At 70.6% G+C, this 55,363-nt stretch carries 58 protein-coding genes and 2 tRNA genes (2 of these 60 running past the window's edge); 26 read left to right on the forward strand and 34 right to left on the reverse strand.

Going from position 1 to position 55,363, the window contains the following annotated elements:
* The 4 genes in view from ACTHM3_RS14140 to pknB are tightly spaced (at most 44 nt apart) and all read left to right on the forward strand, a layout consistent with a single transcriptional unit that may run on beyond the window.
* Positions 1–1,255 carry the 3' portion of an FtsW/RodA/SpoVE family cell cycle protein gene (locus tag ACTHM3_RS14140; protein ID WP_440406875.1) on the forward strand. 191 nt of this gene lie to the left of the window's left edge, so only the last 1,255 of its 1,446 coding nucleotides appear in the window; the start codon falls outside the window, past its left edge; its stop codon occupies positions 1,253–1,255.
* On the forward strand, positions 1,252–2,712 hold the full coding sequence (locus ACTHM3_RS14145) for a peptidoglycan D,D-transpeptidase FtsI family protein (RefSeq protein ID WP_440406877.1): 1,461 nt from the start codon (positions 1,252–1,254) through the stop codon (positions 2,710–2,712). Before ACTHM3_RS14140 ends, ACTHM3_RS14145 begins: the two co-directional genes overlap by 4 nt.
* On the forward strand, positions 2,709–4,400 hold the full coding sequence (locus tag ACTHM3_RS14150) for a protein kinase domain-containing protein (RefSeq protein WP_440406878.1): 1,692 nt from the start codon (positions 2,709–2,711) through the stop codon (positions 4,398–4,400). Before ACTHM3_RS14145 ends, ACTHM3_RS14150 begins: the two co-directional genes overlap by 4 nt.
* 44 nt (positions 4,401–4,444) lie before the next feature.
* Entirely contained in the window at positions 4,445–6,205 is a 1,761-nt protein-coding gene (gene pknB, locus ACTHM3_RS14155; RefSeq protein WP_440406880.1) for a Stk1 family PASTA domain-containing Ser/Thr kinase, read from the forward strand.
* Positions 6,206–6,219: 14 nt separating this feature from the next.
* On the opposite strand, the gene ACTHM3_RS14160 is transcribed toward pknB, so the two are convergent.
* The 3 genes from ACTHM3_RS14160 to ACTHM3_RS14170 are packed head-to-tail and all read right to left on the reverse strand — an operon-like array spanning position 6,220 to position 7,798.
* Entirely contained in the window at positions 6,220–6,861 is a 642-nt protein-coding gene (locus tag ACTHM3_RS14160; RefSeq protein WP_440406881.1) for an anthranilate synthase component II, read from the reverse strand.
* Entirely contained in the window at positions 6,858–7,019 is a 162-nt protein-coding gene (locus ACTHM3_RS14165) for a hypothetical protein (RefSeq protein WP_440406882.1), read from the reverse strand. The genes ACTHM3_RS14160 and ACTHM3_RS14165 overlap by 4 nt, the downstream gene beginning before the upstream one ends.
* Positions 7,019–7,798, reverse strand: coding sequence for a class E sortase (locus ACTHM3_RS14170; RefSeq protein ID WP_440406884.1), 780 nt, complete (start codon positions 7,796–7,798; stop codon positions 7,019–7,021). The genes ACTHM3_RS14165 and ACTHM3_RS14170 overlap by 1 nt, the downstream gene beginning before the upstream one ends.
* Positions 7,799–7,863: 65 nt before the next feature.
* Here ACTHM3_RS14170 and ACTHM3_RS14175 point away from each other — a divergent pair, with 65 nt between their 5' ends.
* A complete protein-coding gene (locus ACTHM3_RS14175) occupies positions 7,864–8,109 on the forward strand; it encodes a cell division protein CrgA (RefSeq protein WP_440406886.1) in 246 nt (81 codons plus the stop codon).
* A gap of 80 nt (positions 8,110–8,189) precedes the next feature.
* Here ACTHM3_RS14175 and ACTHM3_RS14180 read toward each other — a convergent pair whose 3' ends face one another.
* The 3 genes from ACTHM3_RS14180 to ACTHM3_RS14190 are packed head-to-tail and all read right to left on the reverse strand — an operon-like array spanning position 8,190 to position 10,580.
* Complete coding sequence (locus ACTHM3_RS14180; protein WP_440406887.1) at positions 8,190–9,098, reverse strand: rhomboid family intramembrane serine protease; 909 nt, start codon at positions 9,096–9,098, stop codon at positions 8,190–8,192.
* Complete coding sequence (locus ACTHM3_RS14185; protein WP_440406889.1) at positions 9,095–10,027, reverse strand: rhomboid family intramembrane serine protease; 933 nt, start codon at positions 10,025–10,027, stop codon at positions 9,095–9,097. Before ACTHM3_RS14185 ends, ACTHM3_RS14180 begins: the two co-directional genes overlap by 4 nt.
* Positions 10,028–10,040: 13 nt before the next feature.
* Positions 10,041–10,580, reverse strand: a complete 540-nt coding sequence (locus ACTHM3_RS14190) for a peptidylprolyl isomerase (RefSeq protein ID WP_440406891.1) — start codon at positions 10,578–10,580, stop codon at positions 10,041–10,043.
* Positions 10,581–10,720: 140 nt separating this feature from the next.
* On the opposite strand from ACTHM3_RS14190, the gene ACTHM3_RS14195 reads away from it, so the two are divergent.
* Together ACTHM3_RS14195 and ACTHM3_RS14200 are read left to right on the forward strand one after the other, a co-directional pair.
* Positions 10,721–11,269: a DNA helicase gene (locus ACTHM3_RS14195; protein ID WP_440406893.1), complete on the forward strand. Its 549-nt coding sequence runs from the start codon at positions 10,721–10,723 to the stop codon at positions 11,267–11,269.
* Positions 11,270–11,310: 41 nt separating this feature from the next.
* Positions 11,311–11,805, forward strand: a complete 495-nt coding sequence (locus ACTHM3_RS14200; RefSeq protein ID WP_440406895.1) for an EXPERA domain-containing protein — start codon at positions 11,311–11,313, stop codon at positions 11,803–11,805.
* Positions 11,806–11,821: 16 nt separating this feature from the next.
* Here ACTHM3_RS14200 and ACTHM3_RS14205 read toward each other — a convergent pair whose 3' ends face one another.
* From ACTHM3_RS14205 to dnaA, 19 genes are all read right to left on the reverse strand, one after another.
* Entirely contained in the window at positions 11,822–12,694 is an 873-nt protein-coding gene (locus tag ACTHM3_RS14205) for a CHAD domain-containing protein (RefSeq protein ID WP_440406897.1), read from the reverse strand.
* Between the two features lie 34 nt (positions 12,695–12,728).
* On the reverse strand, positions 12,729–13,595 hold the full coding sequence (locus ACTHM3_RS14210) for a MurR/RpiR family transcriptional regulator (protein ID WP_440406899.1): 867 nt from the start codon (positions 13,593–13,595) through the stop codon (positions 12,729–12,731).
* Positions 13,592–14,425 (reverse strand): metallophosphoesterase, encoded by an 834-nt coding sequence (locus tag ACTHM3_RS14215; protein ID WP_440406900.1) that lies wholly within the window; start codon positions 14,423–14,425, stop codon positions 13,592–13,594. Before ACTHM3_RS14215 ends, ACTHM3_RS14210 begins: the two co-directional genes overlap by 4 nt.
* Positions 14,426–14,437: 12 nt before the next feature.
* On the reverse strand, positions 14,438–15,358 hold the full coding sequence (phnE, locus tag ACTHM3_RS14220) for a phosphonate ABC transporter, permease protein PhnE (RefSeq protein WP_440406902.1): 921 nt from the start codon (positions 15,356–15,358) through the stop codon (positions 14,438–14,440).
* Positions 15,355–16,149 carry a phosphonate ABC transporter, permease protein PhnE gene (gene phnE / locus ACTHM3_RS14225; protein WP_440406904.1) on the reverse strand — a complete coding sequence of 265 codons (795 nt, stop codon included), beginning with the start codon at positions 16,147–16,149 and terminating at the stop codon, positions 15,355–15,357. The genes phnE (ACTHM3_RS14220) and phnE (ACTHM3_RS14225) overlap by 4 nt, the downstream gene beginning before the upstream one ends.
* Positions 16,146–16,958: a phosphonate ABC transporter ATP-binding protein gene (phnC, locus tag ACTHM3_RS14230; RefSeq protein ID WP_440406906.1), complete on the reverse strand. Its 813-nt coding sequence runs from the start codon at positions 16,956–16,958 to the stop codon at positions 16,146–16,148. The genes phnE (ACTHM3_RS14225) and phnC overlap by 4 nt, the downstream gene beginning before the upstream one ends.
* Positions 16,959–17,069: 111 nt before the next feature.
* The gene (gene phnD, locus ACTHM3_RS14235) at positions 17,070–18,092 is read right to left on the reverse strand and encodes a phosphate/phosphite/phosphonate ABC transporter substrate-binding protein (RefSeq protein WP_440406907.1); all 1,023 of its coding nucleotides are present in this window, start codon (positions 18,090–18,092) and stop codon (positions 17,070–17,072) included.
* Positions 18,089–18,871: an HAD family hydrolase gene (locus ACTHM3_RS14240; RefSeq protein WP_440406909.1), complete on the reverse strand. Its 783-nt coding sequence runs from the start codon at positions 18,869–18,871 to the stop codon at positions 18,089–18,091. The genes phnD and ACTHM3_RS14240 overlap by 4 nt, the downstream gene beginning before the upstream one ends.
* Positions 18,872–18,954: 83 nt before the next feature.
* Positions 18,955–19,233: a 2TM domain-containing protein gene (locus ACTHM3_RS14245; protein WP_440406911.1), complete on the reverse strand. Its 279-nt coding sequence runs from the start codon at positions 19,231–19,233 to the stop codon at positions 18,955–18,957.
* A gap of 27 nt (positions 19,234–19,260) precedes the next feature.
* Positions 19,261–19,333: transfer RNA gene (locus tag ACTHM3_RS14250), tRNA-Ala, on the reverse strand.
* A 116-nt stretch (positions 19,334–19,449) separates the two neighbouring features.
* Positions 19,450–19,523, reverse strand: a tRNA-Ile gene (locus ACTHM3_RS14255).
* A 39-nt stretch (positions 19,524–19,562) separates the two neighbouring features.
* Positions 19,563–19,970, reverse strand: a complete 408-nt coding sequence (locus ACTHM3_RS14260; protein ID WP_440406913.1) for a DUF3566 domain-containing protein — start codon at positions 19,968–19,970, stop codon at positions 19,563–19,565.
* Entirely contained in the window at positions 19,967–22,567 is a 2,601-nt protein-coding gene (gene gyrA / locus ACTHM3_RS14265) for a DNA gyrase subunit A (protein ID WP_440406915.1), read from the reverse strand. Before gyrA ends, ACTHM3_RS14260 begins: the two co-directional genes overlap by 4 nt.
* A gap of 56 nt (positions 22,568–22,623) precedes the next feature.
* Positions 22,624–24,603, reverse strand: a complete 1,980-nt coding sequence (gene gyrB / locus ACTHM3_RS14270; RefSeq protein ID WP_440406917.1) for a DNA topoisomerase (ATP-hydrolyzing) subunit B — start codon at positions 24,601–24,603, stop codon at positions 22,624–22,626.
* 145 nt (positions 24,604–24,748) lie between these two features.
* Positions 24,749–25,261, reverse strand: coding sequence for a DUF721 domain-containing protein (locus tag ACTHM3_RS14275; RefSeq protein ID WP_440406919.1), 513 nt, complete (start codon positions 25,259–25,261; stop codon positions 24,749–24,751).
* The gene (gene recF / locus ACTHM3_RS14280) at positions 25,258–26,400 is read right to left on the reverse strand and encodes a DNA replication/repair protein RecF (protein WP_440406921.1); all 1,143 of its coding nucleotides are present in this window, start codon (positions 26,398–26,400) and stop codon (positions 25,258–25,260) included. Before recF ends, ACTHM3_RS14275 begins: the two co-directional genes overlap by 4 nt.
* Positions 26,401–26,416: 16 nt before the next feature.
* The gene (gene gnd, locus ACTHM3_RS14285) at positions 26,417–27,316 is read right to left on the reverse strand and encodes a phosphogluconate dehydrogenase (NAD(+)-dependent, decarboxylating) (RefSeq protein WP_440406923.1); all 900 of its coding nucleotides are present in this window, start codon (positions 27,314–27,316) and stop codon (positions 26,417–26,419) included.
* A gap of 41 nt (positions 27,317–27,357) precedes the next feature.
* Positions 27,358–28,503 carry a DNA polymerase III subunit beta gene (gene dnaN / locus ACTHM3_RS14290; protein ID WP_440406925.1) on the reverse strand — a complete coding sequence of 382 codons (1,146 nt, stop codon included), beginning with the start codon at positions 28,501–28,503 and terminating at the stop codon, positions 27,358–27,360.
* 445 nt (positions 28,504–28,948) lie between these two features.
* The gene (gene dnaA, locus ACTHM3_RS14295) at positions 28,949–30,367 is read right to left on the reverse strand and encodes a chromosomal replication initiator protein DnaA (protein ID WP_440406927.1); all 1,419 of its coding nucleotides are present in this window, start codon (positions 30,365–30,367) and stop codon (positions 28,949–28,951) included.
* 314 nt (positions 30,368–30,681) lie between these two features.
* Here dnaA and rpmH point away from each other — a divergent pair, with 314 nt between their 5' ends.
* The 8 genes from rpmH (at position 30,682) to ACTHM3_RS14335 (ending at position 36,668) form a co-directional block, all read left to right on the forward strand.
* Complete coding sequence (gene rpmH, locus ACTHM3_RS14300; protein WP_096382907.1) at positions 30,682–30,819, forward strand: 50S ribosomal protein L34; 138 nt, start codon at positions 30,682–30,684, stop codon at positions 30,817–30,819.
* 20 nt (positions 30,820–30,839) lie between these two features.
* Positions 30,840–31,163: a ribonuclease P protein component gene (rnpA, locus tag ACTHM3_RS14305; protein ID WP_440406930.1), complete on the forward strand. Its 324-nt coding sequence runs from the start codon at positions 30,840–30,842 to the stop codon at positions 31,161–31,163.
* Entirely contained in the window at positions 31,160–31,471 is a 312-nt protein-coding gene (gene yidD / locus ACTHM3_RS14310) for a membrane protein insertion efficiency factor YidD (RefSeq protein ID WP_440406931.1), read from the forward strand. The genes rnpA and yidD overlap by 4 nt, the downstream gene beginning before the upstream one ends.
* A gap of 27 nt (positions 31,472–31,498) precedes the next feature.
* Positions 31,499–32,524 (forward strand): membrane protein insertase YidC, encoded by a 1,026-nt coding sequence (yidC, locus tag ACTHM3_RS14315; protein WP_440407007.1) that lies wholly within the window; start codon positions 31,499–31,501, stop codon positions 32,522–32,524.
* 1 nt (position 32,525) lies between these two features.
* Complete coding sequence (locus tag ACTHM3_RS14320; protein ID WP_440406933.1) at positions 32,526–33,080, forward strand: Jag family protein; 555 nt, start codon at positions 32,526–32,528, stop codon at positions 33,078–33,080.
* The gene (gene rsmG, locus ACTHM3_RS14325) at positions 33,077–33,724 is read left to right on the forward strand and encodes a 16S rRNA (guanine(527)-N(7))-methyltransferase RsmG (protein ID WP_440406935.1); all 648 of its coding nucleotides are present in this window, start codon (positions 33,077–33,079) and stop codon (positions 33,722–33,724) included. The genes ACTHM3_RS14320 and rsmG overlap by 4 nt, the downstream gene beginning before the upstream one ends.
* 1,094 nt (positions 33,725–34,818) lie before the next feature.
* Complete coding sequence (locus tag ACTHM3_RS14330) at positions 34,819–35,700, forward strand: ParA family protein (protein WP_440406937.1); 882 nt, start codon at positions 34,819–34,821, stop codon at positions 35,698–35,700.
* A complete protein-coding gene (locus ACTHM3_RS14335) occupies positions 35,700–36,668 on the forward strand; it encodes a ParB/RepB/Spo0J family partition protein (RefSeq protein ID WP_440406939.1) in 969 nt (322 codons plus the stop codon). Before ACTHM3_RS14330 ends, ACTHM3_RS14335 begins: the two co-directional genes overlap by 1 nt.
* Before the next feature lie 39 nt (positions 36,669–36,707).
* Here the strand turns inward: ACTHM3_RS14335 and ACTHM3_RS14340 are convergent, their stop codons facing one another.
* The 6 genes from ACTHM3_RS14340 to ACTHM3_RS14365 all read right to left on the reverse strand — a co-directional run bounded on the left by ACTHM3_RS14340 (position 36,708) and on the right by ACTHM3_RS14365 (position 44,037).
* Positions 36,708–37,670, reverse strand: coding sequence for a D-alanine--D-alanine ligase family protein (locus ACTHM3_RS14340; protein WP_440406941.1), 963 nt, complete (start codon positions 37,668–37,670; stop codon positions 36,708–36,710).
* Positions 37,670–38,971, reverse strand: coding sequence for a PLP-dependent aminotransferase family protein (locus ACTHM3_RS14345; protein WP_440406942.1), 1,302 nt, complete (start codon positions 38,969–38,971; stop codon positions 37,670–37,672). The genes ACTHM3_RS14340 and ACTHM3_RS14345 overlap by 1 nt, the downstream gene beginning before the upstream one ends.
* A 76-nt stretch (positions 38,972–39,047) precedes the next feature.
* The gene (gene trxA / locus ACTHM3_RS14350; RefSeq protein ID WP_440406944.1) at positions 39,048–39,374 is read right to left on the reverse strand and encodes a thioredoxin; all 327 of its coding nucleotides are present in this window, start codon (positions 39,372–39,374) and stop codon (positions 39,048–39,050) included.
* 67 nt (positions 39,375–39,441) lie between these two features.
* Positions 39,442–40,428, reverse strand: coding sequence for a thioredoxin-disulfide reductase (gene trxB, locus ACTHM3_RS14355; protein ID WP_440406946.1), 987 nt, complete (start codon positions 40,426–40,428; stop codon positions 39,442–39,444).
* 76 nt (positions 40,429–40,504) lie between these two features.
* Positions 40,505–42,196, reverse strand: coding sequence for a murein biosynthesis integral membrane protein MurJ (gene murJ / locus ACTHM3_RS14360; protein ID WP_440406947.1), 1,692 nt, complete (start codon positions 42,194–42,196; stop codon positions 40,505–40,507).
* Complete coding sequence (locus tag ACTHM3_RS14365; protein ID WP_440406948.1) at positions 42,193–44,037, reverse strand: DUF6049 family protein; 1,845 nt, start codon at positions 44,035–44,037, stop codon at positions 42,193–42,195. Before ACTHM3_RS14365 ends, murJ begins: the two co-directional genes overlap by 4 nt.
* A gap of 122 nt (positions 44,038–44,159) precedes the next feature.
* Here ACTHM3_RS14365 and ACTHM3_RS14370 point away from each other — a divergent pair, with 122 nt between their 5' ends.
* From ACTHM3_RS14370 to ACTHM3_RS14405, 8 genes are all read left to right on the forward strand, one after another.
* On the forward strand, positions 44,160–45,590 hold the full coding sequence (locus ACTHM3_RS14370; RefSeq protein WP_440406950.1) for a CCA tRNA nucleotidyltransferase: 1,431 nt from the start codon (positions 44,160–44,162) through the stop codon (positions 45,588–45,590).
* Between the two features lie 136 nt (positions 45,591–45,726).
* Positions 45,727–46,137: a 30S ribosomal protein S6 gene (gene rpsF / locus ACTHM3_RS14375; protein WP_440406952.1), complete on the forward strand. Its 411-nt coding sequence runs from the start codon at positions 45,727–45,729 to the stop codon at positions 46,135–46,137.
* Positions 46,138–46,140: 3 nt separating this feature from the next.
* A complete protein-coding gene (locus tag ACTHM3_RS14380) occupies positions 46,141–46,650 on the forward strand; it encodes a single-stranded DNA-binding protein (protein ID WP_440406953.1) in 510 nt (169 codons plus the stop codon).
* A 32-nt stretch (positions 46,651–46,682) separates the two neighbouring features.
* Positions 46,683–46,946: a 30S ribosomal protein S18 gene (gene rpsR, locus ACTHM3_RS14385; RefSeq protein ID WP_440406955.1), complete on the forward strand. Its 264-nt coding sequence runs from the start codon at positions 46,683–46,685 to the stop codon at positions 46,944–46,946.
* 9 nt (positions 46,947–46,955) lie between these two features.
* Positions 46,956–47,408 carry a 50S ribosomal protein L9 gene (gene rplI / locus ACTHM3_RS14390; protein WP_440406957.1) on the forward strand — a complete coding sequence of 151 codons (453 nt, stop codon included), beginning with the start codon at positions 46,956–46,958 and terminating at the stop codon, positions 47,406–47,408.
* Between the two features lie 442 nt (positions 47,409–47,850).
* Positions 47,851–49,230: a replicative DNA helicase gene (gene dnaB, locus ACTHM3_RS14395; protein ID WP_440406958.1), complete on the forward strand. Its 1,380-nt coding sequence runs from the start codon at positions 47,851–47,853 to the stop codon at positions 49,228–49,230.
* A gap of 65 nt (positions 49,231–49,295) precedes the next feature.
* The gene (locus ACTHM3_RS14400) at positions 49,296–49,937 is read left to right on the forward strand and encodes a DUF308 domain-containing protein (protein WP_440406960.1); all 642 of its coding nucleotides are present in this window, start codon (positions 49,296–49,298) and stop codon (positions 49,935–49,937) included.
* Positions 49,934–50,191, forward strand: coding sequence for a hypothetical protein (locus ACTHM3_RS14405; protein WP_440406962.1), 258 nt, complete (start codon positions 49,934–49,936; stop codon positions 50,189–50,191). Before ACTHM3_RS14400 ends, ACTHM3_RS14405 begins: the two co-directional genes overlap by 4 nt.
* A gap of 27 nt (positions 50,192–50,218) precedes the next feature.
* Here ACTHM3_RS14405 and purB read toward each other — a convergent pair whose 3' ends face one another.
* Both purB and ACTHM3_RS14415 read right to left on the reverse strand, forming a co-directional pair.
* A complete protein-coding gene (purB, locus tag ACTHM3_RS14410; RefSeq protein WP_440406963.1) occupies positions 50,219–51,601 on the reverse strand; it encodes an adenylosuccinate lyase in 1,383 nt (460 codons plus the stop codon).
* On the reverse strand, positions 51,598–52,116 hold the full coding sequence (locus tag ACTHM3_RS14415) for a low molecular weight protein-tyrosine-phosphatase (protein ID WP_440406965.1): 519 nt from the start codon (positions 52,114–52,116) through the stop codon (positions 51,598–51,600). The genes purB and ACTHM3_RS14415 overlap by 4 nt, the downstream gene beginning before the upstream one ends.
* A 114-nt stretch (positions 52,117–52,230) precedes the next feature.
* Here ACTHM3_RS14415 and ACTHM3_RS14420 point away from each other — a divergent pair, with 114 nt between their 5' ends.
* On the forward strand, positions 52,231–52,473 hold the full coding sequence (locus ACTHM3_RS14420; RefSeq protein ID WP_440406966.1) for a hypothetical protein: 243 nt from the start codon (positions 52,231–52,233) through the stop codon (positions 52,471–52,473).
* On the forward strand, positions 52,470–54,026 hold the full coding sequence (locus ACTHM3_RS14425; RefSeq protein WP_440406967.1) for a hypothetical protein: 1,557 nt from the start codon (positions 52,470–52,472) through the stop codon (positions 54,024–54,026). The genes ACTHM3_RS14420 and ACTHM3_RS14425 overlap by 4 nt, the downstream gene beginning before the upstream one ends.
* A 7-nt stretch (positions 54,027–54,033) precedes the next feature.
* On the opposite strand, the gene ACTHM3_RS14430 is transcribed toward ACTHM3_RS14425, so the two are convergent.
* Positions 54,034–54,492 carry a phage holin family protein gene (locus ACTHM3_RS14430; protein WP_440406969.1) on the reverse strand — a complete coding sequence of 153 codons (459 nt, stop codon included), beginning with the start codon at positions 54,490–54,492 and terminating at the stop codon, positions 54,034–54,036.
* A gap of 23 nt (positions 54,493–54,515) precedes the next feature.
* On the opposite strand from ACTHM3_RS14430, the gene ACTHM3_RS14435 reads away from it, so the two are divergent.
* Positions 54,516–55,363 carry the 5' portion of a histidinol-phosphate transaminase gene (locus tag ACTHM3_RS14435; protein ID WP_440407009.1) on the forward strand. The gene runs 214 nt beyond the window's last position, so only the first 848 of its 1,062 coding nucleotides appear in the window; its start codon is at positions 54,516–54,518; its stop codon lies off the right edge, out of view.

Consider the following 55,363-nt stretch of genomic DNA (forward strand, 5'->3'; position numbering starts at 1 on the left):
CGGCGGCACGATGGCGCTCCTCGAGGCCCTGCTCGCAGTGCTGCTGCTCGGGGTGCATGTGACGCTGCGCGTCGTCGCGCCCGATGCCGACCCGTTCGTGCTGCCGATCGCGACCGTGCTCAACGGCCTCGGGATCGCCGAGATCACCCGCATCGACATCGAGCGCGGCATCTCCGGATGGGACGCCCTCGGCGTCAAGCAGATCGTGTGGACGGCGATGGCGATCGTCATCGCCCTCGTCGTGCTGCTCGTCATCCGCAACCACCGCGTCCTGCAGCGCTACCGCTACATCGCGATGTTCGTGGCGATCGCGCTCCTCCTGCTGCCGATGCTGCCGGGCATCGGGCGCACGATCTACGGCGCCCGGGTGTGGATCGGCATCGGACCGTTCAGCTTCCAGCCGGGGGAGATCACCAAGATCGCCCTGGCCGTGTTCTTCGCCGGCTACCTCGTGACGGCGCGCGACTCGCTCGCCATCGGGGGGCGGAAGCTGCTCGGGATGCGGCTGCCGCGCGTGCGCGACCTCGGCCCGATCCTCGTGGTCTGGCTCGCCGCGATGGCGGTCATCGTCTTCCAGCGCGACCTCGGCACCGGGCTTCTCTACTTCGGCCTGTTCCTCGTCATGATCTACGTCGCGACGGGCCGTCTCAGCTGGGTGATCCTCGGGCTGCTGCTCTTCGGCGGCGGGGCGTTCGTCGCGAGCCGCGCCCTCGGTTACGTCGGCGATCGCGTCGACGGCTGGCTCAACGCCTTCTCGCAGTCCAACTACGACGCCAAGTTCGGCGGCACCTACCAGCTCGTGCAGGGCCTGTTCGGCATGGCCGACGGCGGCCTCATCGGCACCGGCCTCGGGCGGGGGCAGCCGAACATCACGCCGCTCGCACAGAGCGACTTCATCATGTCCTCGCTCGGCGAGGAGCTCGGCCTGATCGGCATCTTCGCGATCCTCGCGCTCTACCTGCTCTTCGTGTCGCGCGGGTTCCGGATCGGGTTCACCGGCCAGGACGACTTCGGCCGTCTGCTCGGGGTCGGGCTCGCCTTCGTCGTCGCGCTGCAGACCTTCACCGTCATCGGCGGCATCACCCGTGTGATCCCGCTGACCGGGCTGACGACGCCCTTCCTCGCCGCGGGCGGATCCTCGCTCGTCGCGAACTGGATCATCGTCGCGCTCCTGCTGCGGCTCTCCGACTCGGTGCGCAGCCAGCCGCACTGGGTGGTCGACACGCCCTCGAATCCGATGGGAGCGATCCGATGAACAAGGAGCTGCGTCGCGTCAGCATCGTCGTGCTGATCATGTTCCTCGCCCTGTTCGGGTCGTCGACGATCATCCAGGTCTTCCAGCAGGACAACCTCAAGTCGGACAGCCGGAACTCACGGCAGTACTACGCGAGCTTCAACACCCAGCGGGGCGCGATCCTCGTCGACGGCCAGCCGATCGCGCAGTCCGTGGCGTCGAACGACGTCTACAAGTACCAGCGCGTGTACGCGAACGGGCCGCTGTACTCCGCGGTCACGGGCTACTCGATCATCAACGGCGCACCGACGGGCATCGAAGGCGCCGAGAATCAGGACCTCAGCGGCAATTCCGGCGACCAGTTCTTCGACCGCATCAACGCGATCGTCACCGGGCAGGAGCCGCAGGGCGCGTCCGTGTCGCTGACGATCGATCCGAAGGTGCAGCAAGCCGCCTACGACGCGCTCGGCGACTACCAGGGCGCGGTCGTCGCGCTCGACCCGAAGACCGGCGCGATCCTCGCCATGGTGTCGAAGCCCGACTACGACCCGAACCAGCTCGCCTCGCACGACACCAAGCAGGCCGCGGCGACGTACAAGCAGCTGCTCGCCGACCCGGGGAACCCGCTCGTCAACCGCGCGATCAACGGATCGCTCGATCCGCCGGGTTCGACGTTCAAGCTCGTCGTCGCGTCGGCGGCCTTCGCCAACGGGTACACCCCCGACAGCGCGTTCCCCAACCCGTCGCGGCTGCAGCTGACCGGCACCAACACCTTCATCACCAACTCGGAGGGCGGAGACTGCGGGGGCGGGGCCACCGCGACGATCAAGGTGGCGCTGCAGTACTCGTGCAACATCCCGTTCGCCCAGCTCGGCGGCGAACTCGGCTACGACAAGGTCTCGGCGCAGGCGAAGGCCTACGGGTTCGGTGACGACAGCCTCCGCATCCCGATGAAGGTGACGCCGAGCGTCTATCCGCAGACCACCGATGCTGCGCGCCAGGAGCTGTCGAGCTTCGGCCAGGCCGACGACCGCGCCTCACCGCTCCAGATGGCCATGGTCTCGGCGGCGATCGCGAACGGCGGAGAGCTCATGCGACCCAATCTCGTGCAGTCGATCACCAACTCCAACCTGTCGACCAAGCAGAGCTTCTCTCCGCAGAGCTACGGTCAGCCGGTCAGCTCCGACATCGCGTCGACACTCACTCAGCTGATGGTCAACAACGTCGACAACGGCGCCGCCAGCAATGCAAGAATCAGTGGAGTTCAGGTCGCGGGCAAGACCGGCACAGCACAGAACGGCGCGAGGAATCAGCTGCCGTACACCCTCTGGTTCACCGGTTTCGCCCCGGCGGACAATCCCCAGGTCGCGGTCGCGGTCGTGGTGCAGAACGGCGGCGGCATCGGGCATGCCGGCTTCGGCAACACGCTGGCGGCTCCGATCGCCAAGAAGGTCATTGAGGCGGTGCTGAGCAGATGAGACCCACGAGCGGCCTCACCTTCGGTGGCCGGTACCAGCTGGGCAACCGCATCGCCATCGGCGGCATGGGCGAGGTCTGGCAGGCCACCGACCTGGTGATCGGGCGCACCGTCGCCATCAAGATCCTGAAGGACGAGTACCTCGGCGACCCGGGCTTCCTCGAGCGCTTCCGGGCCGAGGCGCGGCACGCGGCGCTCGTCAACCACGAGGGCATCGCGAACGTCTTCGACTACGGCGAGGAGGACGGCTCCGCGTTCCTCGTCATGGAGCTCGTGCCGGGCGAGGCGCTCTCATCGATCCTGGAGCGCGAGCACACCCTGCCGACCGACAAGGTGCTCGACATCGTCGCGCAGACCGCGTCGGCGCTGCAGGCGGCCCACCAGGCCGGGCTCGTGCACCGCGACATCAAGCCGGGCAACCTGCTCATCACGCCCGACGGACGCGTGAAGATCACCGACTTCGGGATCGCGCGGATCGCCGACCAGGTGCCGCTCACGGCGACCGGCCAGGTGATGGGCACCGTGCAGTACCTGTCGCCCGAGCAGGCGAGCGGGCATCCCGCGTCGCCGTCGACCGACATCTACTCGCTCGGCATCGTCGCCTACGAGTGCCTCGCGGGCCGACGCCCGTTCACCGGCGAGTCGCAGGTCGCGATCGCCATGGCGCAGATCAACGAGGCGCCCCCGGAGCTCCCGATCACGATCGCCGAGCCCGTGCGCAACCTCGTCTACGCGTGCATCGCGAAGCGCCCCGAGGACCGCCCCGCGACCGCCGCCCACCTCGCGCGCGCCGCGCAGGCGCTCCGCCGGGGCGACGTGCAGGGCGCCATCGCGGCCGTGCCGGGCGTCGCCGGGCACGACCCGATCAGCTCCTTCGCCACCGACACCCAGGCCGCCACGCGCGTCATCGGGGGAGCCGGCTTCGGCGCCGCCGCGGGGGCGGGCCTGGGCGCGGCGGCCGCCACGACGGCGACCACGGAGACCCCGGTGCGCCGGCGGAATCCCTGGATGTGGCCGCTCATCGCGATCGTCGCGGTGCTGGCGGTCGCGCTCGTCGCGATCATCATCCTGCTGCTCGGGCGGCCGAGCGACGCCCCGTCGCCGAGCCCCACCCGATCGTCCCCGACGCCGTCGGTGTCGTCGAAATCGCCGTCCCCGACGCCGACGCCCACCTCCGACACCACGAACATCAACCCTGCCGACTACGTGGGCAAGCCGTTCGACCAGGTGGAGGCGGCCCTCGCGAACCTCGGTTACGAGGTCAACCGCGCCAACGGCCCCGTCGCGACCACGCCCGCGCAGGAGGGGACGGTCTCGAACCTCAACCCGACCGGCAACGTGCAGAAGGGCAAGACCATCACGGTGTCGGTGTATCAGGACTACCCCGGTCCGCCCGCACCGAGCGCGGCGACCGCGCCCTCCGGCAACCAGCACGGCACGATCACCATCAGCTGGCCGCGGTACACCGGATGTCCGAGCGGCTATGCGCTGAGCGGCTACGTCTTCAACGGCGGCCCCTCGAGCAACTACACCGTGCAGGGCGGCAACACGGTGGGCGCCGACGCGACGAGCGTCGACATCACCCTCAGCTCGACCGCGAGCTCGGCGACGGTCACCTACGTCGCCACCTGCGGCTCGGCCGGCCTGCAGTCGGCGACCTCGAATCCGCTGACCATCCCCATCGGCTGACGTGGCGGGACGGGCGCCCGAGGGCCGCGCACTACACTGAACCGGTGTCTGGGACGGAGACGGTGACGAGCGACACGGGGGGGACCCCCGACGTCCGCGTCATCGCCGGTCGGTACCAGCTGGGGTCGCTTCTCGGGCACGGCGGCATGGCCGACGTCTACGCCGGGACGGATGCGCGCCTCGGGCGCCCCGTGGCCGTCAAGCTGCTGAAGCCCGCCCTCGCCAACGACCCGTCGTTCCGCACCCGGTTCCGGCAGGAGGCGCAGGCCGCCGCCCGCATGGCGCACCCGACGATCGTGCGCGTGTTCGACGCGGGCGAGGAGACGGTGCGCGAGCCGTCCGGCATCGAGGTCCAGGTGCCGTTCATCGTCATGGAGCGCGTCGACGGCACCCTGCTGAAGGACCTCGTGGCCGCTGGTCCGCTCGATCCGACCGAGGCGGTGCGGATCGTCTCCGGCATCCTCACCGCGCTCGAGTACTCGCACCGAGCCGGCGTCGTGCACCGCGATATCAAGCCGGGCAACGTCATGGTGACGTCCACCGGCCAGGTCAAGGTCATGGATTTCGGCATCGCGCGCGCGATCTCCGACTCGTCCGCCACGATCGCGCAGACGAGCGCGATCCTCGGCACCGCCCAGTACTTCTCCCCGGAGCAGGCCCGCGGCGAGGCGATCGACGCCCGCACCGACCTCTACTCGACCGGCGTCGTGCTCTACGAGCTGCTGACCGGCCGCCCGCCGTTCCGCGGCGACACCGCGGTCGCGGTGGCCTACCAGCACATCAGCGAGGCGCCGGTCGCGCCCCATGTGCTCAACCCCGCGATCTCGCCGGCGCTCAACGCGGTCGTCATGCGCGCCCTCGCCAAGAACCCCGACGAACGCTTCCAGACCGCCTCCGACTTCGCCGCCGACCTCGAGATCGCGGCGACCGGCAAGGTGCCCGATCGCGCGCCCGGGGGCGGCGACGACTTCAACGCGACGCTGTTCGGCGTCAGCCCGACCTCGACCGCCGCCTCGTCGGCCACCCTGCGCCGGCTCGCCGAGGACACCGACGACCCCGCGCCGCGGACCCAGAGCCGCCCGCCCGTCGCCTGGATCTGGGGCGGCGTCGGCGTCATGGCGGTCATCATCGTCGCGGCGCTCGTCTGGGTGTTCAGTCTCACCCCGCAGAACCTGATCGGCCCGAACGCCTCGGCGAAGGTGCCGGACGTCATCGGGATGGATTGGAAGAAGAGCGGCCAGTCCAAGCTCGAGGCGGCGCAGCTGAAGCCGACCGAGGTGCTGCAGAGCTCCACCAAGGTCGCCCAGGGCGCGATCATCGCGATCGATCCTCCCGTCGGCACGACGGTGCTGCCCGGGACTCCGGTGACCGTGACCGTCTCGACGGGTCGGCCGGCGGTGACTCTGCCGAGCCTCCTCTACAAGAGCCAGGACGACGCGACCGCCACGATCACCGCCGCCGGGCTCAAGGTCGGCAGCATCGACCAGCAGAACTCTCCGTCCGTCCCTGCGGGGCAGGTCATGGGCATCCAGGCCCAGGGTCTCTCGGGGCTGCAGGCCGACAGCGTGCAGGTCGACGCCGGCACGACGATCGACCTGGTCGTCTCCAACGGGCAGGTCGAGGTCCCCGATCAGCGCGGGCAGCCGTTCGCCGCGGCCCGCGACGTCCTAAGCGGTCCGGATTACCAGCTCCAGGTCAAGCTGCAGGCGAACGGCGGCTGCTCGGGCGGCAACGTCACGACGCAGTCGCTCATCGGCCCCGCGCCGCAGAAGTCGGCGGTCACGCTGACCTACTGCGCCGGCTGACCGGTCCGCGGCAGCTAGAGACGCACGAGCGGCGACAGATCCTTCGCGCGCGCGGCCGCCTCCGGCATCCCGGCGGCGGCGAGCCAGTTGCCGAGCATCGCGTAGCCGCCCTCGGTCATGACCGACTCGGGGTGGAACTGCACGCCCTCGATCGGCGCCGCCCGGTGGCGGAGCCCCATGATGACGCCGTCCTCCGTCCGGGAGGTCACGACGAGCTCGTCGGGGACGGTGCCGTCGACGACGGCGAGCGAGTGGTATCGGGTGGCGCGGAACGGCTGCGGAACCCCGTCGTAGAAGGCGCCGTCGTCGTGTCGCACCTGCGAGGTCTTGCCGTGCATGAGCTCCTCGGCGTGCGTCACGGTCGCTCCGAGCGCCTCGGCGATCGCCTGGTGGCCGAGACAGACGCCGAGCAGCGGCGACCCGACGGCGAGGGCCGCCCGCACGACCGGGATCGAGACGCCCGCGTCGGCGGGACTGCCGGGACCGGGGGAGAGGAGCACCGCGTCGTAGTCGGAGATCCGCCCCGCGACCTCGTCGTCGGAGAACGCGTCGTTCCGGACGACCTCCGTCGCGGCCCCGAGCTGCTGCAGATAGCCGTCGAGGGTGTAGACGAAGCTGTCGTAGTTGTCGACGACGAGAACGCGCAACGCGGTCATGTCTTCTGCACCGTGACGTCCTGCGGGGCGACGAACGTCTGCACCCACGGGAAGACCCACAGCACGAGGGCGGTCACGAGCGCCGCCAGCAGCACGAGCAGGATGAGCACCCGCACCCACCACGGGCCGGGCAGCACCCGCCAGAGGGCCGCGTACATCAGTGCCCCCCCTCGACGGTCTTCAGCACCTCGGCCGGCGCCCCGCCGCCCGGCTGCCCGGGCGTGCGCGGGTAGAACTTGTCGAACATCCCGTACGCGATGATGCGCTCGGCCGTCGAGTAGAACGGGTTGCAGCTCGTCAGCGTGATCACGCGGTCGGTCGGCTGCACCCCCGGAGTCTGCGGCACCGGGGCGAGGACCCCGACCCCCGTCGGCTGCACGTACTCGAGATTGCGGAACGAGTACTGGTACCAGCCGTCCTGCGTCTCGACGAAGATGTGGTCGCCGACGTGGAGCTGGTGGATGAGGTGGAGGTTGCCGCCGTAGGCCGACCGGTGCGACGCGATCGCGAAATTGCCGACCTCGCCGGGCATCTGGGTGGTCGGGTAGTGACCCAGGTGGTACTTGTTCAGCACGTCGGCGACGCCGATGCCCTGGGCGATCGGCCGGTAGTAGTCGGCCTGCCCGGGCTGGTTCCAGCGCGGCACGAGGAGGTAGGCGAACACCTGCGCGTTGCCCGGCGCGGTCGAGACCGGGATGGCGCCGGAACCGGTGGTCGGCGCCGTCGCCGCCTTGCGATCCCACTCCCTGGTCTGCTGCGTGGCCTGCTGATGGAGCTGGTTGCCGACCAGGATGTCCTGCAGCCACAGCTGCCAGCCGAGGAACATCAGGACCAGGACGCCGGCCGTGATGAGCAGCTCGCCGAGGATGCCGACGACCGAGATCCGGCGGCGTGCCCGCGGCGCACGCACGGCCACGTCCCCCTCGGGCTCGGTCATGTCGAGCATCATACGGCTCACGAGCGCGCAGAGGCCTGGCAGGGGCCGTCGGCTACACTGCGGGCATGGCCCGAGCGAAGACCCGCAGCAGCAGCGAGCCGAGGGACGAGACGGCCCGGGGCGAGGCCGCCCCCAACCCGGTCTGGTTCAAGCCGGTCATGTTCGGCTTCATGCTGGTCGGTCTCGCGTGGATCATCGTCTTCTACCTGAGCGGCCAGCAGTGGCCGATCGCGCAGCTGGCGAACTGGAACATCGCGATCGGCTTCGGGATCATGTTCATCGGATTCCTGATGACGACGCGCTGGCGCTGACCGCCCGCAGCTCCCCGCCTCTGCTCGAATTACACGCGTGTGATTCCTCCACACTGTGGACGAGCGTGTGGAAAACTTCCCTACGCGTACGCCTCGGGGTGGGTCACGACGCACAGCACCGTGATGATCACGAGCGCCGCGGCGACGCCCGCGATGCCGAGGATCTGCGTCGTCCGCTGATCGGTGCGTCGCGAGCGCATGAGCACGGCGCCGACAGCGAGGCCCGTGAGCAGACCGCCGACGTGGGCCTCCCACGCGATGCCGGGCACGAAGAAGCTGAAGGCCAGGTTCGCGATGACGACGATGATCAGCTGCACCGGCTGCACGCCGAGCGCCTTCCGCATCGCGATCGTCGCGCCGAGGAGGCCGAAGATCGCCCCCGAGGCGCCGAGCGCGGCCGACGGTGCGAGCAGTGTGCCGATCCAGGTCGCCGAGGCGCGGTCGGTGACGACCCAGAGCTGGTAGACGAGGACGACGCCGAGGCTGCCGCCGAGCGCCGTCACGAGGTAGAGCGCCAGGAACCGCAGCCGGCCGAGGAACCGCTCCAGCATGGGCCCGAAGATGAACAGCGCGTACAGGTTGAAGAGGATGTGGAGCACGCTTCCCGGCGAGTGCAGGAACGCGGAGGTCAGCATCCGCCATGGCTCGGACGCGATGCGGCTCGGGTCGAGCGCGCCGGCGCCGGTCACGACGCTGCCGATCAGCACCTGCGCCAGGTACACCAGGATGCAGAGCCCCATGATGACGTAGGTGACGACGGGCACGCCCTGGGGGAGGAGCCGGCGGAGCGTTCCCGTCGCGCCGCCCCGGGACGCCGCGATCGAGGCGCGTGCGTCGCGCATCTCCTCGGGGCACAGCACGCCGACCGGCGCCGGCGTCTGGCACTCGGTGCAGATCGGCCGGTCGCAGCGCTGGCAGTGGATGTAGGTCGGCCGATCGGGGTGCCGGTAGCAGTAGTCCGGCGCCGGATCGGCGGCGTGGTCGGTCACAGGCCCGTCGCGAGCTGGCGGATGATGGCGATCGCCACGAAGAACGCGGCGCCGCCCACCATGATCAGGTAGGGCGTCGACGGCTTGGCGCGGCGGTCCTCGAACAGCCGGAACAGCATCATCGACCCGATACCCGCGCCGAACGCTCCGACGATGGCGAGGATCCCGAACGGGTAGGTCACGAGGTTGAGCACGAGCAGGACGCCGAGCATGACGAGCATCTGAGTCCGCGCCTGCGGCACCGACCAGGCCATCACCAGGTAGCAGCCGAGCAGGCCGAAGATCGGGGTGAAGAGCCCCGTCTCGGGCTGGCCGGCGATCGCCATCCACGCGGCACCCGTCGCCCCCGAGACGAGGAAGAGGGCCGCGAACCGGGGCCGGCCGAGCTGCCGCTCGATCATCGGGCCGTTGAGCAGCAGGAAGACGATGCCGAGGAGGAGGCTGAGGATCGGCGCGAACCCGAGACCCGTGTACACGAAGTCCGTCGTCACGAACCGCCAGATCTGCCAGACGGGCGCGACTCGCGGGTCCAACGCCAGCAGCAGGTACGGCACGGTCGTGAAGAGACCGACGATCCAGATGACCAGGGTGATGCCGGCGGCGGCCCAGCTGAGGACGGGGGTCGAGTCGCCGGGGCGCAGCATCCCGAGGAGCGCGCGCTGCCAGCCCGGCCGGTCGTCGAGCGCGGTCGTGCGACGCGCACGCACGCGCTTCGGCTTCGCCGGTTGGGGGCGGGGACCCGCAGCCGGGGTCCACTGGACCGATCCTCCCAGTTCCTCGATGCAGGTCGGGCAGCGCACCCCCTGCGGGGTGAGGATCTGGCACTCCGGGCAGATCGTGCGGCCGCACCGCTCGCACAGGGTCCAGCTGGTGCGGTCCGGATGGCGGTAGCAGACCGAGGCGTCGGCCTCGGCGCCGGCTCCGCTCACGTGCGTCCTTCGCTCAGAGCTGGCGGACGTCGACGCCCGTGATGACGACGTCCTCCAGCGGCTTGTCGCGGCCGTCGGTGGACACGCCCTCGATCTCGTCGATCACGCGCTTCGAGGCGTCGTCGGCGACCTCGCCGAAGATGGTGTGCTTGCCCTGCAGCCACTGCGTCGGCGCGGTGGTGATGAAGAACTGCGAGCCGTTCGTGCCACGGCCGCCCTGGATGCCGGCGTTCGCCATCGCCAGAACATAGGGCTCGTTGAAGTTCAGCTCGGGGTGGATCTCGTCGTCGAACTGGTAGCCGGGGCCGCCGATGCCCTTGCCGAGCGGGTCGCCGCCCTGGAGCATGAACTGCGGGATGATCCGGTGGAAGATCACGCCGTCATAGAGCGGCTTGGTGGTCGGCTGGCCGGTCTGCGGGTCGGTCCACTCCTTGGCGCCGGTCGCCAGGCCGACGAAGTTGTCGACCGTGACCGGCGCGTGGTTGCCGAACAGGTTCAGTGTGATGTCGCCGTGGTTGGTGTGCAGGGTCGCGACCGCGGTGGGAGCAGGCATGCGCCCGATTCTGTCATGCGCGCCTCCGACGATGCTCGGAGCGGACGTCCAGGCGGGGGACAGGACCGGTGTCGCGGCCCCGTGCAAGGATGGTGCTGACGGCCGCTCAGGCGGCATCCCCCTTCTCGGTTGGAGGAACCGTGGCTCTCTCCCGCAAGCGTCAGAAGGAGCTGAAGCGCCTGAGGCGCTCAGCCGAGGATCTCTGGCAGGAGCAGCGCGAGGCGATCGACCACGCGTCGACCGTGCTGCGCGAGGCGCGCCGGCAGGCCGGCAACTACGCCCGCGAGGAGGTCGGACCGCGCGTGCAGTCCGCCTACGACAGTCGGGTCCGCCCCGTCGTCACCTCCGCGCGTCGCAACCTCTCGCATGAGGTGCTGCCCGCCGTCTCCGGCGCGATCGGGTCCGCTCTCGCGGTGCTCGAGGCGACCCGGGACCCGCGCGTGCGCGACGTGGTGCGGCGCGCGACCAAGACGGTCGAGCGGGTGCCCGAGCGGTTCGCGAAGGCATCGCCGATCCCCGTGAAGAAGAAGTCGAACGTCGGCCGCTACGTCGCCTTCGGCATCGGCGCCGTCGCGGTCGCGGGTGTGCTGTACGCCGCATGGCAGACGTTGCGCGCGGACGACGACCTCTGGATCGAGGACCTGGGCGAGGTCGGCGCGGCCGACATCGGCGAGGACGACGAGGCCTGAGCCTCCCCGGATCGGCCGCGCGACCTCACTAGGCTGCGCGGGTGGAGAATCTCCCGCTGCGCAAGCGCCCGATCGACGTCTTCTTCCTCGTCATCTTCAGCGTCTTCATCGTCACCTGCATCATCAGCGACTCCGTCGAGGGACTGGGTCTCGACCAGGTGGCCGATTCGCCGAACATCCTCGTGCAGTGGAACTACTGGTACGCCTCGAACTTCGATCCGCTGTACCAGTCGCATCCCCTCTGGCTGCGCTTCATCAGCGGTACCTCGGCGTTCGTGTACGTCGTCTTCTACGTGCTGCTGATCATCTCGATCGTCAAGCGGTGGAACTGGATCCAGCTGCCGTCGGTCATCTACGCCACGATGATCATCGCGCTGACCGGCATCCCGATCTTCGGCGTGGAGTTCTTCGGCGGCCCGGGGGAGCGCACCCCGAACCCGGCGGTCTTCCTCGCGTTCAACCTGCCCTACATCGTCGTGCCGCTCATCCTGCTGATCCGCATGCGCACGCCGAAGCCGTTCACCCGGCGGTTCTGAGCCCGGTGGCCGCCGTTCATTCGAGCTCGCGGCGGCGCCGCTCGAACTCCTCGATCGCGGGATCCCGCGCCGTCTCGAGCTCGGCGGCGCGGTCGCGCTCGATCCGCTCCAGGCGACGGTAGGCCTCGGGATTGCGGCCGGCCCGCTCCGTCGAACCCGCCTCGCCCCCGATCCAGGCCGCGTGCAGGACGGCGTCCCGGTGATCGCCGAGCACGTCCTGCAGCCGCTTCGCCGCGGCGCCGAGCTCGGCCACGCCCGGACCGCCGCCGTGCGGGGCGTACCGGGCGATGGCCTCCGCGAGGTACCGCACCCGGCGCACCGCCTTGCGGGCGTCGTGGAGGGAGTCGAGGTCGGCCGCGTCGATCCGGCCGAGTCGGCGATGGGCGCGCCGCGCCTGCCGACGGAGCGCTCGATGGAGCACCGAGCGCTGCCCGCGGAGGGCCTCGGCGGCGAGCGGCGGACGCTCGACGAGCGCCGCGAGGTCGGCCACGAGCTCGGTCCAGGAGACCTGATCGAGGAGGGCGACGACCGCGCGCCGATCGCGCCGGTACTCGTCGTGGGCGTCGCCGACGAGCCGGTCGCGGATCGCCGGATCCTCGACACCGCCCGCGTCCAGGAGGTCGACCGCGAGCTCCGCCCGCACCTCCGCGTCGCGGGCGGGTTCGAGCGCGGCACCGAGCTGCCCCAGTCGGTCGCGGAGCCCGTCCGTCACCCCGCGGTCGAGCACCGGTCGGGCGGCGGCGAGAGTGGTTCGGAGGCGCCGCACCACGGTGCGCATGTCGTGCACGACCTCCGGAGCGTCCTCCCGCATCGCGGTGTCGAGCGCGACGAGCTCGGCCAGGTGCTCACGGAGCACCGTCAGGACGACCTCGAGGGCGGCGTGGCTCACGACGGCACGGTAGGCCGCGAAGGTGAACGCCGCGTCAGTCGGCGAGGTTCTCGCTGATCACGTCGAGCGCGAGGTTCTTGGCCGTGGCCGCGGCCTCGCCGAGGCGCCGGGTGATGGCGGCGACGAGACCCTCGATGAGGATCGCGTGCGGCACCCGCGAGGCCAGGGTGAGCTCGTCCTGAAAGGTGAGCTCCGGGGCGGTGACGACGAGGTTCGTCGAGGATGCGGTGGTCAGCGGGCTCCGGGCGAAGGCGGTGACCGCGACCACGGTCGCGCCGGCGGTGACGGCGGCACGTGCCGAGGCGACGGTGGCGGCGTTGGAGCCGCTGCCGCTGATCGCGAGCAGGGCGTCGCCCTCGCCGAGGAGACGGGCCGAGATCTGCTGGCCGATGACGTCCATCGGCGCCTCGGCGGGTCGTCCGATGCTGACGAGGCGCGCCGCGGCGTCCTGTGCGAGGGGCGCCGACAGTCCATTGCCGACGACGACGAGGCGGCGCGCGCCCGCGAGCGTCTCGACCGACCGGGCGACGGCGTCGCCGTCGAGGAGCGCCGTCATCCCGTCCGCGGCGGTGGCGATCGCGTGGAAGGTCGCGGTCACGATGCCGACGGCGTCGGCCGGGGGGGCCGCCGCCGGCGTCGCGGCGGGTGGCGTGCCGTAGCCGGCATCGCGCGCGAGGAGCACGCGCAGCTGCTGATAGCCGGTGTAGCCGAGGCTCTGGCAGGTGCGCACGACCGTGGCGCGCGAGGCGCCCGCGAGGTCGGCGACCTGCTGGGAGCTCAGCTCGACGATGTCGGCGGACCGCGCGAGCAGCACCGCGGCGACCGCCTGCTCGGTCGGCAGGAGCGAGGGCAGGAGCGAGCGGATCGTCGCGATGACCTCGCCGGGGCGCGTCGGCGTCATGCCGGCTCCGCGGCGGAGCGTGCGATCCGCTCGACCTCGTCCGGGCCGAGATCGAAGAGCTCGCGACCGTCGTCGGGCCCGGCGACGGCGACCGCCGTGACGCGGGCCGCGCCGGCCTCCGGAAGCTCCACGACCGCGAACCCGGATCCGACGAGCGCGCGCTCCCGCCCGGCCGGGGCGAACGGATCGGAGGTGTTCGCCACGCCGGGCGCGACCGCGACCGGGAGCCCCTGCTCGATCGCGGTGCGGGCGTGGTGGTAGTGCCCGCCCAGGATCAGACGCACGTCTCCCGTCCCGCACGCATCGAGCAACGCTCGCGGGTCGCGCAGCTCGAGCGCCGCCAGGAGGGCGGAGGAGGCCGGCGTCGGCGGGTGATGCACGACCACGATCGTGCCATGCGGCGCCGGCTCGGTCAGCTGTTCGCGGAGCCAGGCGAGCTGGTCCGCCTCCAGCCGCCCGCTGCCGAAACCGGGCACGGAGGTGTCGAGGCGGATGACGCGGACGCCGCGGACGTCGAGCACCCCGACGCGCGACCCGAGCACCTCCTCGAACCCGGCGCGCCCGTCGTGGTTGCCCATCGCATAGGCGACCGCCGCCCCGCGGACCTCGGCGAACGCCTCGATCCGATCGCGGAGCAGGCGATACGAGGCCGGGGAGCCGTCGTCGGACAGGTCGCCGGAGCACACCACCAGGTCGAGTCGGTCGACCTCCGCGGCGCGCTCCAGGACTCGATCGAGCGCCTCCGTGGTGTCGACGACGCCGTAGTGCCGCGTGCCGTCGCCGAACAGGTGCGTGTCGGAGAGGTGCAGGATGCGCAGAGGCTCGGCCATGCCCACAGCGTGTCAGACCGGGATCGTCGGGTCGCTCGGCCGCTCCGCCCGCGCCGCTCGCGCGGACCGCCGCCGGAGCGCGGTGACGATCGGCAGCTCCCACCGCCCGGAGATGAGCCGGTGCCGCACGAGACCCGAGAGCTGGTCGATGAGCATCGTGACGACGACCACCACGATCAGCAGCATCCCCACCACCGGCCATACCCGGAACTGGATGTTGTCGACGAGCATCTTGCCGATGCCGCCGGCACCGATGAGACCGAGGATCGCGGAGGCGCGCACGCTGATCTCGAAGCGGTAGAGCCAGAAGGCGAGCACCTCGGGCTGGGCGTTCGGCCACACGCCCCACCGCATGACCTGCACCCGCGACGCGCCGGCCGCGACGGCGGCCTCCGCGGCGCCACGATCGACGGCCTCGAACGTCTCGTACCCCCACTTGCCGAGGGTGCCGATGGAGCCGATGGCGATCGCGAGCGCGCCCGTGAAGGCCGTGAGGCCGGTGACCGAGAGCATCAGCACCGCGATGACCACCTCCGGCACCGCGCGCAGCACGGCGAAGACGGCCCGCAGCGGCCAGCGCACGATCGCGGGCGCGAGCCCGCGCGCGGCCAGAAGGCTGAGCGGGAAGGAGATGACGATGCCGATCACGGTGCCGAACCAGGCCATCGCAACCGAGAGCATGGTGGCCGCGAGCGCATCCGGCAGACGGTTCCACGCCGGCGGCAGGAACAGCTGGCCGAAGAGCTTCACCGCGGCTTGGGGGAGGGTGAGCAGCGAGTCCCAGCGGATGTCGACGCTCCAGAACGCACCGACCACGACGATCACCACGACGATCGAGGCGATCGTGCGCGCGGCCCGGAACGGGCGCCGCGGTCGCTCCGACCCCCCCGGCAGCGCGGGCACGCTCGGGCGCTCCGTCCGGATCGCGGTCACCGGGTCAGCCTCCGCCGGACCTGATCGCTCAGCAGCTCGAGCAGCGCGATCATGACGAGGATCTCGAGGATGATGAGCGCAAGGTAGTGGTAGTAGAAGAAGGTCCGCACCTGGTCGATGAGCATCCCGAGGCCGCCGGCGCCGACGAGCCCGATGACGGTCGAGGCGCGGATGTTGAGCTCGAACACGTAGATGACCTGGGAGATGTAGGTGGGGGCGACCTCGGGCAGCATCGCGGCCCGATTCGCCTTCGTCCAGGTGGCGCCGGAGGCGAGCGCCGCCTCCTGCCCGCCGCGGTCCGCGGAGTCGAGGGCCTCGGAGACGAGCTTCACGAGGATCCCCAGGTCGAACAGGACGAGCGCCATGATGCCGGAGAGCGCCCCGGTTCCGACGAGGGTGACGAAGAGCGAGGCGTAGAGCAGGTCCGGCACGGCGCGGATCACGTTCATCACGAAGCGCACGACCGCGAGGACGGCGCCGCGCGGATTGGTGGCGCGGGAGGCCCAGAACGACACCGGCAGCGCGATGGCCGCGCTCACGGCCGTGCCGATGACCGCCATCTGCACGGTCTGCCCGAGGGCGGGCAGGGTCTGGAGGATGAACGTGTAGTCCGGCTGGAACAGCTGCACCAGCGTGCCGGCCGCGTTCTGCGCGTTGCGCACGAGCGCCCCGGGATCCGCACCGACGGCGATCGCGGCCCACACCGTGATCGCGGCGACCACCGCGACGACCAGCAACGTCCGCGCGAGCGTCCGCGGCTTGGCGGGGCGGAGGGTGGCCGGCGTCGTCACGTGAGTTCGACCTTCGCCGAGGCCAGGACGTCCTCGGCCGTGAGCGATCGCCCGTAGATCGACTCGAACACCGACTCGTCGGCGTCGGCACCGTCGCCGTCGAACACCACCTCGCCGGATCGCATGCCGACGAGTCGTCGGCCGTAGCGGCGTGCCAGATCGAGGAAGTGCAGGTTGACGACGACCGTGATCCCGAGCTCCGCGTTGATCCGCTGGAGGTCGCGCATCACGACGTGCGAGGTCGGCGGGTCGAGCGAGGCGACGGGCTCGTCGGCGAGGATCACCCTCGGCCTCTGCGCGAGGGCCCGCGCGATCGCGACGCGCTGCTGCTGGCCGCCCGAGAGCTCCGACGCCGAGGCGTAGGCCTTGGGCACGATCTCGACGCGTTCGAGGGCCTGCATCGCGAGCTCGACGTCGTCGCGCTTCCAGGCGCCGAGGAGCGAGCGCCACGCGGAGGTCTGATGGAGCCGTCCCATCAGCACGTTGTTCAGCACCGTCGTGCGCCGCGCCAGGTTGAACCCCTGGAACACCATCCCGACGTCGCCCCGCAGCTCGCGGAGCGCCCGCCCGCGGAGGCCGCGCAACCGCGCGTCGCCGACGGTGATCTCGCCCGAGCTGATCGGCACCAGCCCGTTGATGGTGCGGATGAGCGTCGACTTTCCCGCTCCCGACAGCCCGACCACGGCGACCATCTCGCCCGCGGGGATGTCGAGACTCACGCCGCGCAGCCCGGCGGTGCCGTTCGGGTACGTCACGTCCACGCGATCGAAGCGGATGCCGGCGCCGCCGGCGGTGGTCGTCCGAGTCATGATGCCCTCCGGAGTCGATCCTGCGGGATGGGGGGTCGGGAACGGGATGTCGGGTGGGGACGCCCCGAGCGCAATCGGGCGTCCCCACCCGCGGCGGGGGAGCGGGCTCGATCAGCCGAGGCCGATGAGCGCCGCCTCCTTCTGGGTCTTCTGCAGGGCGGTCGGGTTCGCGTCGGTCAGGCCGCTGATCTGGTAGATCGCCTGCAGGGCGGCCTTGCCGTCGCTCGTCGACGCGTAGTCCTTCATCGCCGCGGCGATCTTCTTCTGCCAGGCGGGGCTGAGCGCGGAGCTGATCGAGACGCCGTCGTTCGGGATCTCGTCGGTGAGCGCGAATACCACGACCTTGCTGCCGACATCGGGCGCATCCTTGGTCACGACCGTGCGGGCGTCCCAGTAGGAGGTCCCGACCTCGGTGTCGCCGTGGTACACCGACAGCACGCTGGCATCGTTCGCGGTGACCTGGGTGACCGACATGTCGCTCGTCGAGATGCCCGCGGCCTTCAGCGCGGCGACCGGGAAGATGTAACCGGCCGGCGACGCGGCCTGCAGGAGCGTCACCTTCGCGCCCTTCATCTTCTTGATGGCGTCGAGGCCGGCGGGGCCCGTGCCGCTCTGGGTGCCGTTGCAGTAGAGCATGCCGTTGGCCCCGGCGGTCGGCTTGTCGGAGCAGTACTTGTCGGGGTTGTTGGTGAAGAACTGCGCGGAGTAGCTGCTCGCAGTGCCGCGCACGGTCTGCAGCGACGGCACCGCGCCGTACTTGTCGCACGCCTGGCTCATCTGCAGGCTCGGCAGCATCCCGATCTGAGCCTGGTTCGAGCCGATCGCCTCGACGGCCGCCTGGTAGTCCTGCGTGATGACGCCCTTGACCGGGATGCCGAGACGCTGCGTGAGCGCGGCCTCGAGCGGCTTCACGGTCTCGACCAACTTGTTGGCGTCGCCGGAGGGCACGAGCGCGAGGGTCAGCTGGGTCGGCGCCTTGGCATCGGAGGAGGCCTTGCCGGTGCACGGCTCCGCGTCGGCCGCGGCCTTCGTCGCGCCGCCGGCGGGCTGCTGCTGGACCGCGCAGCCGGTCAGCGCCAGGGCGGCGGCCGCGATCAGCACGGCGAGCGTCGCACCCGTTCGGGTCTTCGTCATGTCGTTCCTGTTCTGTGCATGGAGGAGGGGTGAGTGGAGCGGGACGGGGATGCGGGAGAGACCGCCGGGTGCGTCGCGAGGAACCCCCGCGGGTCGCGCGCCCAGTCGGTCAGATCGTCGTAGAGGTCCTGGAACAGCGGCGCGACGAGGTGCGCCGCCCTGTTCTGCTGACCGAAGCGGTCGATGAGCGCCGCGCCGCTACCGCCGGCGAGAGGGAGCTCGAGGTCGTTGTGCCAGATGTCGCCGACCGAGAGCAGGAGGGCGGGATCCCGTCCCTCGAGCAGCCGGGGGAGGATCGTCTGCCAGCCGGCCGGCTTGCCCGCCTCGGTGATCACGAGGTCGACGGCGTCGGCGATGCCGAGGCGGTCGAGGGTCTCGTGCACGCCCTCGGCGGGCGCGTTGGTGACGAGCACGCGCTCGGCGTCGCCGGCGACGGAACGGAGGAATCCGTCGAGCCCCGGTGGAGTAGCGACCGGCACCTCGCCGTCGGCGAGCGCCCGGCGGCTGGCGTGGAACGCCGCGTCCAGCTGCTCGCGGGTCGCGACGCCGCGGAGCAGCGTCGCGACCGCGGCGTAGCCGTCGGCGTAGACCGGGGATTCGGGTGCCCCGACGAGGTAGGCGCCGAGGCCGGCCCGCACAGCGTCACGGCGGTCGGTGGCGACGTCGGCGACGTCGAGCGCGGCCTCGGCGTAGGCCCAGACCGGAGCATCTCCGACGCACACGGTGCCGTCGAAGTCGAGCACCAGGATCGGGCGCTCGTCGGCGACGGGGGAGATCATGCCTGCGACCCTAGTCGCCCACGAACGCTCCGTTCATGAAATTCTCGCGCATGAAACATGCGTTCATGCGTTGTTCACGTGGCTCAGGCCCCGGGGCCCCCGCCGAGCTTGCGCACCTCGTCGTCGATGCGCTGCTGCGAGATGGGACGTGAGCCGGGGCCGAAGGTCGAGAGCGCGGAGAACAGCGTCGCGATTCCGAAGCCGAAAATCAGCCACATCGGCCAGAAGTAGCCCATCCCGGTCAGCGCCCAGACGGCCGAGCACAGCGCGAGGATGATGACGAAGACCAGGATCATGTACCAGAAGTCGCGCCGCGCCTTGATGCGCTTGCGCGCGACTTCGCGGATGTCGGGCTCGCTCATGGCGCCGATTGTAGGGATCCGGGGGAGTGGAGCCTAGGGGAATCGAACCCCTGACCTCCTGCTTGCAAAGCAGGCGCTCTACCAATTGAGCTAAGGCCCCTCTGCTTGCTGGTGCGCCGCCGCTCCTGCGGCGCACGCCGCTCCGCGGCCCGAGCGCGGTCGCGCCGCTTCGCTGGATGCCGCACGAACTCGAGGAGCGACGCCTCCGGCGTCGCGTGGGGCTACCAGGACTTGAACCTGGGACCTCTTCGTTATCAGCGAAGCGCTCTAACCGCCTGAGCTATAGCCCCGAAGGCCCCGAAGGGCCTCGCCTACTGTACTCGATCGGATCAGTTGTTCTGGAATCCGACCAGGACGCCCCCGGTGAAGCGGACGCTGAGGTTGTAGAGCACCGCGGCGATGGCACCGAGCACCGTCCCGACGATGGTGTTGAGGATCGCGACCACGAGGGTGAAGAGCGACACCGTGCCGAGGCCGAACGAGCTCGTGATCGAGAAGCTCGGGTCGGCGAGGATGTCCTGCAGCGCGCTGTCGAGCCGATCGAACACGTGGGTGGAGTAGAGCACCACCCAGATGAGGATGACCGCGACGATCAGCACGATCCCCAGGCACAGCCAGATGAGGAACGACAGCTTCACGACCGACCAGAAGTCGACGTAGACGAGGCGCAGGCGCACCTGACGGTTGGAGACGCTGCGGGAGTCCTTGCGTTGGAGCTTCTCGGCGACGCTGCTCATGCTTCGGGCTGGTCCTCTCCGTCACGGGGCTCCGCCGGAGCGGAGTCGCCCTCTACCGTAGCGGTCCCATCCTGGGCGCCGGACGCGGCGGCGTCCACCGTGTCCGCATCCTCATCGGCACCCTCCAGGTTCCGCTCGATGTTGCGGGCGACGGAGATGATGCGATCGGCCTCCTCGAAGCGCGCGAACACGACACCCATCGTGTCGCGGCCCTTGGCCGGGACCTCGGAGACCGCGGAGCGCACGACCTTGCCGCTCGCGAGCACGACGAGGGTCTCGTCACCCTCGTCGACGATGAGCGCACCGGCGAGCGTCCCGCGATCGTCGTTGAGCTTCGCGACCTTGATGCCGAGGCCGCCGCGGCCCTGGACCCGGTACTGGTCGACGGAGGTGCGCTTGGCATAGCCGCCCTCGGTGACGACGAAGACGTAGCCCTCGTCGCTGACCACCGACGCCGACAGCAGCGCGTCGCCCTCACGGAAGTCCATGCCCTTGACGCCGGAGGTGGAGCGGCCCATCGGCCGGAGCGCGGTGTCGGTCGCGGAGAACCGCAACGACTGCCCCTTGCGCGAGACGAGCAGGATGTCCTCGCCCTGCGAGACGAGCATCGCCGAGACGAGCTCGTCGCCCTCGCGGAGGTTGATCGCGATGATGCCGCCGGTGCGGTTCGTGTCGTACTCGGCGAGCCGCGTCTTCTTGACGAGCCCGTCGCGGGTGGCGAGCACGAGGTAGTCCGCGACCTGGTAGTCGCGGATGTCGAGCACCTGCGCGATCTCCTCGTCCGGCTGGAGAGCGAGCAGGTTCGCGACGTGCTGGCCCTTCGCGTCGCGGCCGGCCTCCTGGATCTCGTACGTCTTCGCGCGGTACACGCGGCCGGCCGTCGTGAAGAACAGCAGCCAGTGGTGCGTCGTCGTGACGAAGAAGTGCTCGACGACGTCGTCGGCGCGCAGCTGAGCACCCTTGACGCCTCGACCTCCTCGGTGCTGCGAGCGGTAGTTGTCGCTGCGGGTGCGCTTGATATACCCCCCGCGGGTGATGGTGACGACCATCTCCTCCTCGGGGATCAGGTCCTCGACCGACATGTCGCCGTCGAACCCGAAGAGGATCTCGGTGCGCCGGTCGTCGCCGTACTTCGCGGTGATCTCGGAGAGCTCCTCCGTGATGATCGCGCGCTGGCGGACCTCGCTCGCGAGGATCGCCTCGTACTCCGCGATCTCACGCTCGAGCTCGGCGAGCCGGTCCTGGATCTTCTGGCGCTCGAGCGCGGCGAGGCGCCGCAGCTGCAGCGCAAGGATCGCGTCGGCCTGCGCCACGTCGACGTCGAGCAGGTCGATGAGGCCCTGGCGCGCCTCGTCGACGTCGGGGGAGCGGCGGATGAGCGCGATGACCTCGTCGAGCGCGTCGAGCGCCTTGACGTAGCCGCGCTGGATGTGCGCGTCGGCCTCGGCCTTGCGCAGGCGGAAGCGCGTTCGGCGCACGATGACCGAGATCTGGTGCTCGATCCACAGGCTGATGAACTGGTCGATCGAGAGCGTGCGCGGCACCCCGTCGACGATCGCCAGCATGTTGGCGCCGAAGTTCTCCTGCAGCTGCGTGTGCTTGTACAGGTTGTTGAGGACCACCTTGGCGACGGCGTCCTTCTTGAGGATGATGACGAGCCGCTGCCCGGTGCGCCCGGATGTCTCGTCGCGGATGTCCGCGATCCCGGCGAGCTTGCCCTCCTTGACCAGGTCCGCGATCTTGATCGCGAGGTTGTCGGGGTTGACCTGGTACGGCAGCTCGGTGACGACGAGGGCGGTGCGGCCCTGCAGCTCCTCGACGTTGACGACGGCGCGCATCGTGATCGAGCCGCGGCCCGTCCGGTAGGTGTCGTGGATGCCCTTGACGCCGAGGATCTGGGCGCCGGTCGGGAAGTCGGGTCCCTTCACGCGCGCGATGATCGCGTCCTGCAGCTCCTCGCGCGTCGCATCCGGGTGCTCGAGGGCCCAGAGCGCCGCGTCGGAGACCTCGCGGAGGTTGTGCGGCGGGATGTTGGTCGCCATGCCGACGGCGATGCCGACCGAGCCGTTGACCAGCAGGTTGGGGAAGCGGCTCGGGAGGACGACGGGCTCCTGGGTGCGCCCGTCGTAGTTGTCCGTCATATCGACGGTGTCCTCGTCGATGTCCCGGACCATCTCCATGGCGAGCGGCGCCATCTTGGTCTCGGTGTACCGGTGCGCGGCCGCGCCGTCGTTGCCGGGGGAGCCGAAGTTGCCCTGCCCGAGCGCAAGCGGGTAGCGCAGCGACCACGGCTGCACGAGGCGCACGAGGGCGTCGTACACCGAGGAGTCGCCGTGCGGGTGGAACTGCCCCATGACGTCGCCGATGACGCGGGTGCACTTCGAGAACGCGCGGTCGGGTCGGTAGCCCCCGTCGTACATCGTGTAGATCACGCGGCGGTGCACCGGCTTCAAGCCGTCCTCGACGCGGGGGAGGGCGCGCCCCACGATCACGCTCATCGCGTAGTCGAGGTAGCTGCGCTGCATCTCCAACTGGAGGTCGACCGCCTCGATGCGGCCGCCGGGCGCCGGGATGTCGGTTCCGGTGGTGTCGGTCAATTCAGGTCCTTCGTCTCGTGGTCTCGATCCGCGCCCTCGGCGCTACGCGACCACCGTCAAATGTCGAGGAAGCGGACGTCCTTGGCGTTCTGCTGGATGAACTGGCGGCGCAGGTCGACGTCGTCGCCCATGAGCGTGGAGAACACGCCGTCCGCGATGGCGGCGTCGTCGAGGGTGACCTGCTTGAGGGTGCGGGTGTCGGGGTTCATCGTCGTGTCCCACAGCTCCTGGTGGTTCATCTCGCCGAGGCCCTTGTAGCGCTGCACGCCGTTGTCCTTCTGCAGACGCTTCCCGGCCGCGGCACCGGCGGTCAGCAGGGCGTCCCGCTCGCGGTCCGAGTACACGTACTCGTGGTCGGCGTTCGTCCACTTGAGCCGGTAGAGCGGCGGCTGCGCGAGGTAGACGTAGCCCATCTCGATGAGCGGCCGCATGTAGCGGAACAGCAGGGTCAGCAGCAGGGTCGTGATGTGCTGACCGTCGACGTCGGCATCCGCCATCAGCACGATCTTGTGGTACCGCGCCTTGTCACCGTCGAAGTCCTCGCCGATCCCGGTGCCGAACGCCGTGATCATGGCCTGGATCTCCGCGTTCGCGAGGGCGCGGTCGAGCCGCGCCTTCTCGACGTTCAGGATCTTGCCGCGCAGCGGCAGGATCGCCTGCGTCTCGGGGTTGCGACCCTGGACCGCGGAACCGCCGGCGGAGTCGCCCTCGACCAGGAACACCTCGGACTCCCACGGGTTGCGGCTCGAGCAGTCCTTGAGCTTGCCCGGCATGCCGCCGCCCTCGAGCAGGCCCTTGCGGCGGGTCTGCTCGCGCGCCTTGCGCGCCGCGATCCGCGCGGTCGCCGCCTGGATCGCCTTGCGGATGATGTCGCGCGCCTGGTTCGGGTTGCGCTCGAACCAGTCGCCGAGCTCCTGCCCGACCACGCGCTGCACGAACGACTTCGCCTCCGTGTTGCCGAGCTTGGTCTTCGTCTGACCCTCGAACTGCGGCTCGGAGAGCTTGATCGAGATGACCGCCGTGAGCCCCTCGCGCACGTCGTCGCCGGAGAGGTTCTCGTCCTTCTCCTTGAGGAGGTTCTTCTCGCGCGCGTAGCGGTTGACGAGCGTGGTCAGCGCCGCCCGGAAACCCTCCTCGTGCGTGCCGCCCTCGTGCGTGTTGATGACGTTCGCGTAGGTGTGGACCGACTCCGAGTAGGCGTTGGTCCACTGCATCGCGACCTCGAGCGACATGCCGCGGTCCTTGTCCTCGGCGTCGAAGTCGATGATCTCATCGTGGATGACCTCGGTCTTCTTCGCGGAGTTCAGGAACTCGACGTAGTCCACGAGACCGTGCTCGTAGTGGAAGACGTCGGAGCGCGGCGTGCCGTCCTCTGTCGCCTCCGCCTCCCGCTCGTCGGTGAGCGAGATCCGCAACCCCTTGTTGAGGAAGGCCATCTGCTGGAAGCGGGTCCGCAGCGTTTCGTAGTCGAAGTCGATCGTCTCGAAGGTCTCGGCACTCGGCCAGAAGGTCGTGGTCGTGCCGGTGATGTCGGTCGCTTCGCCCTTCGCGACCGGGGCCTCGGGCACGCCGTCGCGGTACGACTGCCGCCAGACGGAGCCCTGGCGACGGACCTCGACCTCGAGCCGGCTCGACAGCGCGTTGACCACGGAGCTGCCGACGCCGTGGAGGCCGCCGGAGACCGCGTACCCTCCGCCGCCGAACTTGCCGCCGGCGTGCAGGATCGTCATGACGACCTCGAGGGTCGACTTCTTCTCGGTCGGGTGCTCGTCGACTGGGATCCCGCGCCCGTCGTCCACGACGCGCACGCCGCCGTCGGGGAGGATCGTCACCTCGATGTGGGTGGCGAATCCGGCGAGGGCCTCATCGACGGAGTTGTCGACGATCTCCTGGACGAGGTGGTGCAGACCACGCGGACCCGTGGATCCGATGTACATGCCCGGCCGCTTGCGCACGGCCTCGAGGCCTTCGAGCACCTGGATCGCGGATGCGCCGTACGAGTCGTCGGACGAGGTGCTCGGAGAAGTGGAAGACATCGAGGCGGTGGCTCCTGCCGGTGGTCGAACGGGGGACACGACATGTCATCCCCGACCGGTCGATTCTACTGCAGAGCCACCCCTCTCGCGGGCGCACGCGGCGTTCTGCGGCCTTTTCGCGACCGCGACGACCTGATTTGTCTTCTCAGCCGTAGGTGTCGCGCGGACCGCGCCCTGGAATCGCTCTGGGGCCGCGTTTCCACGAGGGGGCGTCCGGCCCGGTGAAGCGCACGTCGACGATGCCGGCCGCAGCGTGACGCTCCTCGATGTTGGCGACGACCCGCGAGCGCATGAGGTTCATCTGGGTGCGCCAGGCCGTGGAGTCGCAGCGGACCGTGAGGACGCCGGCCTCGATCGAGAGGGGCTCCGTGTGGAGGGCGTTCTCGGTCCCGACGATGTCGGCCCAGGACGCCAGCAGATCCGCCTCGGCCAGGGGAGACTCCCATCCCCGCGACGCGGTCAGGTCGTCGACGACGTCGAGCAGACCGCGCGGTTCGCGACCGGGGCCGTAGGGCACGCTCCCCTCCTCGGCGGAGCTCCGCCGACGACGACGCGCATCGCGCCCGCGCTGCGACGGGTCGCCGAAGACCTCGCGGATCCGCCGGAACACGGCGATGTGCTCGGGTTCGGGCGCCGTGCGAGAGCGCTCCTCGGTCATGCGATCACCCGCCCCGCTTCGATGCGCACGAGGCGCCCGGTGAACTCCCGGGGCACGTCGGACTCGACGGCGGCGGTGACGAGCACCTGCTCGTAGTCGCCGACGGCGGCGGCGAGCTGCCCCCGCCGGGTCTCGTCGAGCTCCGCGAAGACATCGTCGAGGATGATCACGGGGTCGCCGACGGGGGAATCGGCGCGCAGCACCGCGGCCGACGCGAGCCGCAGCGACAGGGCGAACGACCACGACTCCCCGTGACTGGCGTACCCGCGCGCCGGGAGCCCGTTGAGCATGAGCACGAGGTCGTCCCGGTGCGGGCCGGCGAGCGTGAGGCCCCGGTCGAGCTCCGCACGACGGAGCCGGACGAGTGCTGCGCGGAAGGCCTCGACGAGCGCGGGCCGATCGAGGCGCGCGGTCGCCGGATCGGCCGCGTCCTCGTCCACCGCGTCGGAGAGGATGCTGAGCGCGTTCCCCAGCTCGGCCCGGTGGTCGTCCCCGGCGATGCGCCCGTACGCCGCGGCCACCTCGGGGGCGAGGCGCTCGGTCAGCTCGGCCCGGGCGTCGATGATCTCGGCCCCGAGCTGCACGAGGCGGTCGTCCCAGAGCTCCAGGGTCGACAGCTCGGGGTTGCGCACGCCGCGCGCCGACTTGAGGAGCGAGTTGCGCTGCTTGAGCACCCGCTCGTAGTCGGCGATCACCCCCGCGAAGCGGGGCGCGGTCTGGATGAGCAGCTGATCGATGAACCGCCGCCGGGCCGACGGCTCTCCGCGGACGAGCACGAGGTCCTCGGGGGCGAACAGCACGGTCGCGATGTAGCGGGGCAGGTCCCGGGGCTTGGTCGCGACCCGGTTGACCTGCGCGCGGTTCGCGCCCGAGCGGTTCAGCTGCAACTCGATCAGCACCTCGCGCTCACCGTGCTGGAGCCGCGCCCGCACGATCGCCGCCTCCGCACCGCTGCGGATCAGCGCCTGGTCCGTCGACACCCGGTGGGAGCCAAGCGTGCTCAGGTATCCGAGCGATTCGACCAGGTTCGTCTTGCCCTGGCCGTTCCGGCCGACGAAGACGTTCGGCCCCGCCGCCAGCTCGACGTCGGCGTGCGCGTAGTTCCGGAAGTCGGTGAGGCTCAGGTGCGCGACGATCACGACCCGGCGCCGGCGGTCACGCCGCCGGCCCGTCCTCCGCGGACTTCACGGCGTGACCGCCGAACTGGTTCCGCAGGGCGGCGACCGCCTTCATCGCGGGGGAGTCCTCCTGCCGCGAGACGAAGCGGGCGAAGATCGACGCGCTGATCGTCGGCAGCGGGACCGCGTGGTCCAGCGCCTCCTGGATCGTCCATCGGCCCTCGCCGGAGTCGTCGACGTAGCCGCGGATCTCCTTGAACTCCGGGTCCTCGTGCAGCGCCTTCGCCATGAGCTCGAGCAGCCAGCTCCGCACGACGGTCCCGCGCTGCCACGCGGTGAAGACGCCGGCGACGTCGTGGATCAGCTCGCTCGCCTCCATGAGCTCGTAGCCCTCGGCGAGCGCCTGCATCTGCGCGTACTCGATGCCGTTGTGCACCATCTTCGCGTAGTGACCGGCGCCGACCGGCCCGACGTGGACGAAGCCCTCCTCGCGCGGACCCTCCGGACGCAGCGCGTCGAAGATCGGCATCGCGCGCTCGATGTCGGCCGCGTCGCCGCCGGCCATCAGGCCGTAGCCGTTGTCGAGGCCCCAGACGCCGCCGGAGACGCCGCAGTCGGCGAAGTGGACGCCCTTCTCGGCGAGGGTGTGCGCGTGAGGGCGGTCGACCGTGTACTTCGAGTTGCCACCGTCGATGACGAGGTCGCCCTCCTCGAGCACCCCGGCGAGGTCGTTGATGACCCCGGTCGTGATGGCACCGGACGGCACCATGACCCACACGATGCGGGGGGTCGGCAGCGCCGCGGCGAGGCCCGCGAGATCGGGCACGTCGGTGACGGCGGGGTTCGGGTCGTACCCCGTGACCTCGATGCCGGCGTCGCGCATCCGCTGGCGCATGTTGTTGCCCATACGGCCGAGGCCGACGAGTCCGATGTGCATGAGGTCTCCCTGGAAGGTGGTGATCGGCGGCCGGGCGTCGGTCAGCGCAGCAGCAGATTCGGCTGGAGCAGGTACTTGTAGTTGTCCGCGCCCGGCTGATCCTTCGACGACTGGCTGGTGATGAGCACCGGCCCCGGCTTGTTCGGATTCTCCGTCTTGGTGAACGAGATGCGCACGAACTCGGAGTGAACTGCCTGCAACGCGTCGAGCAGGAACGACGGCTTGAGCGACACGACGGTGTCGCCTCCGTGGAGGTGCGCCTCGATCGTCTCCTGAGCCTGGGCCTGTTCGGAGCCGGCCGCCTCGAGGGTGAGGCCGTCGATCGAGAAGCTGAAACGCAGCGCCGCCTCGCGCTCCAGCACGAGCGACACACGGCGGACCGATTCGATGAGCTCGGAGGTCGTGAGAACGGCGTAGTTGTCGACGTCCTCGGGGAACAGCCGCTTGACCGGGGGGAAGTTGCCCTTGATGAGGAGCGAGGTCACGGTGCGCTTGTCGGCGCTGAAGGCGATGAGCTCCCGGTCATCGGTGCGGACGATGGACACCGCGACGGTGCCGCTGTGCGCGAAGGTCTTGCCGATCTCGGAGAGGGTGCGCGCCGGGATCAGCGCGGCCGACCCGGCGCTCGACGTGGTGCCGCCGTCCCAGTCGATGTCGCGGACTGCGACCCGGTACCGGTCGGTGGCGACGAGCGACAGCGAGGTCTCGCCCACCTCGAGCTGCACGCCGGTGATGACCGGGGTGACGTCGTCGCGGGAGGCCGCGACCGTGACCTGCGCGACGGCGTCCGCGAAGTCCTCGGCCGGCACGACACCCGTGCGGTCGTCGACCTGGGGGAGCGTCGGGTACTCCTCGACCGGCATGCTCAGCAGAGTGAAGCGGGCCGATCCGCAGCGCACGTTGATCTTGCCGTCGTCGGTCGAGAACTGCACCGGGGCGTTGGGCAGGCGGCTGGCGATGTCGGCGAGGAGCCGGCCCGAGACGAGCGCGGTCCCCGGTTCATCGATGTCGGCGGCGATCTCGGTGCGCGACGACACCTCGTAGTCGAATGAGGAGAGGACGAGGGCCCCATCGGACGCCTCGAGGAGGATGCCGCTCAGGATCGGCTGCGTGGTGCGTTGCGGCAGCAACCGCACCGCGAACGACACGGCCTCGCTGAAGACGTCCCGATTGACCTGGAACTTCACGAAGGCGACTCCTTGTCGTTGCGACCCCGCGGCCGAGCGTGGCGGGGGGTCGATACTCCCATCCCCGATCCTGGCACAGCAAGGCCGGTGTCCCGGGTGGGGTCGGGCGCCTCCGGAAAAGGTTGTGGACCCGCGAAGAGTGGAGGAGAGGGTTAATCCTCTTAACGCCTGTGCACGGTGTGGACAACTGCCGTGATGCCCGTTCGGAACGGGGAACTACAACCGTGTCAGATGTGAGCGGGGCGGGGACGACTACCGGACAGGATCGGACGGCGGCCCGACGTGTGATTCGGAATTCCACAGCGGCCGGGCCCGTCGTCAACAAGTCCTCCGCAGCTCGACCCGGCGTTTTCCACAGGTTGTGCACAATCTGTGCAATACCGGAGACGATCCGGCTGCTGTCTACTCCCCCGAAGAGGGGGGTCGGGATGGTGGAGCCCCGGGGTCAGATCTTGTTGTAGCGCTGGTTCTGCTTGATGCGGCTGGTCAACTCGGTGACCTGGTTGTAGATCGAACGTCGCTCCTTCATGAGCTCGCTGATCTTCTTGTTCGCGTACATGACGGTGGTGTGGTCGCGGTTGCCGAACAGCTGCCCGATCTTCGGGAGCGAGAGGTTCGTCATCTCGCGGCACAGGTACATGGCGATCTGCCGCGCGGTGGCGACGGCCTGCGATCGGCTGGAGCCGTAGAGGTCGTCGACCGACAGTTTGAAGTAGTCCGCGGTGTGGGTGATGATGTCGACCGGCGCGATCACGTTGTCCTCGTCCAGCGTGATGATGTCCTTCAGGACCGTCTGGACCAGCTGCAGATCGACCGGCGTGCGGTTCAGATTCGCGAACGCCGTCACTCGGATGAGCGTTCCCTCGAGTTCGCGGATGTTCGACGACACCTTGGTGGCGATGAACTCGAGGATGTCGTCGGGGATCTGCAGCTTCTCGCTCTGCGCCTTCTTGCGCAGGATCGCGATGCGGGTCTCGAGGTCGGGCGCCTGCACGTCGGTGATGAGACCCCACTCGAAGCGGGAGCGCATCCGGTCCTCGAAACCGGTCAGGTGCTTCGGGGCGACATCGCTCGTGATGACGACCTGCTTGTTGTGGTCGTGCAGCGTGTTGAACGTGTGGAAGAAGGCCTCCTGGGTCTCGACCGCTCGTTGGAGGAACTGGATGTCGTCGATCAACAGGATGTCGATCTCGCGGTATCGCGCCTGGAAGGCGGACGCGCGGTTGTTGGCGATCGAGTTGATGAAGTCGTTGGTGAACTCCTCGGAGCTCACATACCTCACGCGGATGCCGGGGTAGAGGCGCTCGGCGTAGTGGCCGATCGCGTGGAGGAGGTGGGTCTTGCCGAGTCCCGAGTCGCCGTAGATGAAGAGCGGGTTGTAGGCCTTGGCCGGCGCCTCGGCGACCGCGACGGCTGCGGCATGGGCGAAGCGGTTCGAGCCGCCGATGACGAAGTTGTCGAAGTTGTACTTGGGATTGAGGCGGGAGTCGCCGCGACGGCCGCTGTCGGCGGAGACGGGGGAGGACACGGGCTCGACGGGGGCCGGCTCGAACGGAGCCGGGTCCGGAGCGGGTTGCAGGACGGACGGCTGGATGTCGGGGTTGACCACGATCGCGAAGTTCGCGACCTCCTGCTCGTCGGTGAGCGACGCGAGGGCGTTGAGGAGAGGGACGCGGATCCGCTGCTCGAGCATTCCCCGGGTGAGTTCGTTGGGGACCTCGAGATAGATGGTCCCGGCGAGGACGCCCTTCGGCTCGACGAGGTGGATGAACCCGTGGAGCTGCGGCGTGATGCGCTCGTCCGACTCGAGCTGCGCGACGACCTTCTGCCACAACCGCTGCGTCGGATCGGCGGAGTCGGTCATCTGGGTCGGTCTCGTTTCACGCGTGATTTGTCCACAGGGCCTCGCCGTTGTCCACAGGGGGCTCTGTGCGCAGCGTTGTGGAGGAACACCGCGGAACCGCCCTCCCCCAGGGCGGCTGACGACCACCTTAGTTGCGACACGGGCGCGGCGAGCAAGCGGAATCCCACAGGCTGTGGACAATGGAGGTTTGCGTGTTCGCCGTTTGACCGACCGGCTTCCACGCCCTATTTTTAATCAGTTGACCACGGCGGCCCTCGCCGTCCTCGTTCTTTCCCGCGTTCGCACCCCGTGAGCCGGGTCCCGGAGATATCACCATGAGCAAGCGAACCTTCCAGCCCAACAACCGGCGCCGCGCCAAGGTGCACGGCTTCCGTCTGCGCATGCGTACCCGCGCGGGCCGCGCCATTCTCGCGGCCCGTCGTCGCAAGGGGCGCAGCGAGCTCTCCGCCTGAGACCGCGGGCCTGGTCCGCGGTGCTCGCCAAGGCCAACCGGGTGGTGCGGCCGGAGGACTTCCGTGCCGCCGTCCGGCGTGGCCGACGTCATGCGTCGCGTGAGGTTGTCGTCTATCGGCTTCCGCGGGAGGGCGAGCCGCTCCGCTTCGGATTCATCATCTCCCGCGCGGTGGGCGGTGCCGTCGAACGCAATCGGCTCCGGCGTCGTCTGCGCGCCGTCGGTCGGGAGGTCGTCGACGCCGGACGCTCGGGGGAGGACATCGTCGTCCGCGCGCTCCCCGGCGCGGCTCAATTGAGCTGGAACGAACTGTCCGGCCGGATGCGGACGGAGTTCACCCGGTGATCCGCGTCCTGAAGTTCGTCTGGCTTCTGCCGCGCAACGCGGTCGTGCTCCTGCTGCGGGCATATCGGGCGGTCATCTCACCGCTGTACGGGGACGTCTGTCGGTACTACCCCAGCTGCTCCGCCTACACTCTGCAGGCGATCCAGCGGTACGGCGTCATCGCGGGCACCGGACTCGGCGCCTGGCGGATCCTGCGCTGTCACCCGTGGGCGAAGGGCGGCGTCGACGACGTGCCGGAGCGCCGGGTCTCGCGTTACCGGATCACCGACTTCGGCTTCGTCGTCGCGACGAGCCACGGAAAGGGCTGACACATCTTGGACGGCATCAACGGGATCATCAACGGGATCGGCACGATCCTGACCCCGATCAAGTGGGTCATCGAGGCGATCCTCGTCGGCTTCCACTGGTTCTTCTCGAACGTCCTGCAGATGGACCCGAGTGCGGGTCTGACCTGGGTTCTGTCGATCGTCGGTCTGACGGTGATCGTCCGGGCTGCGTTGATCCCGGTCTTCGTCCGGCAGATCAAGAGCCAGCGGAAGATGATGGAGATCGCTCCCCAGCTCAAGAAGATCCAGGACAAGTACAAGGGCAAGAGGGATCAGTTCTCGCGCGAGGCGATGCAGCGCGAGACCATGGAGATGTACCGCAAGGCGGGCACCAATCCGCTTGCGTCCTGTCTCCCGCTGCTGATTCAGATGCCCGTCTTCTTCAGCCTCCTCCCGGTGCTCAACGAGGCGAAGCCGGATGCGAAGGGCGTGTTCCACCCGGGCGTCGGGCTCTTCAACATCGACCTCGTGAAGAGCTTCTACCACGCCAACCTCTTCGGTGTCGCGCCCCTGAAGGACAGCTTCCAGACGGCGTTGTGGCCCGTCAACGGTGAGCAGGTGCAGGTCGTCGTCGCGATCATCGCCGCGGTCATCGTGCTGCTCATGACGGGTTCTCAGTTCTTCACGCAGCTCCAGCTGGTGTCGAAGAACATGTCGCCGGAGACCAAGGCGAGCCCGATGTACCGCCAGCAGCGCATGCTGCTCTACGTCCTCCCGCTGATCTTCATCTTCTCGGGCTTCGCGTTCCCGATCGGTGCCATGTTCTACTGGCTGACCTCGAACGTGTGGACCCTCGTCCAGCAGTACCTCGTGATCCGCAATCTGCCGACTCCCGGCAGCGAGGCGGCGCTGGCGCGCGAAGCACGTCTGGCGAAGCGCGCCCGCGCACGCGCGTTGGCTCGGGGAGAGGACCCGGATGCGCCGACGATCGCGCTGGACGCGGCGGTCGAGGGGCCCAGCATGGCGCCCAAGCGCGAGAACTTCCAGCGGCAGCAGCCGGTGAGTAAGAACCGCAAGAAGAAGGGCACCCGCTGACATGTCGGACATCACTTCGCCGGACACCGACCTCGAGGGCGACGCGGATCGCTCGATCGCGGAGACCGCTGCCGATCACGGCGTGACGGAGCCCAGCGAGCAGGAGCTGGTCGACGAAGGCGACATCGCGGCGGACTACATCGAGGAGCTGCTCGACATCGCGGATCTCGACGGCGACATCGACATCGATGCGCGCGCCGGCCGCGCCTACGTCTCCGTGACGGCGGGGGAGAGCTCGGACCTGCGCGTCCTCTCCAAGCCCGACACGGTGGCCGCGATGCAGGAGCTGACGCGACTCGCGGTGCAGAACAGAACCGGTCGCTTCTCGCGTCTCATCCTCGACATCGGCGGATCGCGCGACGCGCGTGCGGGGGAGTTGGCCGCGCTCGTGGACCGTGCTGTCGCTCGTCTGGAAGAGGGAGCGGCGTCGGCGTCGCTCCCTCCCATGTCGAGCTACGAGCGCAAGATCGTGCACGACCTCGTCGCCGAGCGCGGACTCACGTCGGCGTCGGAGGGTGAGGGCCGTGACCGGCACACGGTGATCACACGCGCGTGAGTCCCGACGTTCCACGTGAAACATCGGCCCTCGAGCCCGAGCCGGTCGTCGCGGGGAGACTGTTCGGAGACACGATCGAGCAGGCGCGTTCCTACGCCGCCGACTTGAGCTGCTGGGGCGAGCAGCTCGGGCTCATCGGCCCCCAGGAGCTCACGCGTCTCTGGACGCGGCATCTGGTGAATTGCGTGCTGCTCGCACCGCTGCTGCGCGAGGGACGGGTGGGTGACGTGGGCAGCGGGGCAGGACTACCCGGGCTCGTCCTCGCGATCGCACGGCCTGATGTCCACCTGGTCCTCATCGAGCCCATGGAGCGCCGCACGGATTGGCTGCGCGCGGAGGCCGATCGACTCGGACTCGCCAATGTCGAGGTCATGCGGGGACGGGCCGAGGACGTGGGGGAGCTGCGGCTCGATCAGGTCACCGCTCGCGCCGTCTCGGCGCTCCGGACTCTGATCCCGTCGACGGCGCCGCTGGTGCGCGTCGGGGGTGAGTTGATCCTCATGAAGGGCACGCGTGTCGCGGACGAGATCGACGCGGCTCGCAAGCAGATCGCCAGGGCTCGCTTGCGTGACATCGAAGTGCTGGAACTCGGCGCCGGCATCGGCGTTGAGACGACGAGGGTCTTCCGCGCGACCGTGGCCTGACTCAGGCGCGAGGGCTTGTCTGCGACACCACGACACCACGGCGCCGCCCGCGGTCCCTCGGTCCGTCCGCGAATGCAGCCCGGCGACGATCGCACCGCGGCGCGGAGGTGCGTCGTTCGAGTGTCGTCAGGCGGTCGGACGTACGGAGGCTCGGTTGCCCGCAGACTGGCGGCCGCCCGACGCGGCGATACCACTCCCGCGGCCTCCCGACGGCGGCCCGATTCCGTGATGACAGCGCGACACCGCAGCGATGCCCCGAGCGGGACCGTGCGGTGTCACGGCCCCGCGTTGCACGTGCGCAGTGCAGTTCGTGGCAGTCCAACGGAGCCGGGAAGCGCCGGCGGAGCGCTCGTTGCCGGATCCTTGGCGTCGCGCAGAGCCATCGCGGTTCCCCCGACCTTGACCGGGGATGTCGCGGGGGACCCTTCCCGTGTCGGCGGGGGAGCGTGGACGCTGGTGTCGGTCGGACCGGGGCTGTGACGTGCGTGAGCGGTGATGCACAGAGCGCTTCGGGGGCAGGCCGGCGCCCGCGCACCGTCGCGCCCGCGCCCGGCCTGCTATTCGGCGGGGGCGGGCGAGCGGATTCACTGATCCGGGCCGTGGGGTCGCCTGGGAGCACGATGCCGATCCAGGAGCGCCGGTTCCCGTGGCGCACCGAGGCGAGCCACCGCCGAACCGGAGGCGGGGGCGTGTCGTTCGAGCATCGGCGCCCCGGGGGAGACGGCTCCATCCCCTGCGCGCGCGGCTGCAGCAGGGCCTCGCGGTTACCGGACTGCGTGTGTCGATCAGGTTCCCGAACCAAGGCCTCCGCCGAACGCGTCCCGCCGCCGGAGTTCCGCGACCAGCCGGAGCTTCACGTGAAACCGAGCGCTCGGTCCACCCCATGTTTCACGTGAAACGCCACGGCACGCGGTGGGTTTGCGGCCCCGGGTCAATGCGAACAAGCCCAGCCCCCGGTTGCGCGCGAGGGGCATCGCACGCGCTCCCGCCGCGTAAGGTAGACGCAGCCGTCGGCGGATCCGAGGTCCGGTTCTGACGGCGTTTCACGTGAAACGTCTGCCGTTCCCCCGCGGCAGACCGACGGACGGAGCAGAGTGACCGGAGATCCACTCGACGAGGGCACCCCCCTCGCGTCGGAGATCTTGGATCTCGCCCGCCGACGCGCCAACCTCGCTGCTCAGGTGCTCCCGCTGCCGTCGGCGACACGGGTGATCACCGTGGCCAATCAGAAGGGCGGCGTCGGCAAGACGACCACCACGGTGAACCTGGCGGCCGCCTTGGCGCAGGCCGGGGCCAACGTGCTCGTCATCGACCTGGATCCGCAAGGCAACGCGTCGACCGCCCTGGGCGTCGAGCACCGCTCCGACACCGCGAGCGTCTACGACGTCATCGTGGACGACCAGCCGATCGCCGAGGTGGTGCAGACGAGCCCGGAATTCCCGGGCCTGACCTGCGTCCCCGCCACGATCCACCTCGCCGGCGCGGAGATCGAACTGGTGTCGCTCGTCGCGCGCGAACAGCGCCTCCGCGGGGCGTTGCAGGCGTACCTCGCCGACCACGAGGTCCACTACGTCTTCATCGACTGCCCCCCGTCGCTCGGACTGCTCACGATCAACGCCTTCGTCGCGGCGCGCGAGGTGCTCATCCCGATCCAGTGCGAGTACTACGCGCTCGAAGGGCTCAGCCAACTGCTCAACAGCATCCAGCTGATCCAGCGGCACCTGAATCCCGAGCTGAACGTCTCCACGATCCTGCTCACCATGTACGACTCCCGCACCAACCTCGCGAACCAGGTCGTGCAGGAGGTGCGGGACCACTTCCCCGAGCAGGTGCTGCGCGCCCTGATCCCCCGCTCGGTCCGGATCTCGGAGGCGCCTAGCTACGGCCAGAGCGTGATCAGCTACGACAGCAACTCGCCGGGATCCCTGTCATATCGAGAAGCAGCCGCCGAGATCGCACACCGAGGAGCACGCTGATGGCCGCGCCGAAGAGGACGGGACTGGGAAAGGGGATCGGGGCGCTCATCCCCTCGGGATCGTCGGAGGGGGGCCGCTCGACCACCGAGCGGCCGGTCGACGTGTTCTTCTCGGCGGCCGAGGCGCCGGAGGGGCTCGTCAACGTCCCGGGCGCGCGACTGGCCAGTCTCGATCCGAACGACATCGTCCCCAACGCCCAGCAGCCCCGGACCGAGTTCGACCCGGAGGCCCTCGACGAACTCGTCGTCTCCGTGCGCGAGTTCGGCGTCCTCCAGCCGATCGTCGTGCGGCCGCGGCCGGGCGCCGGACCGGGGGAGGCGCACTACGAACTGATCATGGGGGAGCGGCGGCTGCGGGCCACGAAGATCGCGGGGCTGCCCGCGATTCCCGCCATCGTGCGCGACACCGCCGACGAGGCGATGCTCCGGGACGCGCTCCTCGAGAACCTGCACAGGTCGCAGCTCAACGCGATCGAGGAGGCGTCGGCCTACCAGCAGCTGCTGCAGGACTTCGGGATCACGCAGGAGGAGCTCGCGAGTCGCATCGGACGCTCCCGACCGCAGATCACCAACACGATCCGCCTCCTCCGCCTGCCCGAGCCGATCCAGCGCCGCGTGGCGTCGGGGGTGCTGAGCGCCGGGCACGCCCGTGCCATCCTCTCGGCGGGCGAGCCGGAGGCGATGCAGAAGCTCGCCGACAAGATCGTCAACGAGGACCTGTCCGTCCGCGCCGCCGAGTCGGTCGCCTCGCTCGGCAAGCCGACTCCCGCGGGGACGACGCCGAAGCCGACGAAGGGCCGGCGTCAGGGCCAGCTCGACGAGATCGCCGAGCGGCTCGGCAACCGGCTCGACACCCGGGTGCGGATCGCGCTCGGTGCGAGCAAGGGGACGCTCACGATCGAGTTCGCGACGATCGGCGACCTCAACCGCATCCTCGGCGCGCTCGGCGAAGAGGGATTCGGCGCGTAACCATGAGAGCCGGTTACAGTCTCACCCAGAACGGGCGTCTCACGCCCTGATCGCCGCACGAGCGAGTTCCGCGTAGACCCACCCGAGGTCGTAGCCCGCGGCTTCCAGCGCCAGGGGGAGCAGCGAGGTCTCGGTGAGTCCGGGGAGGACGTTCGCCTCCAGGAACCACGGCGTCCCGGCTCCGTCGACGATGAGGTCGACGCGGGACAGATGCCGGAGCCCGAGCGCGCGGTGCGCCGTCAGTGCAGCCTCGACGGCTACGTCGGCGACCGCATCGTCGATGCGCGCCGGCACGTAGAACCGCGTCTCGCCCGCGTTGTAGCGGGCCTCGAAGCTGTACACCCCCGAGAGCGGCTCGATCTCGACCGCGGGCAGCGCGACCGGACCGTCCCCCGTGTCGATCACGCCGATCGCGATCTCGGTGCCCGCGATCCGCTGCTCCACGAGCGCCACATCGCCGTAGGTGTAGGCATCGACCATGGCACGGGGGAGTTCGGCGCGGTCCTCGACGATCGTCACCCCCTGCGCCGACCCGCCGCGGGCGGGCTTGACGACGAGCGGTACGGGCATCTCGTCGGCGATGGCCTCGAAGACCGCGTCGGCCCCGAGCTCTCGGAACGCCTCGCGGCCGAGAGCGATGGATCGCGGGGTCGCGACGCCCGCGCGGGCGGCGATCGCCTTCGCGGTCGGCTTGTCCCAGGCGAGCCGCGCTCCGTCGGCGAGGGAGCCGACGAACGGGATGCCGATGAACTCCAGGAGCCCGCGCAGCGCGCCGTCCTCACCGGAGGCGCCGTGGAGCGCCGGCCACACGACGTCCGGCGGGTCGGCGCGGAGCGATGAGAGCAGCCCGGCGTCCGGGTCGACGAGCTCCACCTGCAGGCCGTGGGCGCGGAGGCTGTCGGCGACGCGGCGACCCGTCCGCAGCGACACATCGCGCTCGTGGGAGATGCCGCCGGCCAGGACTACGATGCGCCGGACGTCGGCGCCCGATCCCTCGACCATCAGCCGACGCTCGGCGGGAGGACGTTCTGGCGGGCCTGCTGCACCGGCAGCGGGCGCGTCTGCTGGAACTCGTCGAGCAGGCGCAGCTCCCCGTTGATCACGCTCGCCAGGCGCCGCACCCCCTCGCGGATGAAGTCGGGCGTCGGATAGCAGAACGAGAGGCGCATCGCGTTGCGCCCGCCGCCGTCCGCGTAGAAGGCGGTCCCGGGCGTGTAGGCGACGAGCTCGGTGACGGCGCGCGGCAGCATCGCCTTGGAGTCGAGGTGATCCGGCAGGCGCAACCAGACGTAGAAGCCGCCGGAGGGGACGGTCCAGGACAGCCCGGGGAGGTGCTCCGCCAGGGCGGAGAGCATCGCGTCCCGTCGTTCGCGGTAGACGCCGCGGAAGGTGTCGATCTGCCCTCGCCAGTCGGCGGTGGCGAGGTACTCCGAGATCACGAACTGCGAGAACGAGCTGGGGGAGAGGATGGCGGCCTCGTTCGCGAGCACCAGCTTCTCGCGGATCGCGTGCGGCGCCAGAGCCCATCCGACGCGGAGGCCGGGGGCGAGGGTCTTCGAGAAGGTGCCGAGGTACACGACGCCGTCCTCCTCGATCGAGCGCATCGCCTGCGGCGGCGCCTGATCGAAGTAGAGGAGACCGTAGGGGTTGTCCTCCAGCACGAGGATGCCGGCCTCTCGGGCGATCTCGAGGACCTCCATGCGCCGCTGCCACGACAGGGTGACGCCCATCGGGTTGTGGAAGGACGGCACGGTGTAGAGCAGCTTGATCCGGCGCCCCTGCTCCCGCAGCCGTCCGATCGTGGCGCGGAGCGCCTCCGGGACCAGGCCGCCCTCGTCCATCTCGACGTGCACGATCTCGGCCTGGAAGCTCTTGAAGACCGTGATGGCGGTCACGTAGCTCGGTCCCTCGGCGATGACCACATCGCCCGGATCGAGGAACAGCTTCGCCATCAGCTCCAGCGCGTGCTGCGACCCCGTTGTGACGACGACATCGTCCACACTGCCGCGGATGCCCTCGAGCGCCATGACCTCGAGGATCTGCTCGCGGAGCCGTGGGACGCCCTGGCCGGACCCGTACTGGAGGGCGACGGGTCCGTGATCCCGCACCGTCCGATCGACCGCGGTCTCGACGAGCTCGCGGGGCAGCGCGGAGACGTACGGCATGCCGCCGGCGAGCGAGACCACCTCGGGCCGGCTCGCGACGGCGAACAGGGCTCGGACCTCGGAGGCGGCGAGGCCGGCGGTGCGCTCGGCGTAGCTGTCGTACCAGGGATCGAGGTTGTTGCCCTGTCGCGGGTCCATCGACACAGAGTAACCGCGGAAGACGAGAGCGGCCCCGCCCCCGGGATGGGGACGGGGCCGTGGGGGAGACGAGGCTCTACGCCAGGAACTCCGCGAGGTCCGCCTCGAGAGCCGGCTTCGGCTTCGCGCCGATGACGGTCTTGACGACCTCGCCGCCCTTGAAGACCTTCATGGCGGGGATCGAGGTGATCCCGTACTTCATCGCGGTCTCGGGGTTGTCGTCGACGTTCAGCTTGACGATGTCGAGCTTGTCGGCGTGCTCCTCCGCGATCTTGTCGAGGATCGGCGACACTGCGCGACACGGGCCGCACCACTCCGCCCAGAAGTCGACCATGATCGCCTTCTCCGAGTTGAGGACGTCGGCCTCGAAGCTGGCATCCGTCACATCCTTCGCGTTGCTCATCTGCTCTCCTGACTTGGGTGATCGGGCCTGCTGACGGAAACCCCGTCGGCGGGAGTGCTATTCCGGATCAGACCGCCGCGGCGATCTCGTCGACGACGCTCTCGGTGCCCGCCGCCTGCTCCAGCAGCTCCTTCGGGAGCGCCGCGAGATAGTGCTCGGCGTCGAGCGCGGCGACCACGCCCGATCCGGCGGCGGTGGCCGCCTGCTTGTAGGTCGGGTCGATGACGTCGCCGGCGGCGAACACACCGGGCAGGTTGGTGCGCGAGCTGCGGCCCTCGACGGCGATCGTGCCCTCGGGCGTCAGATCGAGCTGGCCGTGCACGAGGTGCGTGCGCGGGTCGGCGCCGATCGCGACGAACATGCCCTGCACGTCGAGCGTCGTCTCGGAGCCGTCGACGGTGTCGACGAGGCCGATGCCCGTGACCTTCTCGTCGCCGTAGACGTGCGCGACCTCCTTGTTCCAGAGGAACTGGATCTTGGGATCGCTCATCGCACGGTCCTGCATCGCCGCGGAGGCGCGCAGCTGGTCGCGCCGGTGCACCAGGTACACGACGTCGGCGAAGCGGGTGAGGAAGGTGGCCTCCTCGAGGGCGGAATCGCCCCCGCCGATGACCGCCACCTTCTTCTGCCGGAAGAACGCGCCGTCGCACGTCGCGCACCAGGAGACGCCGTAGCCCGACAGGCGCGCCTCGTCCTCGAGGCCGAGCTTGCGGTAGGCCGATCCGGTCGCGTAGATGACCGTGAGCGCCTCGTGCACGTCGCCGTTGCCGAGCTTCACCGTCTTGACGTCGCCGTCGAGCGTCAACTCCACGACGTCGTCGTAGACGATCTCGGCGCCGAAGCGCTCTGCCTGCTTCTGCATCTGCATCATGAGGTCCGGCCCCATGATCCCGTCCGGGAATCCCGGGAAGTTCTCGACCTCGGTGGTCTTCATGAGCTCGCCGCCGAACTCGACCGAGCTGGCGATGACGAGCGGGCGCAGGTTGGCGCGCGCCGCGTAGATCGCGGCCGTGTACCCCGCCGGGCCCGACCCGATGATGATGACCTCGCGCATGGATCCTCCGATTCGTCCACGACGTACAACACATCGTAGGTGCGCGATGTTCCCGCCCCCCGGAGCCGTCGCGGGACTAGCGCCGGCGGAGGATCCGGCGGATCGGTCCGATCAGCTGGTCGAGCTCGGGCACCCGCAGCGCGAGGAGGACCGCGACGTAGACGAGCGCCGTCACGCCGCCGACCGCGACGACGGCGACGAAGTCGCCGAACCGCCCGGGCAGCGTTCCCGAGAAGTCGGCGGCGAACCCGGAGCCGGCCCGCACGCCGCCGGCCAGGTCGAGGCCGCCGAGCAGCCAGAGGACGAGGAGTCCGACGAGCGCCGCCGGGATCGTGGCGACCGCGAACGTGCCGAGGCGGCGCACCAGGCGGCGGCCGTCGATCCCGCCCATCCGTCCGCGGAGCACCAGCGCCGACACGAGGGTCTGGACGACCCCCGCGATCGTCGTGGCGATCGCGATGCCGATCGCCACCCAGCCGCCCGGGGCGGCGAGGAGGCCGAAGGCGAGGACCGAGAACAGCACGCCCTGCAGGAGTTGGATCCAGAAGGGCGTGCGCGTGTCGCCGAGGGCGAAGAAGGCCCGCTGCAGCACGAAGATGACGCCGTAGGCGAGGAGCCCGGGCAGGTAGGCGAGCAGGACGGCGGCGGTGCCGGTGAGATCCCCGCGGTTCTGTGAGAAGAACCCGGCGAACGGGATCGCGGCCGTCCCGAGCGCGACCGCGGCGCCGGTGATGAGCAGGCCGATCTGGCGGAGCGCCGCGGAGACGTCGTGGCGGAGATCGTCGAGCCGCCCGTCGCGGGCGTGCGCGCTCATCCGGCTGTAGAAGGCGGTCGCGATCGACATCACGACGATCGAGTGCGGGAGGATGTAGATCAGCCACGCCGTCCGGATGACCGCCGTGCCGGGGTCGAACCGCCCGGCGGTGAGCGCGATGTTGGTCTGGACGATGCCGGCGGCGAGCGTGATGAGCACCATGCCGAACGTCCAGGCGCCGATCCGTCCGACGTGCCCGAGCCCGCGCCAGCGGAAGTCGATGCGGAACCGCAGCCCGGTGCGCCGCCAGAACAGCGCCAGCACGACGGTCTGCACGGCGACGCCGAGGGTCGCGCCGCCCGCGAGCAGCGCGATCTGCGCGGGCGTCCAGTCGCCCGCGGCGCGTGCCGGGTCGGCTCCGAACAGCACCCGGAACAGCACGAGGGTCGCGATCACGACGACGTTGTTGATCGCCGGCACCCAGGTGACCGGCCCGAAGACGCCGCGGGCGTTCAGCACCTCGCCGAGCAGCGCGAACAGCGCATAGAAGAAGAGCTGCGGCAGGCACCAGTACGACATCGCCAGGGTGAGCGCGACGCCGTCCGCGCCGAGCGCGTTGCCGGCGCTGTGGCCGCCCGCCGTGTAGAGGCCGACGAGGAGCGGCGCGATCGTCACGACGATGATCGTCACGACGAGGAACGCGGTCGTGCCGAGGGTGACGAGCCGGCTCACGAAGACCCCGCCGCCATCCTCGTGCTTCGCGGCCCGGACGATCGCGGGCACGAGGGTCGCGCTGAGGAGGCCCCCCGACACGAGCGGGAGGATCAGGTTCGGCAGGGTGTTGGCCACCGCGAAGGCGTTGGCGCCCGGGTTCGTGAGGCCGATCGCGGTCGTCAGGGCGAAGGCGCTGATGAAGCCGAGGACGCGCGAGACGATCGTGCCGGAGGCGAGCAGCACCGAGGCGCGGCCCATGCGCGTCGGGGGCGGGGCGGGCGCGGCGGCCGGGGTCGTCATCCCGTCGCCCCGTCGCGGTCGGCGTCCGTGTCGGCGTCATCGGTGGTCGCGCGGGCGCCGTCCGATGCCGGCTCCTCGCGTGCTCGCCGGGCGCGGCGGCGCTTCAGCACCTGCCGCGTGATCCCGCCGCCGAACAGCAGGATGAGGATCGCCCCGATGATCCCCGTGCCGAGACCCTCCCACGAGGGGCGCAGATCGACCTCGATGGAGTCGGGCGCGCCGATCGCGACGGTCTCGTCGGCCGTGCTGCGCAGGGTGATCCGGGCCTGGACGGTGGCGGACCCGAGAGCCTGAGCCGGGACGAGCGCGCGGCCGGTCGCGTTCGGTTCGACCTTGAGCTCCACCCGGCGGTCGGAGACCCGGAGCACGGTCGACGCGACCGGGGTGATGGTGACCTCCACCGTGACCGGAACGGCGAGGGCGTTGCTGACCGTGACCGGGATGTTCGTGCTCGACGCGGTGACGAGCACGCTGCTGCCGTGCACGATCTTCACCGAGTCGAGGAGGCGTGCCGATGACGCGAGGTAGGTGCGCAACCGGTCAGCCCATGCGCCGTCGGAGGACTGCACCCAGCCCACCGACATGACGGAGAGGAGCTCCAGCCGCCGCGGTGCCGTCAGCTCGGAGCTGCGCTCGCCCGCGACGGTCGCGAACGCCGCCTCCGGGGCCACGGTCGCGACGACGGCCGCGACGAGCGGCGCGGCATCGGACGGGATCGTCCCGTCGACCACCCGCGCGTCGGCGGACGGGCCGGCGAGCACGGCCGAGAGTCCCACGGTCTGCGCGGCGGGCTGCGCGTCGACGTTCTGCAGCAGCTCGCGCACGTGCAGCGCATTGACCGCCCAGCCGCGAGGGAGGGTCGCGATCAGCGAGCGGCCGGGCGAGACCGCCTGCATGCCCGCGAGCGCGGCGTCGAAGCGCGCGAGCTCGGACTGCAGCGCGGCGTCGCCCGACGACTGCACCGCGTCGCGGGCGATGCCGCTCAGCCCGTCGTCGCTCACGAGTCCGCGGATGCCGTCGAGCTGCACGCGCGCGGAGGTCGCGGCCGACACGTTGCCCGAGCCCAGGATCACCGAGGTGTAGCCGGCGCGCGCGAGCGGGGCGAGGTCCGCGGTCGAGACGGTGCCGTCCGCGGGCCAGGCGATGTCGGTGGCGACGTAGGAGCCGGGAGCGGCCACCAGATCGTCGTTGCTCGGCAGCGGAGGCGGACCGGCAGGACCCGTGGCGGTGGGAGTGGGCCCGGGGGTCACCGCGTCCGCGGACGGCGTCGGCGTGGGCGTCGGGCTCGCGGTGCGTGCGGGGCCGAAGTTCGAGGAGGACACCCCGAACTGGAAGTCGAGGCCGGACAGCAGTTCCGGGCCGCCGGGCACGTCGGCGAGCGCCGCCGGGTCGGCGTCGGCGTAGGCGAGCGGCAGCTTCTCGTTCGGCAGCTCCGTCAGCTGGGAGAGCCAATCGAGGGCGGAGGCCGGGGCGGAGCGGCCGAGGATGCGGATCGACACGAGGATGCGCGGGTCGATCGCGAGGACCGCGGAGGTCCCGGTGACGGCATTGAGCTCCCGGGTCAGCACGCCGGTCGCCGCGGTGTCGGTGGCGAGGGTGTCGGAGTCGATGAGCCCCGTTCCCGCCTGCGGGGTCGTCGGCAGCGTGATGGGCACGAGCATCGCGAGAGAGACGGGTCCGACGCCGGGCGTCAGATCGCGCGCGGCGGCTAGCTCGGCGGGCGAGGATCCGGGGCGGCCGTCCGCGACGGCTCCGACGGTGGTCGTGAGCACGCCCGCGACGACGGATGCGGCGGCGATCGCGGCGACGGCGGCCCGCCCGGCCCGGGGGGTCAGGCGCACGACGCGAGGTCCCATCCGGTGGCCGCGGGCATACCGGAGAGTCTAGGAGCGCTCGGATGGACGACCGCTCCGCGTCGGCTGTGCGCGGGACGGCTCGCGCGCCCTGTGGAACGATGGCAGGCATGCTGAGCGTCGCCGAGGCCGTCGCCCGTCTGCGCGACCTCGCCGCCTCTCCCGCGCTCTCCGCGCTCGCCGGGGCGTTCGCGGCCGCCGGCCACGACCTGGCGCTCGTCGGCGGACCGGTGCGGGACGCGTTCCTCGGCCGCGAGGTCTCCGACCTCGATCTCACGACGTCGGCCCGACCGGACGAGACGATCGCGATCGTCGCCCCGCTGGCGGATGCGCACTGGGACATCGGGCGGGAGTTCGGCACGATCGGCGCGCGGTTCGGCGACGCGACGGTCGAGATCACGACGTACCGCAGCGACGCCTACGCGAGCGACTCCCGCAAGCCCGAGGTCGCGTTCGGCGACTCGCTCGAGGGCGACCTCGTGCGCCGCGACTTCACCATGAACGCGATGGCGCTCGCCCTTCCCGCACCGGGCGGCGAGCCGCGACTCGTCGACCCGACGGGCGGTCTCGACGACCTCATCGCGGGGCTCCTCCGCACGCCGACGACCCCCGAGGTGTCGTTCGGCGACGACCCGCTGCGGATGATGCGCGCCGCCCGATTCGCCGCGCAGCTCGGTGCGCGCCTCGACCCGGCGGCGTTCGAGGCGGCGCGCGCGATGTCGGATCGGATCGCGATCGTCTCGGCCGAGCGGGTGCGCGACGAGCTGAGCAAGCTGCTGCTCGCGCCGGCCCCGGTCACCGGCATCCGCATCCTCGTCGACAGCGGGCTCGCCGACCGGGTGCTGCCCGAGGTGCCGGCGCTGCGCCTGGAGATCGACGAGCACGCCCGGCACAAGGACGTCTACGAGCACAGCCTCATCGCGCTCGAGCAGGCGATCGAGCTGGAGGCGTCGCGGGGACACCGGCCCGACCTCGTCCTGCGGCTCGCGGTGCTGCTGCACGACATCGGCAAGCCGGCGACGCGGGTGATCGAGCCGGGCGGCGCCGTGAGCTTCCACCACCACGACGTCCTCGGCGCGCGGATGGCGGCGAAGCGGCTGCGCGATCTGCGCTTCGACAACGAGACGGTCAAGGCCGTGTCGGAGCTGATCCGACTGCACCTGCGCTTCTTCGGTTACGCCGAGGGGGCGTGGACGGATGCGGCCGTGCGCCGGTACGTGCGCGACGCGGGGCCGCTGCTCGAGCGCCTGCACATCCTGTCGCGGGCGGACGTCACGACCCGCAACCGGCGGAAGGCCGACCGCCTCGGGTTCGCGTACGACGACCTCGAGGAGCGGATCGCGGCGCTCGCCGCGGAGGAGGAGCTCGCGGCGATCCGACCGGACCTCGACGGCGAGGACATCATGCGCATCCTCGGGGTGAAGCCGGGCCCGCTCGTCGGCGAGGCCTACCGCTTCCTCCTGGAGACGCGGCTCGACGAGGGCCCGCTCGGCGCCGAGGAGGCCGAGCGCCGGCTCCGCGCCTGGGCGAGTGCCCGCTGACATCGACTCGCTCACAGCGCGCCCGAGGCCCTATACTCGACAGGTTGTCTGCTCGACGTCACGTCGGCGCGGACCGCGTCAATACCCTCCTGCTGCAGAGAGCCTGCAGCCGTTCTAGTCCAGAGGAGGTGGGTTAGTGACGTACCAGTACGAGTTGATGGTCATCCTCGATCCCGAGATCGATGAGCGCACCGTCGCACCCAGCCTGGATCGGTTCCTCAACGTCATCCGCAACGATGGCGGCACGATCGACAACGTCGACATCTGGGGACGCCGCCGGCTGGCCTACGAGATCCAGAAGAAGTCCGAGGGCATCTACGCCGTCGTCAACTTCACCGCGAACTCGGCGGCCACGATCGAGCTCGACCGTCAGCTGAAGCTGTCCGAGGCCGTGCTGCGCACGAAGGTCCTGCGCGCCGAGGAGGCCGTGGCCCGCGTGGCCGCGCACCAGGCCGACGAGGCGAAGCGCGCCGAGCGCAAGGCCGCCGCCGCCGCGAAGGCGCCGAAGGCCCCTGCGGCCGAGGCCGCCGCCGAGAAGGCGGAGTAGGCGATGGCCGGCGAGACGATCATCACCGTCGTGGGCAACCTCACCGCCGACCCCGAGCTGCGCTACACGCAGGGCGGGCTCGCCGTGGCGAACTTCACGATCGCGTCCACGCCGCGCACGTTCGACCGCCAGGCCAACGAGTGGAAGGACGGCGAGGCCCTGTTCCTCCGCGCGTCCTGCTGGCGCGACTTCGCCGAGCACGTCGCCGGATCGCTGACGAAGGGCAGCCGCGTCATCGCGACCGGTCGCCTCAAGCAGCGCTCCTACGACGACCGCGACGGCAACAAGCGCACCGCGATCGAGCTGGAGATCGACGAGATCGGCCCGAGCCTGCGTTACGCGACGGCCCAGGTCACCCGCACCTCCGGCGGCTCCGGCGGCCAGGGCGGCGGACGCCCCCAGGCCGTGGCCGACGAGCCGTGGGCTCCGAGCGGGTCGAACGGCGGTGGCTCCGACGACGTCTGGAGCACCCCGGGCGGCGGCGCCAACTACAACGACGAGACCCCGTTCTGATCGCCTGATCAGGACCGACAGAAAGCATCAGCATGCCTGGTAAGAGCAGCAGCAGCGGCGACCGCCGCAAGCGCGGGCCCAAGGGCGGCAAGAACGCCGCTCCCGCGAAGTCCATCAAGGTCGGCGTGATCGACTACAAGGACGTCGCGACCCTTCGCAAGTTCATCTCGGAGCGCGGCAAGATCCGCGCCCGCCGCATCACCGGTGTCTCCGTGCAGGAGCAGCGGCTCATCGCCCGCGCGGTCAAGAACGCGCGCGAGATGGCCCTCCTCCCGTACGCGGGCTCGGGCCGATAGGAGACACGGATGTCGAAGCTCATCCTCACGTCCGAGGTCTCCGGCCTCGGGTCGGCCGGCGACGTCGTGGACGTCAAGAACGGCTACGCCCGCAACTACCTCATCCCGCAGGGCTTCGCCGTGGCGTGGAGCCGCGGCGGCGAGAAGCAGGTCGAGCAGATCCGGGCGGCCCGTGCCGCGCGCGAGCTCGCCACGCTCGAGGACGCCCAGGCCCTCAAGGCCAAGCTGGAGGAGACCACCGTCAGGCTGACCGTGAAGGCGGGCCGCGAGGGCCGTCTCTTCGGTTCGGTGAAGACGGACGACATCGCCGAGGCCGTCGCCGCGGCGGGGGTCGGATCCCTCGACAAGCGCACCATCGAGCTGTCGGCCCCGATCAAGTCGGTCGGCCGTCACGAGGCCTCGGTGCGCCTGCGCGAGGACGTCGTCGCCGCGATCACGCTCGACGTGGTGGCCGCGAAGTAACCTCAGCACCGTCGAAGGCGGCGTCCCCCGAAGGGGGGACGCCGCCTTTCGTCTGTCCTCCCCGTCGGAGAGGCGCCGTCCACAGGGGAGATGTCAAGGGGCAAAGCTTCAAGCGGCAGTCCAGGCGTGTTTCTCCACACAGGCTCGGCGTCGATAAAGTCCTGATCAACGGGCACAAAAGTGGTTCCATATCCGAGTTTCCCACAGCAGACTCCACACCTTCTACACATCGCGGGCGGCGTTTCGCCGGGATTTCCCACACCTTTATCCACAGCCTCGGCTTGTCCCCTCCCGACGCCTTCCCTACCGTGAGGCCTCGTCGATTCGCGACGCCCCGCCGGGGACGGGGACGCGCGCCGCGCCGCTCCCGAGTGTCGGGAGCCGGTGCCACGATCGGCGCTGTCAGCATGAGATCCGACGCGCGCGTCGAGAAGGAGCAGTCATGTCCATCGCCCACCTGGGTCTCGCGGGCGAACAGCGGGGAGAGCAGCGCGACGGCTGGCAGGGGGAGCGGACACCGCCCCACGACCTGCTGGCCGAGCAGAGCGCGATCGGCGGCATGCTCCTCAGCAAGGACGCCGTGGCCGACGTCATCGAGACCGTGCGCGCGGTCGACTTCTACCTCCCGAAGCACGAGCTCATCTACGAGGCCGTGCTGAACCTGTACTCGCACGGCGAGCCGACCGATGTCATCACGGTCACCGACGAGCTGACGAAGAACGGCACGCTGCAGCGGGCCGGCGGCGCGGAGTACCTCCACACGCTCACGGCGCTCGTCCCCACCGCGGCCAACGCGGGTTTCTACGCGTCGATCGTCGCCGAGAAGGCGGTGCTCCGTCGTCTGGTCGAGGCGGGCACCCGCATCGTGCAGATGGGCTACGCGAGCGAGGGCGAGGTCACCGACCTCGTCAACCACGCGCAGGCCGAGATCTACGGCGTCACCGGCGGCGTCGAGGCCGAGGACTACGTGCCGCTCGTCGACGCGATCCAGACCGCGGTCGACGAGATCGAGGCGGCCAGCGGTCGCGACGGCGACATGCCGGGCGTGCCGACCGGGTTCGCCGACCTCGACGAGATGACCAACGGCTTCCACGGCGGCCAGATGATCATCGTCGCCGCGCGACCCGGCCTCGGCAAGTCGACGCTCGCGCTCGACTTCGCGCGCGCGGCGACCATCAAGGCCGGACTCCCGGCCATCTTCTTCTCGCTCGAGATGGGGCGCAGCGAGATCGCGACCCGCCTCCTCGCGGCGGAGTCGTCCATCCCCATGCACACGCTGCGCAAGGGCAACATGGACCCGCGCGACTGGGCGAAGCTCGCCAACGTCCGCGGCGAGATCGCCGACGCGCCGCTCTACATCGACGACAGCCCCAACATGACGCTCGTCGAGATCCGCGCCAAGTGCCGTCGTCTCGCGCAGAAGTCGGGGCTGCGGATGGTCATCATCGACTACCTGCAGCTCATGACCTCCGGCAAGAAGGTCGAGAACCGCCAGCAGGAGGTCTCCGAGTTCTCCCGTGCGCTGAAGCTGCTCGCCAAGGAGCTGAACGTGCCGGTGATCGCCCTATCGCAGCTCAACCGCAACTCGGAGGCCCGCGCCGACAAGAAGCCGGCGCTGTCCGACCTCCGCGAGTCCGGGTCGCTCGAGCAGGACGCCGACATCGTGATCCTGCTGCACCGCGAGACGGGCCTCGAGCGCGACGATCCGCGCATGGGCGAGGCCGACCTCATCGTCGCGAAGCACCGCAACGGTCGGCAGGACACGATCGGCGTCTCGTTCAGCGGCATGTACTCGCGCTTCAGCGACATGCCGCGGCTCTGAGCCCCGCGCCGTCCGCAGCGAGCGTGCAGGGCGCGCGCAGCGAGCGGTCCGTAGACTGGATCCTCGTGTCCGCCGCGCCCGCCGTCGTCCCCCGCCGGCCGCGCGTCGCCCCGTGGACGCTGACCGCGGTCCGCGCCGCTCTCGTGCTGGTCCTCGGCCTCGCGATCACCTTCACGGGCGGTCATTCGGCGGGGTTCGGACTGGTCGCGTTCGGCCTGTTCGGGCTCGTCTCCGGGGCGGTGCTGCTGGCCGGCGCCGTGCTCGCGCTCGGCCGGGCGGTGCGCGGCCCCTTCGTCGTCCAGGCCGTCGTCACGCTCGTGGCCGGGCTCGCCGCCCTCGTCGCCGTCGCCTCGGCACCGGCGGAGCGCGACGTCATCGTCCTCGTCGGGATCGTGAGCGCCTTCGGGCTCGTGACCGGTGCGCTCGAGCTCGTGACCGGAGTCCGTGCGCGCGGGCGCGACCGCGGGGCGCGCGACTGGATCCTCGTCGGCGCTCTCACCGTGCTGCTCGGCGTCGCCTTCCTCGTCGTGCCGCCCGGCTACCGGCAGTCGCTCGGAGGCATCCAGAACATCAGCGGCACCCTCACCGCCTCCGTCGTGCTCGTGGGCCTGCTGGGGGCGTGGGGGATCGTGGTCGGCGTGCTGCAGGCGATCTCCGCGGTGTCGCTGCGCGGCGGCGAAGCGGAGAAGGACGGAGGCGCGGCATGAGCCAGAAGCCCGCGATGCGCGCGCGGCTGCGCCCGGTGGAGCTGGTCGGCGCCTCGGCGATCATCGGCGTCTTCGTCGGCGCCGTCGTGCTGATGGGGACGCGCGAGATCGTGGTCGCGCTCGAGTGGGCGGGTGTCGCCTTCGTGGTGGCCCTGGTGGTCACCGCGATGCTGCTGCTCGCCGCGACGCCGAAGGACGAGCGGCCCGACGCCGACCGTCGCCCGGACGACGACGAGGAGTCGCGCGGGCACTGACCCCGCGGACCGGCCTGCGGCCGCCGCTCACTCCAGGTGGTCGACCAGCTCGGCGGCGATCCCGGTGTAGCCGGCCGGGGTGAGCGCGAGGAGGCGGCGCTTGGCGGCGTCGCCGATGTCCAGCCGCTGCACGAAGTCGCGCAGCTCGTCGGCCGTCAGCCGATGCCCGCGGGTCAGGTCCTTGAGGAGGGCGTAGGGATCGCGGATCGAGCTGCGGCCGGCGACGACCTCCGCGCGGATCACCGTCTGGATCGCCTCGGCGAGCACCTCCTGGTTCGCCTCCAGGTCGGCGAGGAGCGCCGGCCGGTCCACCGCGACCTCGCCGAGCCCGCGCGTCAGGTTGTCGAGCGCGAGCAGGGAGTGGCCGAGCGCGACGCCGACGTTCCGCTGCGTCGTGGAGTCGGTGAGGTCGCGCTGCATCCGGCTCGTCACCAGGGTGGCGGCGAGCGAGTCGAGGAGCGCGGTGGAGAGCTCGAGGTTCGCCTCCGCGTTCTCGAAGCGGATCGGGTTGATCTTGTGCGGCATGGTCGACGATCCGGTCGCTCCGGCCTGCGGGATCTGCGTGAGGTAGCCCATCGAGATGTAGGTCCACACGTCGGTGCAGAGGTTGTGCAGGACGCGGTTCGCGTGCGCGATCGCGGCGTACAGCTCCGCCTGCCAGTCGTGCGACTCGATCTGGGTGGTGAGCGGGTTCCAGACGAGGCCGAGGCCCTCGACGAACTCGCGTGAGACGGCCGGCCAGTCGGTGTCGGGATCCGCGACGACGTGCGCCGCGTAGTCGCCGGTCGCACCGTTCAGCTTGCCGAGGATCGCGACGCCGTCGACGCGCTCGAGCGCGCGGCGCAGCCGGAACGCGAACACGGCGAGCTCGTGCCCGAACGTCGTCGGGGTGGCCGGCTGGCCATGGGTGTGGGCGAGCATCGGCGTCGCCCGCTCGGCGCGGGCGCGCTCCTCGAGCAGCGCGAGGACGCCCTGGGCCTTCGGCAACCAGATCCGGTGCACCGCGTCGCGGATCGTGAGGGCGTAGGAGAGGTTATTGACGTCCTCGCTCGTGCAGGCGAAGTGGGTGAGCTCCGCAACGCGGTCGAGATCGAGGGCGGCGATCCGCTCGCGGACGAGGTATTCGACGGCCTTGACGTCATGGCGGGTGGTGGCCTCGAGCTCGGCGAGGCGCGCGATCTCGGGGGCGCCGAAGTCCGCGGCGAACGCGCGGAGCGCCGCCGCCTTCTCCGGCTCGACCGGGGCCGCGCCGAACAGGCCGCGGGCGGCGAGGGCGAGGAGCCACTCCACCTCGACGTGCACGCGCGCGCGGTTGAGCGCCGCCTCCGAGAGGTGCTCGCCGAGCTCCTCGACCGCCGCACGGTACCGCCCGTCGAGCGGGCTGATCGGCTGCGGGGGAAGCGGGCTCATGAGACTCCCTGTCGGATTCCGGGTTCGAGCTGTCGGAACAGCGCCGTGGTGGCGCGCTCGATCATCGTGAGCACGCCGTCGAACATCGCCGGATCGGAGTAATAGGGATCCGGCACCTCCATGGTGCCCGATCCGTCGGGATCGAACGTCATCAGCAGCTGCACCTTGCCGAGATCCGGATCGCTCGCCGCCCACCCGCGCAGGATGCGCTCCTGGCTGCGGTCGAACGCGACGACGAGGTCGTAGCGCGCGAACTCGCCCGCGTCGAATTGCCGGGCCCGGTGCCGGGTGGCGTCGTAGCCGCGCGCGGCGAGGGCCGCGATGGTACGGGCGTCGGCCCGCTCGCCGACATGCCAGTCGCCGGTGGCCGCGGACGAGACCTCGAGGCGCCGGTCGTAGCCGTGCGCGGCGATGAGCGAGCGGAACACCGCCTCGGCCATGGGGGAACGGCAGATGTTGCCGGTGCAGACGAAGCACACGCGGAAGGGAGGGGTCGGCCCGTCCGCGCGCACCATGCCCCCATCTTGGCGGGGGACGACGGCTCCTGCACAGGTCGGGCTCCTGCGGGGCCGTCCCCGGACCGGGTCGCCGGACCGACGGCGCCGCCGCCCCGCGACGAGCATCGGGGCATGATGCCGTTGACCGACGCTCACCTCGAGCCGGGATCCCGCTCGGAGCTCCTGCGGCTGCTGACGCCGCTCGGTGAGCAGCTCGACGCCGCGGTCGCCCATCCGCCCCGCGTGGCCGCGGAGGATTGGATCGGGCCCGCTGCCGAGGCCTGCCACCAGCTCGAGACCGAGCTGCGGGTGCGGCTCGGCGCGGCCCTCGCGGAGGTGGACCGGCTGCTGACGCTCGTCCGGAGTGCGGCATGAGCGCACCCGCCGACGGACCGTCGCCGCTCGTCCCGCCCGTGCTGCCGCCCGGTGCCGGGCCGGATCGCGTGCTCCCGCCGCTCGAGCCGGGCACCCACCCGGCGCCGCCTCCGGACCCGCCGCACGTCGCCCCGACGGCGTCGATGGGCGGTCCTCTCGTGATCAGCCCGCCCGGCGCGACGGTGATCGCCACCGATGGGATGCGCGCCGCCGTGGACCGGGCGCATGCGCTCGCCGCGCACCTCGACCATGCGGTGCGGACGGTGCACCGCGCCGAGCTCGTCCCCGGTGCGCTGCCGATGCCGCACCTCGGGAGCCTCCTCCGCGGCGCCTCGAGCGCGGCGGATCGGCTGGCCGACGCGATCGACGCGGCGTCGCACCGCTACGCCGCGGCCGAGCACCGCGCGGGATCGGCCTTCGACGCCCTCGCGTCGGTCGGCGGGGCGCTGCTCGGCGGGACCCTCGGGGCGGTGGGCCGGATGGCGGGCGTAGCGGCGGGGCTGCAGGTGCTCGGCGGCGGAGTCGTCGGGCTCGGCATCCTCGCCACCGAGGGCGCGGCGCTGAAGCGCGCGTCGTCCGGCGTCGGCACGGGTGTCGGACGGCTCCTCGTGCAGCATCCCCAACTGCTCAGCAATCCGCGGTTCGTCGCCGCCGTCCGAGGGGTGGCCGATGGGCTGGACGAGGGCATGGGGACGGCGGTCGGACTGCCGCCGGCGGTCGCGGTCGCGCTCGGCGCCACGGGCGCGACCGGCGTCCGGACGAGCGCGGGCGCGCTCATGCACGGCGGGCCGGCGGCGGGGCTTCTGAAGGAGTCGCCCGTCGACGTGCAGCGGGTCGACCGACAGGCCGTGACGGCGCCGCCCGTCGGTGCGGCGCAGCGCCTCACCCGCGTGCCGGAGGGTAACCAGGTCCGGATCGAGCGCTACAGCGCAGCCGGCCGCGACGACCGGTACGTGGTCTACGTCGGGCCCACCGAGACGTTCGACCCGGGTCCGAAGGGCGAGCCGTGGGATCTGGCGAGCAACGTGGGCGGCGTCGGCGGGGAGGACGTCGGGTCCATCCGTGCCACGGAGCTCGCGATGACGGACGCCGGCATCCGGCCGGGCAGCGAGGTGCAGCTCGTCGGCTTCTCGCAGGGCGGGATGGTCGCGGCCCGGATCGCGGCCGACGGCAACTGGAACGCGGTAGGGCTGCAGACCTTCGGCGCCCCGGTGGGCAATGTCGCGCTGCCGGACGGCATGCACGGGATGCAGGTGCGCAACGCGGAGGACTTCATCCCGGCGCTCGCGGGGCCGCAGACCGACGCGCACCTGCTGCAGGTGGAGCGCACCGTGTACGCGGATCCGTCGCAGATGCCGACCGATCAGGCGGCACCGGGCCATCAGCGGGTCGCCTACGCGGCCACCGCCGACGCGATCGACGCGGCGCGCTCGCGCGATGTGCGGGAGCAGAGCGCCGCGCTCGACGCGTTCACCGGCGACTATGCGGCGCAGGACGGGTCGAGCATCACGGCGTTCTCGTACCACGCGACCCGCCGCGACGGGTCCGGATGAACCGCGGTCAGCGGCGCTCGACCCCGGACCGCGTGAACGGCCGGAGGATGATGGCGATCAGCCAGCCGATCACCCCGATGACGATCGCGCCGAGCACGCCCCAGCCGAAGTTCTCCACGTGGAGGCCGAACCCGATCACGCTGCTGATCCACGCCACCAGCAGGAGCAGCAGCGCGTTGACCACCAGCGAGATGAGGCCGAGCGTGATGACGTAGAGCGGGAAGGCGACGACGCGGATGATCCCGCCGATGACGCTGTTCACGATGCCGAAGATCAGCGCCACGATCACGAGCGTCACGATGTAGGCGACCACGCTGTTCGCATCGTCGAACGAGTCGATCGTGAGATGCGGGCTCATGATGAGCGTCGTCAGCCACAGGGCGAGGGCCGAGATCAGCAGGCGGAGCAGCAGGCGTCCCATGCCGACCATCATGGCGGAGCACCGCGGGGCGGCGACAGCGGCCACGCGCCTAGGCTGACGCCGTGCCCGTGATCCTCCGTCCCGAGATCGCCGCGCTGGTGCCGTACCGCCAGGGCCGGCCGGCCGCCGCGGACGCCTTCAAGCTGTCGTCCAACGAGAACCCGTTCGACCCGCACCCCGCGGTGCTCGAGGCGATCGGCGCGTCGAGCGTCAACCGCTACCCGGATGGAGCCGCGGTGGTGCTGCGCGAGCGGCTCGCCGAGCGTTTCGGCGTCGGCCGCGACGAGGTGCACATCGGCGCCGGATCCGTCGCGATCCTGCAGCAGCTGATCAGCGCGGCCGCGGGCCCCGGCGACGAGGTGCTCTACGCCTGGCGGTCCTTCGAGGCGTACCCGGGCCTCGTGACGGTCGCCGGCGCGACGAGCGTCACGGTCCCGGTGCTGCCGGACGGGCGGCACGGCCTCGACGCGATGGCCGACGCCATCACCGACCGCACCCGCGTCATCCTCGTCTGCACCCCGAACAACCCGACCAGCACCACCGTGACCACGGCGGAGTTCGCCGCGTTCATGGCGCGGGTCCCCGAGACGGTGCTCGTCCTCCTCGACGAGGCGTACCGCGAGTTCGTGACCGACCCGGCCGCGGTCGACGGCCTCGAGCAGCTGCCGATCCACTCGAACCTCGTCGTGCTCCGCACCTTCTCGAAGGCGTTCGGCCTCGCCGGCCTGCGGGTCGGCTACGCCCTGGGGCCCTCCTACATCCTCGACGCGGCGCGATCGACCGCCATCCCGCTGTCGGTGACCGAGCCGGCCCAGCGCGCCGCGATCGCCGCCCTCGAGCACGAGGCCGAGCTCCACGAACAGGTCGCCGCGCTCGTCGAGCGGCGCGGACGGGTGCGCGCGGGGCTCGCCGCCGC

This window comes from Pseudolysinimonas sp., assembly GCF_051954455.1.
Classification (GTDB): Bacteria; Actinomycetota; Actinomycetes; order Actinomycetales; family Microbacteriaceae; genus Pseudolysinimonas.

What these genes read in the sequence shown, in the direction of transcription:
- ACTHM3_RS14175 (WP_440406886.1), top strand. Translation starts at nt 7,864, where the DNA reads ATGGCCCGAGCGAAGACCCGCAGCAGCAGCGAGCCGAGGGACGAGACG.
- ACTHM3_RS14210 (WP_440406899.1), bottom strand. Translation starts at nt 13,595, where the DNA reads ATGACGCCGACGCGCCCCGGCGAGGTCATCGCGACGATCCGCTCGCTC.
- ACTHM3_RS14215 (WP_440406900.1), bottom strand. Translation starts at nt 14,425, where the DNA reads ATGGCCGAGCCTCTGCGCATCCTGCACCTCTCCGACACGCACCTGTTC.
- ACTHM3_RS14170 (WP_440406884.1), bottom strand. Translation starts at nt 7,798, where the DNA reads ATGACCGAGCCCGAGGGGGACGTGGCCGTGCGTGCGCCGCGGGCACGC.
- rpsR (WP_440406955.1), top strand. Translation starts at nt 46,683, where the DNA reads ATGCCTGGTAAGAGCAGCAGCAGCGGCGACCGCCGCAAGCGCGGGCCC.
- dnaA (WP_440406927.1), bottom strand. Translation starts at nt 30,367, where the DNA reads ATGACCGACTCCGCCGATCCGACGCAGCGGTTGTGGCAGAAGGTCGTC.
- ACTHM3_RS14145 (WP_440406877.1), top strand. Translation starts at nt 1,252, where the DNA reads ATGAACAAGGAGCTGCGTCGCGTCAGCATCGTCGTGCTGATCATGTTC.
- trxA (WP_440406944.1), bottom strand. Translation starts at nt 39,374, where the DNA reads ATGAGCAACGCGAAGGATGTGACGGATGCCAGCTTCGAGGCCGACGTC.
- dnaB (WP_440406958.1), top strand. Translation starts at nt 47,851, where the DNA reads ATGTCCATCGCCCACCTGGGTCTCGCGGGCGAACAGCGGGGAGAGCAG.
- trxB (WP_440406946.1), bottom strand. Translation starts at nt 40,428, where the DNA reads ATGCGCGAGGTCATCATCATCGGGTCGGGCCCGGCGGGGTACACGGCC.
- ACTHM3_RS14335 (WP_440406939.1), top strand. Translation starts at nt 35,700, where the DNA reads ATGGCCGCGCCGAAGAGGACGGGACTGGGAAAGGGGATCGGGGCGCTC.
- ACTHM3_RS14240 (WP_440406909.1), bottom strand. Translation starts at nt 18,871, where the DNA reads ATGATCTCCCCCGTCGCCGACGAGCGCCCGATCCTGGTGCTCGACTTC.
- ACTHM3_RS14165 (WP_440406882.1), bottom strand. Translation starts at nt 7,019, where the DNA reads ATGTACGCGGCCCTCTGGCGGGTGCTGCCCGGCCCGTGGTGGGTGCGG.
- ACTHM3_RS14190 (WP_440406891.1), bottom strand. Translation starts at nt 10,580, where the DNA reads ATGCCTGCTCCCACCGCGGTCGCGACCCTGCACACCAACCACGGCGAC.
- ACTHM3_RS14415 (WP_440406965.1), bottom strand. Translation starts at nt 52,116, where the DNA reads ATGGTGCGCGCGGACGGGCCGACCCCTCCCTTCCGCGTGTGCTTCGTC.
- rplI (WP_440406957.1), top strand. Translation starts at nt 46,956, where the DNA reads ATGTCGAAGCTCATCCTCACGTCCGAGGTCTCCGGCCTCGGGTCGGCC.
- ACTHM3_RS14260 (WP_440406913.1), bottom strand. Translation starts at nt 19,970, where the DNA reads ATGAGCAGCGTCGCCGAGAAGCTCCAACGCAAGGACTCCCGCAGCGTC.
- ACTHM3_RS14380 (WP_440406953.1), top strand. Translation starts at nt 46,141, where the DNA reads ATGGCCGGCGAGACGATCATCACCGTCGTGGGCAACCTCACCGCCGAC.
- gnd (WP_440406923.1), bottom strand. Translation starts at nt 27,316, where the DNA reads ATGCACATCGGACTCGTCGGCCTCGGCCGTATGGGCAACAACATGCGC.
- phnD (WP_440406907.1), bottom strand. Translation starts at nt 18,092, where the DNA reads ATGACGAAGACCCGAACGGGTGCGACGCTCGCCGTGCTGATCGCGGCC.
- murJ (WP_440406947.1), bottom strand. Translation starts at nt 42,196, where the DNA reads ATGACGACCCCGGCCGCCGCGCCCGCCCCGCCCCCGACGCGCATGGGC.
- rpmH (WP_096382907.1), top strand. Translation starts at nt 30,682, where the DNA reads ATGAGCAAGCGAACCTTCCAGCCCAACAACCGGCGCCGCGCCAAGGTG.
- ACTHM3_RS14340 (WP_440406941.1), bottom strand. Translation starts at nt 37,670, where the DNA reads ATGGTCGAGGGATCGGGCGCCGACGTCCGGCGCATCGTAGTCCTGGCC.
- ACTHM3_RS14245 (WP_440406911.1), bottom strand. Translation starts at nt 19,233, where the DNA reads ATGAGCGAGCCCGACATCCGCGAAGTCGCGCGCAAGCGCATCAAGGCG.
- ACTHM3_RS14150 (WP_440406878.1), top strand. Translation starts at nt 2,709, where the DNA reads ATGAGACCCACGAGCGGCCTCACCTTCGGTGGCCGGTACCAGCTGGGC.
- ACTHM3_RS14425 (WP_440406967.1), top strand. Translation starts at nt 52,470, where the DNA reads ATGAGCGCACCCGCCGACGGACCGTCGCCGCTCGTCCCGCCCGTGCTG.
- ACTHM3_RS14275 (WP_440406919.1), bottom strand. Translation starts at nt 25,261, where the DNA reads ATGACCGAGGAGCGCTCTCGCACGGCGCCCGAACCCGAGCACATCGCC.
- ACTHM3_RS14160 (WP_440406881.1), bottom strand. Translation starts at nt 6,861, where the DNA reads ATGACCGCGTTGCGCGTTCTCGTCGTCGACAACTACGACAGCTTCGTC.
- ACTHM3_RS14345 (WP_440406942.1), bottom strand. Translation starts at nt 38,971, where the DNA reads ATGGACCCGCGACAGGGCAACAACCTCGATCCCTGGTACGACAGCTAC.
- ACTHM3_RS14420 (WP_440406966.1), top strand. Translation starts at nt 52,231, where the DNA reads ATGATGCCGTTGACCGACGCTCACCTCGAGCCGGGATCCCGCTCGGAG.
- ACTHM3_RS14320 (WP_440406933.1), top strand. Translation starts at nt 32,526, where the DNA reads ATGTCGGACATCACTTCGCCGGACACCGACCTCGAGGGCGACGCGGAT.
- ACTHM3_RS14370 (WP_440406950.1), top strand. Translation starts at nt 44,160, where the DNA reads ATGCTGAGCGTCGCCGAGGCCGTCGCCCGTCTGCGCGACCTCGCCGCC.
- ACTHM3_RS14405 (WP_440406962.1), top strand. Translation starts at nt 49,934, where the DNA reads ATGAGCCAGAAGCCCGCGATGCGCGCGCGGCTGCGCCCGGTGGAGCTG.
- gyrB (WP_440406917.1), bottom strand. Translation starts at nt 24,603, where the DNA reads ATGTCTTCCACTTCTCCGAGCACCTCGTCCGACGACTCGTACGGCGCA.
- purB (WP_440406963.1), bottom strand. Translation starts at nt 51,601, where the DNA reads ATGAGCCCGCTTCCCCCGCAGCCGATCAGCCCGCTCGACGGGCGGTAC.
- phnC (WP_440406906.1), bottom strand. Translation starts at nt 16,958, where the DNA reads ATGACTCGGACGACCACCGCCGGCGGCGCCGGCATCCGCTTCGATCGC.